We start from the raw sequence: 56318 nt of genomic DNA, 5'->3' as shown, positions 1-56318 counted from the left end.
GAGCTGGCTGTGGCCACGGCCAAAAAGCAAGGGCTGAAGCTGCCCATGATCAAGTGATGTGCATCGGGTCTGACGCCTGCAAGGGGCTGGCCCATGACCAGCCACCTTTTTGAATGCCCATGGCACTGCACCGATTCGATGTGGATGATTTACCGGCCACGCCCTGGAAGAACGGCGGCGGTGTGACGCGCGAGATCGTCTGCCAGCCCCATGGCGCAGGCATGACCGATTTTGATTGGCGTGTGAGCATTGCGCACATTGCCAGTGACGGGCCGTTTTCGGCTTTTCCGGGCGTTGACAGGGTCATCACTTTGTTGAGTGGCGGGGGTGTACATTTGCAAAGCGAGGGTGGCGATGTGCAGCACCGCCTGGACACCCCGCTGGCCCCGTTTGCGTTTGCGGGCGAGGCGCCCATCAATGCCCGTCTGCTGGCGGGCGACTGTCACGATTTCAACGTCATGACCCGACGCGCTGTTTGCAGTGCTTCTCTGCAGCTGGTGCGCAGTGCCTGCGATGGGCCAGCTGCGTCGCAGGGCTTGTTGTTGGCGGTGCAAGGGCATTGGTTGCTGGAAGGCGCAAGCACGCAGACGCTCGTGCCGCAGCAAGGCCTGTGGTGGTCTGATGCGTCTTTGGCATGGCGACTGCGCCCGCAAAGCCCCGATGCCGCGCTGCTCGCATTGACACTTCAATTTCACTGATCATGAACGCTTCACTGTCCCCTGATTCATGGCCCAGCGCCGACGGCATTTGGCACCACCTGCACTTGGCACCCGAGGCTTTGGGTGCAGGTACGCCAGCCGTGACCGACGCGGCCATCGTGGTTGCACAAGGGGCCATCGCCTGGGTGGGCGCGCACGCAGATGTGCCAGACGCTTATCGGCAATTGCCCCAACACGACGGTCATGGCGCCTTGGTCACGCCCGGTTTGGTCGACTGCCACACGCACTTGGTGTACGGCGGGCAGCGTGCCAACGAATTCGCCATGCGCTTGGCCGGAGCCAGCTACGAAGAGGTGGCGCGTGCCGGGGGCGGCATTGTGTCGAGCGTCAAGGCCACACGCGAGGCCAGCGAAGATGAATTGTTCGACGCGGCTGTGCCGCGTTTGCAGGCTTTGCTGGCCGAAGGCGTGTGTGCCATCGAGATCAAATCGGGCTATGGCCTGAGCTTGGAACACGAGCGCAAACAGTTGCGCGTGGCCCGGCGTCTGGGCGAGGTGTTTGGCGTCACGGTTCGCACCACGTTTTTGGGGGCGCATGCGCTGCCGCCCGAATACGCTGGGCGCAGCGACGATTACATCCAGCTGGTGTGTGAAAAGATGATGCCTGCACTCGCTGCCGACGGCTTGGTCGACGCGGTGGATGTGTTCTGCGAAACCATTGGCTTCACGCTGGCGCAAACCGAGCAAGTCTTCCAAGCCGCGCAAGCGCTGGGCTTGCCGGTCAAGCTGCATGCCGAGCAGCTGTCGGACATGGGCGGCTCGGCGCTGGCGGCGCGTTTCGGCGCGCTGTCGTGCGACCACATCGAACATCTGAGCGCCGAAGGCATTGCCGCCATGCGGCAAGCGGACACGGTGGCGGTGCTCTTGCCTGGCGCTTACTTCACCCTGCGCGACACGCATATGCCGCCCATTGCCGGCCTCCGCGCAGCGGGTGTGCCCATGGCCGTGTCCACCGACCACAACCCGGGTACCTCGCCTGCTTTGAGTTTGCTGTTGATGCTCAACATGGCGTGCACCTTGTTTCGTTTGACGGTGCCCGAAGCGCTGGCGGGCGTGACCCGCCACGCCGCGCAGGCACTGGGCCTCCAGGCCACGCATGGCCGCATCGCGGTCGGCTGCCCCGCCAACTTCGTGCTCTGGCCTTTGGGCGATGTGGCAGAACTGGCCTATTGGCTGGGCCAGCGTCCGGCGTGCCGCGTCGTGCGCCAGGGCCGCTTGGCGGTCGACGGCATGCGCGTGCAGCGGAGCGCCCCATGAAGCCGCGCAGCCTGTTTGCCGAACACGCCTTGCTGCCCACGGGTTGGGCGCGCGATGTGCTGTTGTCGTGGAACGACCAAGGCTTGATCACGGGTGTGAAAGCGCAGGCCACTTGCCCTGAAGGCGTAACACGCGCCACTGGCCCCGTGGTACCAGGCATGCCCAATTTGCATTCACACGCGTTTCAACGGGCGTTTGGCGGCTTGACCGAATACCGGGGGGCTGCCCAAGACAGTTTCTGGAGCTGGCGCAGCCTGATGTACGGCTTTGCAGCGGCCATCACGCCCGAACAACTGGAAGCCATTGCCACGGGCCTGTATGTGGAGATGCTGGAGGCCGGTTACACCAGCGTGTGCGAATTCCATTACGTGCACCACGACCCAGAGGGCCGCCCTTATGCAGATGACGCCAACTTGTCGATGTGCCTGTTGCGAGCGGCGGCACGCGCAGGCATGGGCCTGACGCTCCTGCCCGTGCTCTACCAAACCAGCGGCTTTGGCGGCACACCGCCCAGCGTTGGCCAGCGGCGCTTCATCCGCTCCACCGACAACATGCTGGCCTTGCTGCAAAAGCTCAAACCCTTGTGTGAGGCGCAAGGCGCTCGCCTGGGCTTGGCGCCGCACTCTTTGCGCGCCGTGCCGCCCGACAGCTTGCGCGAGGCCCTGGCCGGTTTGCACGCCCTGGACGTCACGGCCCCGGTGCACATCCACATTGCCGAGCAAACCGCCGAGGTCGATGCCTGCCTGGCCTGGAGCGGGCAGCGCCCGGTGCAGTGGCTGCTTGAGCACGCCCCGGTCGATGCGCGTTGGTGCTTGGTGCACGCCACCCACATGAGCGCCGAGGAAAGCACCCGCGCCGCCCGCACGGGCGCTGTGGCGGGCCTGTGCCCCAGCACCGAAGCCAATTTGGGCGATGGCATTTTTGATGCCCCCACTTGGTTGCAAGCCAACGGCCGTTGGGGTGTGGGCTCGGACAGCCACGCCTGCGTGAACGCTGCCGAAGAGCTGATGCTGCTCGAATACAGCCAGCGCCTGGCCACGCGCCAGCGCAATGTGCTGGCCAGTGCCGCGCAGCCTTCGGTGGCCACATCCATGACCTTGCAAGCGGTGGCCGGTGGCGCTCAAGCCAGTGCGCGTCCAGTCGCCGGCTTGGCTGTGGGTCAGCAGGCCGACATGGTGGTGCTGGATGCACAGCACCCACTGCTGCGCGACCTGCCTACGCCCGAGGCCATGCTGTCGGCCCATGTGTTTGCCAGCCACCGCCAGTCGGCCTTGCAACAGGTGTGGGTGGCAGGCCGTGTGCAGGTCCAGTCGGGCCACCATGTTTTGCACGACGCAGCCCTGAGCGGCTTGGTGGCCGCACGTCGACAACTTCTTGAAAACACGCCATGACTTTTGAAACCACCGAACCTGCTTTTCGCTTTCGCCAAGGCACACGCCCGTTGCTGATTTCCATGCCGCATGTGGGCACGCATGTGCCGCCTGCACTGGCTGCACGCCTCACCGACGAAGCCCAGCGCGTGCCCGACACCGACTGGCATCTGGAGCGCCTGTACGACTTTGCCGATGCTCTGGGCGCCTCGGTGCTGGTGGCCACGCATTCGCGCTTTGTCATCGACTTGAACCGCCCACCGGACGGAGCCAGCCTGTACCCCGGGCAAAGCGTGACGGGCCTGTGCCCGGTGGACTTGTTCGACGATCAGCCGCTCTACCGTGACCCGGCCGATGTGCCGGGCGAGTCCGAAATTGCCGAGCGCCGCGAGGCCATCTGGCAGCCTTACCATGCGCAACTCGCGCAAGAGCTGGCCCGCATCAAGGCCCAGCACGGCGTGGCCGCCTTGTGGGACGCGCACTCCATCCGCTCGGTATTGCCGCGATTTTTTGAAGGTCGCTTGACCGATCTGAACCTGGGCACCGCCAACGGTGCCAGCTGCAACCCGGCGCTGGCCGAACAACTGCTGGCCATTGGCCAAGCCGCTCTAGGCTACACCGCCGTGCTCAACGGCCGCTTCAAGGGTGGGCACATCACCCGCCAATACGGCAACCCGGCGCAAGGCATCCACGCGGTCCAGCTCGAGATGACGCAATGCAGCTACATGCAAGAAAGCTGGCCGTTTGATTACTTGCCTGAAGTGGCTGCGGGTGTGCAGCCGCATGTGCGCAAGATGCTGGAGGCGGTGTTGGCGTTTGTGGAAAAGTGACCTCTCGGCACAGCGCTCAACCCCAACGTTGTGCCAGTTTGGCCTTGGCCGTCGCTTGCAGGTTGACCAAACCCAAGTCTGAGCCATAGTGCGCCATCACACGCGGGTCCATCCACGCAAACCACAGAGGCGGCAGATAAGCCACCGTGATCATGGTGGCGTAACCTGCGGGCAATTGCGGTGCGGTGGCGAAATGCCGCAGTGCTTGGTAGCGCCGACTGGGGTGGGCGTGGTGGTCGGAATGCCTTTGCAGGTGATAGAGCAGCAGGTTGCCCACCAAGTGGTTGCTGTTCCACGAATGCTCGGGCTCGCAACGCACATAGCGCCCAGACGCATCCCGCTGGCGCAGCAAACCGTAGTGCTCCACGTAGTTCACCACCTCCAGCATCGAGGCGGCGTACACACTCTGTAAAACCAAAAACGGTAAGACAGTCCAACCCAGCCAAGCGACCAGCACGCCAAACAGCACCAGGGTCAAGCTCCAAGCCTGCAGGTTGTGGTTTTGGAGGTGCCAAACGCTCAGGCCTTGTTTGTTCAGGCGCTCTTGTTCCAGTGCCCAAGCCGACTGCAGACTGCCCCAGACCGAGCGCGGCAAAAAGGCCCAAAAGCTTTCTCCCATGCGTGCGCTCGCCGGGTCTTCTGGGGTGGCCACGCGTTTGTGATGCCCCCGGTTGTGCTCCACAAAAAAGTGGCCATACGCACTGGGCGCCAAAGCGATTTTGGACAGCCACCGGTCCAAGGCTTCTTTTTTGTGGCCCAGTTCATGCGCGGTGCCAATGCCGATGCCATTGATTGCGCCCACCGTCAACACCAAGGCGATGTAGCCAAACCAAGGCAGTGCTTGAGTGGCCGCGATCCAAGCGCCCATCACCGTGCCGATCATCTGTAAAGGGACATAGGCCCACACCAAAGCGCGGTAGAACAAATCCTGATCGAGCTGTGCCACCGCCGATTCGGGTGGGTTGCTGAAGTCTTCGCCAAAGATGCGGTCGAGCAGCGGTAAGAAAAGGTGAATGACCAAGGGTGCCAAAAGCATGCACCACCACTGGCCACTCAGGACGAAGGCGAGCAATGAGCTTGTGAAGGCCAGTGGGATCGCGGGGCTGAACAACCACAACCAGCGCTTGTCGTGCCAATCCTCTTGGCGTACGACCGATGGCTTGCTCATGGCTTCAACCTGCTCAGGCATTCCGTGTCAAAAACTTCAATGACAGACAACATGGTGTTCCCCCAAAATTTGTTTCATTGTGAGGGTTCGGGTGCCGCCTTGCTTGACGCACGCAAGACAGGTACAGACCTGCCCCAGGCCGTATATTGGTCACACCAGTTTTTTGGCGAGGTACTCATGGAATTTGACTATGTGATCGTGGGCGGTGGCTCGGCCGGTTGTGTGCTGGCCGCCCGTTTGAGCGAAGACCCTGCCGTGCAGGTCGCCCTGATCGAGGCTGGGCCGCCAGACACCAGCGCCTTGATCCATTGCCCTGCGGGCATTGCGCTCATGGCGCGCACTGAAATCGTCTCGCAAGGCTTGAACACCGTGCCGCAGCCCGGCTTGAACGGCCGTATCGGCTTTCAGCCGCGTGGCCGCACTCTGGGGGGCTCCAGCTCAACCAATGCGATGGCCTATATCCGTGGCCAAAAGGCCGATTACGACCATTGGGCCGAGCAGGGTTGTACGGGATGGTCATGGGACGAGGTCTTGCCTTATTTTCTGAAGGCCGAGCACAACGAGCGCATCCACAACGAATGGCATGGCCAAAACGGCCCTTTGAACGTGGCCGACCTGCAAAGCCCCAATGCATTTGCCAAGCGTTTTGTCGAGGCGGGTGTGCAAGCCGGTTTGGCGCACACCACCGACTTCAATGGCCCCACACAAGAAGGTGTAGGCCTGTACCAGGTCACGCAAAAGGCAGGCGAGCGTTTCAGCGCGGCCAAGGGCTACCTCACGCCCAAGTTGGGCCGGCCCAACTTGCACGTCATGACCGGCGTCACCGTGGACCGCATTGGTTTGGTGGATGGCGTGGCGCGGCAGGTTCACACCTTGCAGGGTGGCCAGGCACAGACCGTGACTGCCCGGCGAGAAATCATTTTGAGTGCAGGCGCTTTCCAGTCGCCCGCCATCCTGATGCGCTCAGGCATTGGGCCTGCTGCGCATTTGCAAAGCCTGGGCATCGAGGTGCTCCGCGACTTGCCCGGGGTGGGCGAAAACCTGCACGACCATCCGGACGCGGTGCTGGTGGCCGATGCGCCGGGGCAGACCGATTTGATCGGCGTGTCACCCAAAGGCACATGGCACACCTTGCAAGCCTTGTGGGCATGGCACAAACACCGAAAGGGGCGCCTGACCACCAACTTCGCCGAGGGCGGTGCGTTTTACAAAAGCCGTCCTGACGAGGCGCACCCGGACATACAACTGCACTTTGTGGTGGCCAAACTGGTGGACCATGGCCGTCAACTCACGCTGGGGCATGGCTACTCTTTGCATGTGTGCTTGTTGCAACCGGACAGCCGAGGCCGTGTGCATCTGGCCGACCGCAACCCCAACAGCGCACCGCTGATTGACCCGCAGTTTTTGAGCGATCCGCGTGACCTGCAGCGCTTGCGCGACGGGGTTCGCCAAGCCCAAAAAATTCTGGCCCAGCCCGCTTTGGCCGCGTATGGCAAGGAATGGGCAGCATCTGCCGATGCCCGCACCGATGAACAACTCGACCACTGGGTTCGCCAAAACGCCGACACGGTCTACCACCCGGTGGGCACCTGCCGCATGGGCCAAGACAACATGGCGGTGGTGGATGCGCAGCTGCGCGTGCACGGCGTGCCGGGCCTGCGGGTGGTCGATGCCTCTGTCATGCCGCGCATCGTGAGCGGCAACACCAACGCGCCGACCATCATGATCGCGGAGAAGGCGGCGGATTGCATACGTAGCCATCGCCCATGAAAAAAGCGCCCGAAGGCGCTTTCAGCAAGACCACCATGACCCAGATGCCGGTGCCCCGTCGGGGCGATGTGGCAAAGCGAAGCGCCTCTGAGCCCTGGCGGGGCACCGGCATCTGCGTCTGCCGCAGGCACCTGACACCCCATCAGAGGCAGCTCACTTCTTCTTGGCCACCACCCGCACCATCTCCAGGCACTGCTTGGCGTAACCCCATTCGTTGTCGTACCAAGCCACGATCTTGACGAAGCTCTTGTCCAGAGCAATGCCCGCTGTCGCGTCGAACACGCTGGCGCAGGATTCGCCGCGGAAGTCGGTGGAGACGACTTTTTCGTCGGTGTAGCCCAGCACGCCTTTGAGGGCGCCTTCGCTTTGCGCTTTCATTTCTGCGCAGATCTCGGCGTAGCTGGCGTCGCTGTTCAGCTCTACGGTCAGGTCAATGACCGACACGTCCGACGTGGGCACACGGAAGGCCATGCCGGTGATCTTGCCCTTGATCTCGGGGATCACCACGCCCACGGCCTTGGCTGCGCCCGTGCTGCTGGGGATGATGTTTTCGAGGATGCCTCGGCCACCGCGCCAGTCTTTGCGGGACGAACCGTCTACGGTCATCTGGCTCGCAGTAGCAGCGTGCACCGTGGTCATCAGGCCGCGCTTGATGCCCCATTTGTCGTTGAGCACTTTCACCACAGGGGCCAAGCAGTTGGTGGTGCAGCTGGCGTTCGAGACGATGGCTTCGCCCGCATACTTTTTGTGGTTCACGCCATAGACAAACATGGGGATGCTGTCTTTGGACGGGGCCGAGATCACGACCTTTTTGGCACCCGCAGCGATGTGCATCTGGCTGGTCGGTTCGGTCAGGTAGTGGCCCGTGCATTCGAGCACGATGTCCACGCCCATCTGGCCCCAGCGCAGGTTATGCGCGTCACGCTCATGCGAGAGTTTGATTTTTTTGCCGTTGACGATCAGGCTGTCTTCGGTGAAGTCCACGGTGCCATCAAAGCGGCCGTGCACGCTGTCGTACTTGAGCATGTACGCCAAGTAGTCGGCGGGCTTGGGGTCGTTGATGCCGACGATCTGGATGTCGGTGTAGCCGTGTTTGAGCGCAGCGCGCAGCGCCAGACGGCCGATGCGGCCGAATCCGTTGATACCCAGCTTGATGGTCATGGTGAGAGCCTCGGGAAAAAATTACGAAACAGTTACGTAACCGGATTGGAAACCAGAACCCTTTCATGGGCCTGATCCCTGAACCCGGTGTCAGCCCTTTTCAGCGCTGACACCCGCGTTCAGTCCCGGTCAGTGGCCTTTTAGGCCTTGAGCAGCGCGGCGTGGACGGTGTCGGCCACGTTTTCGGCGGTGAAGCCGAAGTGTTTGAAGAGCACAGGCGCTGGCGCCGACTCGCCATAGGTGTCGATGCCGACCACGGCGGCGCAGCCGTATTTCCACCAGCCGTCGGTAGAACCCATCTCGACCGCCACGCGGGGGATGCCCGCAGGCAGCACGCTTTGTTTGTATTCGCTGTCTTGGCGGTCAAACACATTGGTGCTGGGCATGGAGACCACGCGCACACCAATTTTGCGTTCGGCCAGCAGCTTTTGCGCAGCCATGGCCAGTTGCACTTCAGAGCCGGTGGCGATGATCACGCCGTGGGTCTTCTTGATGCCGACTTCGCTGGGCTCTGCCAGCACATAAGCGCCGCGGCTGATGTCGCCCAGATCGCTCTTGGGCGAGTAGGTCAGGTTTTGACGTGACAGCAGCAGAGCCGAGGGGCGGTTCGCGTTTTGCAGGGCCACAGCCCAAGCCACGGTGGTTTCAGCCGTGTCTGCCGGACGCCACACGTCCAAGCCAGGGATCAGGCGCAGGCTGGCAGCGTGCTCAATCGACTGGTGGGTCGGGCCGTCTTCGCCCAGACCGATGGAGTCGTGGGTGAAGACGTGGATCACGCGTTGCTTCATCAGCGCGGCCATGCGGATGGCGTTGCGTGAGTAATCGCTGAATGTCAGGAAAGTACCGCCGTAGGGGATGTAGCCACCGTGCAGGGCCACGCCGTTCATGATGGCAGCCATGCCGAATTCGCGCACGCCGTAGTTGATGTGGCGGCCAATCTGACCTTCAGCAGTCTTGACCACGTCACCGGCCAGGTCCACGCGGAAGGCGGGGGTGCTCTTGGTGTTGGTCAGGTTGGAGCCGGTCAGGTCGGCCGAGCCGCCCAGCATTTCGGGCAGTGCAGCGGTGAAGGCTTCCAGGGCCAGTTGGCTGGCCTTGCGGCTGGCCACGGTCTCGCCCTTGGTGTGGGCGGCGACCACGGCGTCAAACGCCACCTGGTTGAAGTTCTTGGGCAAGTCGCCCTTCATGCGGCGCACAAACTCTTTGGCTTGTGCGGGGAAGGCGGCTTTGTAAGCGGCAAAGGCGGTGTTCCACTCGGCTTCGCGGGCTTTGCCAGCGGCCTTGGCGTCCCAGTCGGCATAGACCTCTTTGGGGATTTTGAAGGGCTCGGCCGTCCAGCCCAGGGCTTCGCGGGTGAGTTTGATTTCTTCAGCGCCCAGTGGCTCGCCGTGGGCTTTGGAGGTGCCTGCACGGTTGGGCGAGCCCTTGCCGATGGCGGTCTTGCAGACGATCAACGTAGGCTTGTCGGCGCTGTGTTTGGCGGCGGCGATGGCCTTGGACACGGCCGCTGCGTCGTGGCCGTCCACGGCGTCGATCACGTTCCAGCCGCAGGCGGCAAAGCGCTGAGGCGTGTTGTCGATGAACCAAGGAGCCACTTGGCCGTCGATCGAGATGCCGTTGTCGTCGTACAGGGCGATCAGCTTGTTCAGCTTCCAGGCGCCGGCCAGGGCCACGGCTTCGTGGCTGATGCCTTCCATCAGGCAACCGTCACCCAGGAACACATAGGTGTGGTGGTTGACGATGGCGTGGCCAGCTTGGTTGAACTCTGCGGCCAGCATTTTTTCGGCCAGCGCCATGCCCACGGCGTTGGTGATGCCTTGGCCCAGTGGGCCGGTGGTGGTTTCCACGCCGGGCGTCACGCCAACTTCGGGGTGGCCAGCAGTTTTGCTGTGCAAGGTACGGAATTTCTTGAGCTCATCGATCGGAAGCTTGTAGCCGGTCAGGTGCAGCACCGAATAAATCAGCATGGAGCCGTGGCCGTTGGACAGCACAAAGCGGTCGCGATTGGCCCAATGTGGGTTGCTCGGGTTGTGTTGCAAGTGATCGCCCCACAGCGCCACGGCCATGTCGGCCATGCCCATGGGCGCGCCGGGGTGACCGGAGTTGGCTTGTTGAACGGCGTCCATTGCGAGGGCGCGGATGGCGTTCGCCATTTGCTGTGTATTGGCCATGAAGGAGCAACTCCGGTGATGAATTCGGGAAAACCCGTGATTTTAGCGGTTGTCCGCTGCACGGCAAGGCGCTGCGATCGCAGGGAGCAAAGCCTGCTTCAGCCCTGCGTTTCTTGGCGTTGCCGCGTCAGCACGTAACGGCGCATGGCCACAGAAGGGGCATCGGCCGCCACTGAAAATTCGTACAAATCTTCAGGGGGGGTGCTGGCCAGAGCCAGTTCTTGCAGCGCCAAGCCGTCCACGTCTTCTTGAAAAGCCACAAACAACTGATCGTGCATGAAGCGGGTGGTGGCCGCGTCGTTCAATGCAAAGTCGCGTCCATGCACGATGAAGTAATGCGTGCTGGTGGCGGTTTCGGGGGTGGGCATGTGCGCGGTGCGGATGCGAAACTCGGGCCGCTTGTTTTCCGGCCCATTTTCTGGGAGGTGGCAATCGTAGAAAGTCACCGACACCTCGTGCAGCCCCAGGCTGCGAAATTCGGAGCGCACGATGCGGGCGGCCTGGCCCTGTCCGGTCAAACCTGTGGGAATGGCCCACACTGGCGGCAAGGTGGTGGGCACCACGTTGCGCAGCAAGGCAAATTGGCCATCGCCGATGACACTTTCAAAAGCTGCTTTGGCGTAATCGGGGGTGCCGAAACTTTTGGCGTGCAAAAAACTCAAATGCGTCAGGTCCAGCAGGTTTTCGTGCAAGCGCACATAACTGGCTTGCAAACTCAAATAGCCTTGTGAGCGTTCCCACTCCGGGCTTTCCATCCACTCTTGTGGCGGCAGTTTGGACAGGTCCGCTTCTTCTGCTTCGCCCATCCAGATCCAGACCACCGCCCCGCGCTCGTGGGTTCGGTAAGCCTTGATGCCCACGTTTTTGGGGCAGTTGGCTTGAGAGGGCACCTCGATGCAGTCGCCCTCGGTGTTGAAACGCAGGCCGTGGTAACCACACACGATGGTGTCTTGTGTCAGCGTGCCGGCTGACAGCGGCATGGAGCGGTGTGGGCAGCGGTCTTCCAGTGCCACCACTTGGCCCGTGCTGGTTCTGTAAAAAACCAGGCGGCGGCCCAACAGGGTGCGGGCGAGCAGCTGGTCTTTGATTTCCTCGCCAAGGGCGGCCACGTACCAATCGTTCATGACAAAAGGGGTGTGGCGGTCGGCCATGCGTTGCGAGGCGTTTTGTGCAGCGGTGATGACGGCGGGCAGGGGGCGTGTCATGGGGGTCCGGTGTGTAAAAGTGCTGGAAAGAGTTTAGGCCTGCTCTTTGGGCTTGTCCTGTCCCGTGAGCGCCTCAAAGCATGGCAACATCGAACGATGTCGATTTCAACTTCTTCACAAGTGCCCCCGCGCGGAGGGGCTCATGCCCAAGCCATGGTCCTTGCCGCCGGGCGCGGTGAGCGCATGCGCCCCTTGACCGACGCAACACCCAAGCCGCTGCTGCGCGTGCGTGGCCAGCCGCTCATTCAGTGGCCCATGCAGGCTTTGGCCCAGGGTGGCTTTGTGCGTCAATTGATCAACATCGCCTGGCTGGGCGAGCAAATCCCGGCGCATTTTGGTGAGCGCGTGACCTGGCCCGGCTTGCCCGAGGTGCAACTCACCTACTCCCACGAAGGTCAGGACTTTGGCCAGGCGCTGGAGACGGCAGGCGGCATCGTCCGCGCCCTGCCCCAGCTGGCGGATGTGTTTTGGGTGGTGGCAGGCGATGTGTTTGCGCCGGATTTTGTGTTCGCGCCAGAGGCTGTTCAGCGATTTGCCGCCAGCGATGCCTTGGCCCATGTGTGGTTGGTGCCCAACCCTGCGCACAATGTGGGCGGTGACTTTGGCTTGTCTCCCGAAGGCCTGGTGCTGAACCTGGCCAAAGGGGCGGCAGGTCGCGATCACACCTTCAGCACCATCGCGTTGTACAAAAAAGCCTTCTTTGCAGACGGTGGCCTGCCTCCCGGCAACCCCCAAGGCGTTGCGCTGGCGCTGGCGCCCTTGCTTCGTGCCGCGATGGACCGAGGGCAAGTGACGGGCGAGGTCTACAAGGGCCCATGGACCGATGTGGGCACGCCTGAGCGGCTGGCGCAGCTGAACATTTGAGCGTCACCCTTGATCCACTGGGGTGGAAATTTTGTGGGAGCCCCGCCCCCGGGGCGGGGGTTCGCAGTGCATGGGTGGCCTATCGCGGCGAGGGCGCTGCTCCCACAAGCGTCACCGCTCCTACAATGTTCAAATGACCTCTCACACGATCTACGCCGAACGCCGTGCCCGCCTCGCTGCCCAATTGGGTGCAGGCGGTATCGCCATCATCCCCACAGCGCCCGAGCGCCAGCGCAACCGCGACAGCGATTACCTGTACCGGCACGACAGTTACTTCTATTACCTGACCGGCTTCACCGAGCCGCATGCCAGTTTGGTGATCACGGCCGAGGGCGAGTGCACCTTGTTTTGCCAGGCGAAAGACTTGGAGCGCGAAATTTGGGACGGCATCCGTTTGGGGCCTGAGGCCGCGCCTGCCGCATTGGGCGTGAACCGGGCTTTGCCGATCGGCGAGTTGGCCGCGCACATGCCCAAGTTGCTGGAAAACCGCAGCACCGTTTGGTACCCGTTTGCCATCCACACCGGGCTCGAAAGTCTGGTGAACGGCTGGCTGCAGTCGGTGCGCGCGCGTGTGCGTTACGGCGCTTTGTGCCCCGAGCAGCAGCGCGATCTGTGCAGCTTGCTCGACGAGATGCGGCTGGTCAAAGACGCACACGAGCAGGACATCATGCGCAGCGCCAGCACCATCAGCGCCCGCGCCCACATCCGCGCCATGCAGTGCAGCGCAGCCATGCTGCGTGCGGGGCAAGAGGTGCGCGAATACCACCTGGACGCCGAGTTGCTGCACGAGTTCCGCCAGCACGGCTCGCAGTACCCCGCTTACGGCTCCATCGTGGCGGGCGGGGCCAATGCTTGCGTGCTGCATTACCGCGCCGATGCGGGGCCAATCCGCGATGGCGACCTGGTGCTGATCGACGCCGGTTGCGAGTTAGATGGATACGCCAGCGACATCACCCGCACCTTCCCCGCTAACGGAAAATTCTCTGGACCGCAACGCGCGCTGTACGACTTGGTGCTTGCGTCCCAAGACGCCGCCGTGGCCGCCACCAAGGCGGGCGCTCGTTTTGTGGATCCGCACGAGGCCACGGTGGCCGTGCTGGCGCAGGGCCTGCTTGACGTGGGCCTGCTCGACAAAAAGAAGGTGGGCAACGCACAAGACGTGATCGCCAACCGCAGTTATTTCCAGTTCTACATGCACCGCACCGGCCACTGGCTGGGCATGGACGTGCACGATTGCGGCAGCTATGTCGAGCCCTCGCAGGTGGGCCAGGTCAGTGAGCGCAAAGACCCGCTGAGCGGCGAACTGATCAAGGACCGCCCCAGCCGCATCCTGCAGCCGGGCATGGTGCTGACCATCGAGCCGGGCCTGTATGTGCGCCCTGCACCGGGCGTGCCAGAGCAGTTCCACAACATCGGCATCCGCATCGAAGACGACGCCATCGTGACCGCCACGAGCTGCGAGCTGATCACACGCGACGTGCCCGTCAAGGCCGACGAAATCGAAGCCTTGATGCGGGGCTGAAAGGCCCATGCAACCCAGCCCGCAGCCCACTTTTCAGCCGAATTCACCGTCCGGTTTGTCGGGCACCCTGCTCGCCATCCAGACTGGGCAAGTTCGCCCCCTGATGGTGGGCGGGCGCAAATTGGTGTCGGCCATTGGCAAAACCACCGTCTCCGGCCCCATTGAGGTCGGGGTGCTGGGCTTGGCCGGGGACGAGCAGGCCGACTTGTCGGTGCATGGTGGCCTCAGCAAAGCGGTGTACGCCTTGCCGTCGGAGCATCTGGCGTGGTGGCAAGCACAGCGCCAAACCCGCGGGGCCACGATGTTTGAAGAAACTTTGACGCCGGGTTATTTGGGCGAAAACCTGAGCTTGCAAGGCCTGCTCGAACAAGACTTGTTCATTGGTGATCGCCTTGATTTTGGCGATGTCGTTTTTCGAATCACCCAACCCCGCGAGCCTTGCGGCAAGTTCAACGCCGTCATGGGCTACGCTTTGGCAGCCAAAGACATGGTGCAAAGTGGTCGCTGTGGCTTCTATCTGGCGGTGGAGCAAACCGGCTTTTTGCAAGCCGGAGCCCAATGCCAAGTGCTGGCGGGTTCTCGCTCAACCCGCGTGACCGAGGCTTTGCAACATAAAGCTTGGAAGCATTTGCGCTGATTGGCCACCCTAACGGCCTTCATTTGTGTGAAAAAGTCAAAAGCCAACTCACTTGCGAAGGGCATTACCCAGGCCTTGAGGGTTGAATGCGGGGTCTACAATGAAAATATCGACCGACTGTCGCCCTGGGTGTTGACAAATCTTTTGCCATCTATGAAGGCTGCTGAATCCCGGCAGCCCTGACAGCACATCCCTACAACGGAGCCAAAACAATGACCAACAAGGTCCAAGCCGAAGAAAAACGCGCCCAGTTGCGCAAAGCCGCACTCGAGTACCACGAGTTCCCTACGCCCGGCAAAATCGCCATCGCCCCGACCAAACAGCTGGTCAACCAACACGATTTGGCGCTGGCTTACTCACCCGGTGTGGCCGCACCGTGCGAAGAGATCGTCAAGGATCCAGCCAACGCCTTCAAGTACACCAGCCGTGGCAACCTGGTGGGTGTTGTGACCAACGGCACGGCTGTGCTGGGCTTGGGCGACATCGGCCCGCTGGCCAGTAAGCCCGTCATGGAAGGCAAGGGCGTCTTGTTCAAGAAGTTCTCGGGCATCGACGTGTTCGACATCGAGATCAACGAGAAAGACCCGGACAAGCTGGTCGAGATCATCGCCGCGCTGGAGCCGACTTTTGGCGGCATCAACCTCGAAGACATCAAGGCGCCTGACTGCTTTTATGTCGAGCGCAAATTGCGTGAGCGCATGAAGATCCCGGTCTTTCACGACGACCAACACGGCACCGCCATCGTGGTGGGTGCCGCCATCTTGAACGGCCTCAAAATCGTGGGCAAAGACCCCAAGAAGATCAAACTGGTCACCTCTGGCGCAGGCGCTGCCGCCTTGGCTTGCCTGGGTTTGTTGGTCAAGCTGGGCATTCCGCGTGAAAACATCTGGGTCACCGACCTGGCCGGTGTGGTCTACGAAGGCCGCACCGAATTGATGGACGAAGACAAGATCCAGTTCGTGCAAAAAACCGAGCACCGCACCCTGCGTGAAGTGATGGCCGGTGCCGACGTGTTCCTGGGCTTGTCGGCTGGCGGTGTGCTCAAGCAAGACATGGTCAAGTCCATGGCCGCCAAGCCACTGATTTTTGCCTTGGCCAACCCCAACCCCGAAATTGATCCTGAAGACGTCAAAGCGGTGCGCGACGACGCCATCATGGCCACCGGGCGCACCGATTACCCCAACCAGGTCAACAACGTCCTGTGCTTCCCCTACATCTTCCGGGGTGCTTTGGATTGCGGCGCGACCACCATCACGCTGGAGATGGAAATCGCAGCCGTGCATGCGATCGCTGAGCTGGCCCAAGCCGAGCAAAGCGAAGTGGTGGCGGCAGCCTATGTGGGCGAGCCCTTGGCTTTTGGCCCCGAGTACCTGATCCCCAAGCCGTTTGATCCGCGCCTGATGATGAAGATCGCGCCTGCCGTGGCCCAGGCTGCCGCTGAGAGCGGCGTGGCTTCGCGCCCGATCGCCGACATGGACGCTTACCGCGAACGGTTGCAAGGCTTCGTGTACGCCTCAGGCACCATGATGAAGCCGATCTTCACCGCTGCCAAACGCGCCTTGAAAAAGCGCATCGCGTACAGCGAAGGCGAAGAAGAGCGCGTGCTGCGTGCCTCTCAGATTGTGGTGGACGAAGGCATTGCCCGCCCCACCTTGATCGGTCGCCCCGCTGTGATTGCCGAGCGCATCGAGAAATTCGGTCTGCGCTTGAGGGAAGAGCTGGATTACGACGTGGTGAACGTCGAACAAGACGACCGTTACCGCGATTTCTGGCAAACCTACCACCGCATGACCGAGCGCAAAGGCATCACCCAGCAGATCGCCAAGATCGAAATGCGTCGTCGTTTGTCACTGATCGGGGCCATGTTGCTGCACAAGGGCGATGTGGACGGCATGATTTGTGGCACTTGGGGCACCAATCCCATGCACTTGAATTACATCGACCAGGTGGTGGGCAAGCGTGCCGGGGTCAACACCTTTGCCTGCATGAACGGTTTGATGCTCCCCGGTCGTCAGGTGTTCATGGTGGACACCCACGTCAATTACGACCCCACAGCCGAGCAGTTGGCCGAGTTCACCGTCATGGCGGCTGAAGAAATGCGCCGTTTTGGTATCCAGCCCAAAGCGGCGTTGTTGTCGCATTCCAATTTCGGTTCATCCAACGAACCCAGCGCCATCAAAATGCGCGATGTTTTGGCCCTTTTGCGCCGAAATGCGCCGTGGCTGGAAGTGGATGGCGAGATGCACGGTGACGTGGCTTTGGACACGGCTGCCCGCCAAGCCATCATGCCCAACAGCAGCTTGATTGGCGACGCGAATTTGCTGGTTTTGCCAAACATTGACGCCGCCAACATCGCTTACAACCTGCTCAAGACGGCGGCGGGTGGCAACATCGCCGTCGGCCCGGTCTTGCTGGGCGCGGCCAAGCCGGTGCATATTTTGACGCCCAGCACCACGGTGCGGCGCATTGTGAACATGACTGCGCTGACAGTGGCCGATGCGAATGCGGCCCGTTAAGGCTTAAAACCAGAGCTTGCGCTCACTTAAACAGCGAATGTCCAGACAAGCCCTGCTTGTTCATTGGGCATTCGCTTGCTTTTTTAGTTTGATTGCCTCACACTAGCGCCTTCGAGTTTTCGGGTTAACCCGGAGGTTCTGAAAGGTGTTTTCATGAAGGTGGCTCGACCAATGTCCACCCCTTTGCGCTGGATGACGGCGTTTTTGGGGTTGTTTTTATCAATTTGCACCCTTGTGGTGCATGCGCGTCCAGCTGCCGATGCCCAAGATTTGCCCACCCTGTGGGTGACAGATTTGCCGCGGGAAGGCCAAGAAACGTACCAACTTATCCATCAAGGAGGTCCTTTTCCATACGAGAAGGACGGGACTGTTTTTGGCAACCGAGAGCGAATTTTGCCCCGTGAGGCACGGGGGTTTTACCTTGAATACACCGTCAGAACGCCGGGGGCTAAGGATCGCGGAGCGCGGCGCATCGTTTGTGGTGGGCAAGCCCCTCGCAAGCCAGAAGCCTGTTACTACACACAAGACCATTACGCGAGTTTTCGCAAGATAGTCGTCAAGCCTTGATTTTTGATTTTAGAGAAAGACCACGGAGATGGACATGCCGATTCGTCACGACCAAGAGGCGCCCCTGAAGGGCGTGCGGTCCAACATCGTGCAGTCGATTCGCGCTTACCGCGTGAGCGATCTGCAAGAAGCCGCCCAAGGGTTGGGCCACCACTTTTTGTACGCCAACCTGGCCCAAGCCCAGAGCAAACAAGACGTGCTGGACCTCATTGGTGCGCAATTCACTTTGCCTTCGCACTTTGGCAAAAATTTTGACGCCTTGTACGACTGCATGACCGACCCCTTGCACAAGTCGGGCCCACAGCCAGGCTTCATCGTGGTGCTGGAACAAATTCCTGCCCACGTCAAATTTGACAAGGAAGCCCGCGAGCAATTGCTGGACATCTTCCGTGACACCGCCGATTACTGGGGAGACAGGAAGATACCCTTCCGATGCTTCTATTCTTTTCTGTAGCCCGTTCTGCGCAAAACAGCCAAGCAGGACGGGCGATTGAGGCACAAACAACCGAAGACGCCGTGATGGCCGAATCGATTGAAGAAGGCGAAAAAATGCCCACCGACAAACTGGTGGACGTGTCGCCTTTGGCGCTGCGCATGAGCAGCCCATTCAACGCGGGTTACTGGCTCGCCGCAGCCTGACTTCCCGTTGAGCCGCACGGTCGGCACGCATGAAAAAGCCCGTCACTGACGGGCTTTTTCGTGGGCGCTGGGTTTAGGCCTTGGCTGCTTTTGATTCCTTCAGACGGGTTCAGACCGCTTGCGCCAAAGCCACGAACTCGGCCACGGGCACTTCCTCGGCACGGCGCTGCAGATCAAATTCTCCAGCAAAGCCCTTTTCATCCAACCATTTGCCCAAGGTGTTGCGCAAAATCTTGCGGCGTTGGCTAAAAGCCACCTGCACCAAAGTTTCGAGTGTCTTGACGTTCACCACCGGTGGCGTGGCCAAAGGCACCATCCGCACCACGGCACTGTCCACACGCGGGGGCGGGTCAAAGCTTTCGGGCGGCACAAACAGCACATTGGCCATGTCGTAGCGCCACTGCAGCATCACCGACAGGCGGCTGTAATCTGAAGTGCTGGGCTTGGCGACCATGCGGTCGATGACTTCTTTTTGCAGCATGAAGTGCTGGTCTTCGACCACATCAACTTGCTCGAGCAAGTGAAACAAAATCGGCGTGGAGATGTTGTAAGGCAAGTTGCCGACGACGCGGATCTTGTGGTGACCGGGCGTTTTGGCCAGCATTTGGCTGGCCAGAGCCCTGAAGTCCACTTTCAGCACATCCGACTCCACCACCGACAGGTGCGGGTGCTCGCGCAGGCGCATGGCCAAATCCCGGTCCAACTCGATGACGGTGAGATGCCCTAAACGCTCCACCAGGGGCTGGGTCAAGGCGGCCAAACCCGGACCGATCTCGGCCATGGGCTGGCCTGCTTCGGGGTTGATCGTGTCGACGATCGCATCGATGATGCCGCCATCGGTCAAGAAGTGTTGACCGAATCGTTTGCGCGCGATGTGTTTCATTGGGGTGGCTCGCGCATCTCAACGTAGGCACGGCCACGGATGTCTTCGACCCAAGTGGCATAGGCCTCCTCCAACTTTTTCTCGCGCAGGGCGCTGCGGGCCAGGGTGCGCTGTTCTTGTTCGCTCATGGGGGCGCTGCGGCGGTCTGTGACTTCGATCAGGTGCACGCCAAAACGCGAGACCACGGGTTCAGCCACTTGGCCAGGGCGCAGGCGGTTCATGGTTTGCTCAAACTCGGGCACAAACATGCCTGGGTTGGCCCAGCCCAAATCCCCGCCTTCTTGCGCACTGCCGTCTTGAGACAGTTCACGGGCCACCACAGCGAAGTCGGCTTTGCCAGACACCACGGCCTGACGCACTTCGGTGAGCTTGGCCACAGCTTGTCCTTGCGACAACTGGTTCGACGGGCGCAGCAAAATGTGGCGAGCACGGGTTTGGGTCACCATCAAGGTTGTGACTTGGCGACGCTCCAGCACTTTGAGGACATGAAAGCCTGCCGCAGAGCGCACAGGTCCAGCCACTTCACCGGCTTTCAGATCGCGTGTGGCCTCTAAAAACAGTTCGGGGTAGCGGTCGGTAGGCCGCAGGCCCATCTCACCACCGTTGGCGCCTTGGTCTGTCGTTTGCGAAAAAGTTTTGGCCAGTTCGGCGAAGTTGTCTCCCCTTTGAGCGCGACGGGCCACATCGGCCGCGCGTTCAGCCAAGGCTTTGACGGCGGACTCGCTGCTGTTTTCTGGCACGGCAATGAGGACCATGCCCAAATTCAATTGGGCGGGCAGCTGGGCCGCTTGGGCTTTGAGCTGTTCATTCAAGAACTGATCCACCTCCAGGTCGCTGACGCGGACACGGCCATCGATTTCACGTTCGCGCAATCGGGCAAGTGTCAGCTGGGTGCGCAATTGCTCGCGAAAGGCGCCCAGCGAGATCCCCTCTTGCGCCAAGCGCTTGAGCATGTCTTCGCGCGACAACTGGTTGCTGCTGGCCACGTTCAGCAAGGCTTGATCGATGGCTTCGGCATCGACTTTGATCCCCACCTCACGCGCCTGTTGCAGCTGCGCTTTTTCGTTGATGAGTTGCTCGACCGCTGCGCGGGTGAGCTCACTGGGGTCCGGGCTTTTGCCGCCGAGGCCCGCAGCCTCGGCGGCCAAACGCTGGCGCAACATGTACACCTCGCGGTTGGTGATGGGCTCAGAATTGACCACAGCCACGATGAAATCGGCTTGGCGAAGCGGTGTTGCTGGCGAAGTGCTGGCGGTGTTTTGAGCCAGCGTGGTGCCCACACCGAGCAAACCTGTCGCGCCGAGGATCGACGCTACAAAAGCCGAGCGGGCAGGAGAGAAAAACTTATTCATAGTGCTGGAACCGACTGGGTTGAACCATGCTGTCACGCAGGTATTGGTAGCGGGGAATGTTGTCACGAAGGACTTTCAGTGGGCTGGCGCCCACGCGTGCAAAACCAATGAACTCAAGTTGAAAAAGAATACGGCTGGTGGCACTGGAGGTGCTGACGGTGTTGATGTTGGTTTGCAGCCGTTGAAAAGCCACACGGCCCAGCCAGCAGCCTGCATCGTATTCAACCCCCACCAAGGTGTCGACAAGGCTGCGCTCTTTCAAGCTGTAATTGAGGCGGCCTACGGAATACCAGCGGTCCGGCCCAAGCCCTTGCCCGGGTGTGCGAGACCAAGCGGTCTCTGCTTGCTGATCGGTGCTGCCGATCAGGTCGCTCAAAGGCCACTGCCAGCCCACATCCACAAATTCGGTGTTGGGTGTGAGCAGTTTGTTGCTCCGGTAAGCGGCATTGATGACTCGGTAGGGGCTTTTGTTGTAGCGCCCCTGCAGTGTGGTTCGGTCGATGCCGTGTGTTTGGTTGTTGGCCTGCACGGTGGCATCCAGCGACCATCGGTCGTCCCAGCGGACACGTGCACCGAGCAAAAGGTCACTCAAGCCCGTGGTGCTGGCCGTTTGCCCCGGCAGCACCACTTGTTGGTCTGAAAACCGTATGCGTTGTGCGACACCCAGCCGAAGCATTTCAGCGCCATTGCTCGCATCAAAAAACCGGCTGTTCACACCCAATGTCAGGGAGTCGTTGTCCACCAGGCGGTCATGGCCGACATAGCTGTTTTCGCTGTAAATGGTGGACAGGTTGAAGTCGGTCGCTCCGCTGTCATAAACCGGCAACATGTCTTGGTTTTTGTACGGCGTGCGCACGTAGAAAGCCCGTGGCTCCAGGGTTTGCAGCACATCACGACCAAACCAACGCGTTTCGCGTTCAAACACCAAACCGGAATCCAGGCTGAAAGTTGGCAAAACCCGATTCACGGTACTTGTGCCATCCGCGAAGGGGGTGTCCATCTGGTAACGGGTGGCGTCCAATTGCACTTTGGGTGTGACAAATCCCCAAGGCCTAATCCAAGAGCGACTCACCTGCGCCTGGACGAAGCTGCGTTCGCCGTTGCGCGGCAAAGTGCCTGCGCTGACGAGGCTGGCAACCCTTGAAAAATCGGCTTCAAAGCGCGTGGTGTCAGCCACCACAGACCAATCCAAGCCCTCTGCGTTCCATTGGCCGTAGCGCATGGTGATCTGAGGCGCTCTGTCGTAGGGCGGTGCGGCTTCTTGCAGGTTTTGCCAACGTTGGACTTGGGCACTCATGCTGAAATCGCCCCGCCCCCAAGACAGCACACCTGTGGAGGGCATGACGCGTTGTGTCAGCGCCAAACCGGATCGGGGGAAATCTCGCCAGTAATTGCTGTCGCTGACTCGGTTCACGGACAGGCCAACACCAATGCGCCCAATGCCGTCAATGCCGGTGTCAATGCCACCGTTGTGCTGAGCGGACAAGCCCCAGCGGCGCTCATCGCGCAACTTGTCAGAGGGCATCAGGTTCAAGCGCAGTTGACCGCTGTAGTCGCGCTCGAGGTAGCGCAATTCCGTGTCGGCGGCGATGCCGCGCTGGCTCATGACGTGCGTGGTCACGGTGGCATCGCGGTTGGGTGCGATGTCAAAGTAATAAGGCAAAGCCATTTCAATGCCGTTGACCGTGTCAACACTGGTCAAGGGCGGCAGAAAGCCGGATTTGCGTTCGCTCGACAGGGGCAAGCTCATCGAGGGGGCGGCGAAGACGGCCATGTCCTGAAAGCGCAGCTGGACCCCTTTGGCCTGGATGCTCGATTCTTCTTCGTCAATCGTCATTTGCGCGGCTTTCATCAGCCACTCGGGGAGCCATTCTGGGCCGGGTGTTCTGCGGCAAGTGGTGTACTTGGCTTGGCGAATGATGGTCCGTTCGTTGTCCACAAACTCGACTTCGCTCGCTTGTCCGTAACCACCGCTGGCATACAGCTCAAATTCCGGTTTTTCAAAACGGCCTTGGAAGCTGTCGACTTTGAGCCTCAGGTGCGGGCCTGAGAACACACTGGTGGGTGTGCTCACACGCACATGCCCTTTGGCGTCGATCACGTCTTGCGTTTGGTCATAGTCGACCCGATCGGCGCTCAAAGCCAAGCCGGGTCGCCGGATGCTGGCTTGGCCTTGGACCACCAAATCCATGTCGGGACGTGCGGTCATTTGTGCGCCCTTGACAAAGACGGCTCCTTCGGAGCGTTGGCGATCTGAGACCGTTTCTTCCAGCAGAGGACTGCTGCGCAGTGTCAGTGGCGCAGGCTGCGCCCAAGACAAACTGAAGCTCGAAGCCCACAGCAAAGCCATGGCCCCATGACGAAAGCCAAGGGCCGTTCGCGGGGTCATTGGCAAACAGAAAAATGCGAAAGAAGAGGCCACAAAATGGGGAAAGTTACAAAACAATCAGCCTGTCCCCCACATATTGAGGCCGCAACAGGCTTTGTAGAATGGGATTATCCATGAGCCACCCTTCTTCCCCCCTCATTTCCTCATCGCCCGCTTTGACGGCCCCTGTTGAAGCTGTGCCTTGGGCAGACCCCACGCGGCAAGGGTTGTTCACCACCTGGATGTCCAGCGTGGCCAAGCTGCATGGGCTTTTGCCCGAAACCTTGCGCATTGCTTCGGCCGATGCCAGCTTCAGGCGTTACCTGCGGGTGGACAGCGTGCTGGGCGTCAGCCGAATCGTGATGGACGCGCCACCTGACAAAGAAAATTCCGAGCCTTTTGTGCGGATCGCCGCTTTGATGAAAGCGGCTGGCCTGCACGCGCCCGAGGTGCTGGACTGGCAACAGGCCCACGGCTTCATGCTGCTGAGTGACTTGGGTGACGCCACCATGATGTCGGCCATCGACCCCGAACGCCCCCAGGCCAACCATGGCCTGTACATGCAGTCGGTCGATGCGCTGGTGCAGTGGCAGCTGGCGTCTCGTCCTGGTGTCCTGCCACCGTATGACACCGCTTTGTTGAACCGTGAACTCAGCTTGTTTCCAGATTGGTATTTGGCCCAGCATCGCGGCGTGCAACTGCAAGGTGAGCAGCGCGAAGTGTTCGACAAAGCCTTCGGCCTGATCGTGCAGCGCAACCTGGCCGCGCCCAGCGTGTATGTGCACCGCGACTTCATGCCGCGCAATTTGATGATGCCCTTTCAGAACGAACAGCTGGGTGTGCTGGACTTTCAGGATGCGGTCTACGGCCCCATCACCTACGACATCGCCAGCCTGATGCGCGACGCTTTTCTCACCTGGGACGAAGACTTTGTGCTCGACATCACCATCCGCTATTGGGAAAAAGCCCGCAAGGCCGGGCTGATGGACTTTGAAGACTGGCACAGCGACTTTGGTGCGTTCTACCGCGCCGTGGAGTGGATGGGCCTTCAGCGCCACTTCAAAGTTGCCGGCATCTTTGCCCGCCTGACCTTGCGCGACGGCAAGCCCAAATACCTGGCCGATGCGCCGCGCTTCATCCACTACATCCGCACCACCTGCGACCGTTACCGTGAACTCGGCCCGCTGCTCAAGCTGATCGACGAGATCGAAGGCACCACGCCTCAGGTCGGTTTCGCTTACGGGCGCATGTGAGCATGCCCCGTTTTTACTGCCCCACCCCCCTGCACACTGGCTTGGCCCTCAGCCTGCCCGCTGGCGCTGCACGCCATGTGCAGGTGCTGCGCCTGCAGCCGGGCGATGTGATCACCTTGTTCAACGGGGAGGGCGGCGAGTTCGACGCCACCGTCACACGCATGGGCCGCAGCGATGTGGATGTCGACATTGGCGAACACCGCTTGCTGGAACGCGAAGCGGCCCGTGCCGTGCACCTGCTGGCGGGCATCACCGCCAACGATCGCATGGACTGGTTGGTCGAAAAAGCCACCGAGTTGGGCGTGGCCAGCATCACTCCCTTGGCCGCCGAGCGCAGCGTGCTCAAGCTCAAGGGCGAGCGCGCCGACAAAAAGCTGGCGCACTGGCAAGGCGTTGCTGTGGCCGCCGCCGAGCAGTGCGGGCGCAACCGCGTGCCCACCATTCACGCTGCGCTGAGTCTCAAAGAGTGGCTGGCGCAGCCGCCGGCCTCGGCAGATCGCTGGGTGCTCTCGCTGGCGCAGGGCACGCAGTCCTTGGCGGCAGTGAACACCAGCACCCGACCTGTGGTCGTGCTCAGCGGCCCCGAAGGCGGTTTGGCCCCCGCCGAAGAAGCGGCAGCGCTGGTGGCAGGTTTTCTGCCCGTCACCTTGGGCGCGCGCGTGTTGCGGGCCGAAACTGCGCCCTTGGCCCTGCTGTCGGCCTTGACGGTGCTCTGACCCCAGCCTGTCGCCAAGGCGCTCGCGGTGAGGGTTTTTGCGCGTACCCACCACGCCTTGAGCGCTTACGATGTGCCATCAACTGGATGGATGCACATGCCCATGAAAAAAATTCTTTTGAAGCCCTGCCTGGCCGCTGTTGCTTTGGCTTTGTCGATGGGTGCTTCGGCACAAAAGCGTGACGATGCGGTGTTTGCCGCGGCCCAAGCTGCGCAAGCCGCCGTCATCGACACCTTGCAAAAACTGGTGTTGATCGAGTCGGGATCGGCCAACATCGCCGGCATTGCGCGGGTGGCCGATTTTGCCCAAGCCAGACTCAACGCGTTGGGTGCCAAGACCGAACGTATCAAGTCGACCAACAGCGACCGCGCCATCGTCAAAGGTGTGTTGACGGGCAAAGGGCGTCTGAAGGTCATGCTGATCGCACACATGGACACGGTTTACCCAGAAGGCATTTTGGCGACGCAACCCTACAAGCTGGACGGCAACCGCCTGTATGGCCCTGGCATCGCTGATGACAAAGGCGGCATCGCCGTGATCCTGCACGCGCTGGCGGTGCTTCAATCACAAGGTTGGAATGACTTTGCCACCGTCACCGTTTTGTTCAACTCCGACGAAGAAATCGGTTCAGGCGGCTCCGGTGATTTGATCCAGTCTTTGGCTGCTGAGCACGATGTGGTGCTGTCTTACGAGCCGACAGCGGCCAAGAGCATGGCCAAAGTCGAAGGTGTTTTGCTCTCTGCTGCGGGCACAGCGACCGCCACGATGGAGGTCAAAGGCCGTGCTTCGCATGCTGGAGCCGCACCCCAAGAAGGGCGCAACGCCTTGATCGAGCTGTCGCACCAAATGCTGGCGACCGAGCACATTGCCAAGGACATCCCAGGCGCCCAGCTCAACTGGACCCATGCCCAAGGCGGGCTGGTGCGCAACCAGATCCCTGAGAGCGCTGTGGCCACGGCCGATGTGCGCTTGCTCCAGCCCGATGCAGCCGACAAACTCAAAGCCGCCCTGATCGCCAAGACCCAAGAAAGCAAGCGGGTGCCCGACACCCATGTGCACATCAAGATGGATGTGGGGCGTCCGCCTTATGTGGCGGGTGAGCGCGGGATGGCTTTGGCCCAACGTGCCCGAGCCATCTATGCCGAGCTTGATGGGCGGGCCTTGTTTTTCCATCCTGTCACGGGCGGCGGCACCGACGCGGGCTTTGCCAGTGGCTCGGGCAAGGCGGTGGTGTTGGAAAGTCTGGGCTTGGCCGGCTGGGGCTTTCATGCCCGCGATGAATACATCGAGATTGATTCCATCGTGCCGCGCTTGTACCTGACCGCGCGTTTGCTGCAAGACTTGGGCAAGCAGCCCTGACGGCCAACTACACTGCCCTGCATGAACCCTAACCTCATCCTCCTCACGCTCTGCCAAGGGCTGTTCTTCACGAACAACGTCACCTTCATCGCCATCAACGGCTTGGTGGGTTTGTCCATGGCCCCTTTGGGTTGGATGGCGACTTTGCCGGTCATGGGTTACGTGGTGGGCGGTGCGCTGTCGACTGGGCTGGTGGCCAAAAGCCAGTCGCGTTGGGGCCGCAAAGTGTCCTTTCAGCTGGGCCTGTGCGTGGCGCTTTTCTCTGCGCTGCTGGCCGCTTATGCCGCCTGGAGCCATAACTTCTGGTTGTTGGTCGCGGCCACGGTCATTGCGGGCTATTACAGCGCCAACGGCCAGTTGTACCGTTTTGCCGCAGCCGAGTTGGCGGCAGACGGCTTCAAGGAAAAAGCGGTCTCTCTGGTTTTGGCTGGCGGCTTGATCGGGGCCATCGTGGGCCCCAACCTCGCTTCGCGCACCCGCACCTTGTACGAGGTGCCCTTTTTGGGCGCTTACATGGCGCTGGGCATCGTGGCGATTTTGGCCATGGTGTGCATGAGTTTCATCCGCTTTCCTGCGGTGCCGGCCAAAAAACCTGGCGACAGCGTCGGACGGCCCTTGTCCGAAATCATGCGCCAGCCGGTGTTCATCGTCGCGGCTGCCGCAGCGGCCCTGAGTTACGGTGTGATGAATTTGCTGATGGCGGCCACGCCGTTGGCCATGCAAGTGTGCGGTTTTAGTTTTGACGATGCGGCGCTGGTGCTCGAGTGGCATGTGATCGGCATGTTCGCACCGGGCTTTTTCACGGGGCACTTGATCAAGAAATTCGGCACGCTGCAGATCATGGCGGTGGGCGTGGTCATCAACTTCGCCTGCATCGCCATTGCTTTGTCAGGCGTTCAATTGCACCAGTTCCTGATCGCTCTTTTCTTGCTGGGCTTGGGTTGGAACTTTTTGTTCACCGGCAGCACCACGCTGGCCATGAAAGCCTGGACGCCCGCCGAAAAAGACCGCGGTCAGGCGGCCATCAACTTCTTTGTGTTCGCCACCATGGCGGTGACGTCGTTCGCATCCGGCGCATTGGTCACCACGCAAGGGTGGACATGGCTCAACATCGGCTCCATCCTGCCCGTGACCCTCACAGGCGTCGCCTTGGTGTGGATGGTGCTCAAGCAGAAAAGCGTGCCAGCAGCCAGCGCTTGAGCGCGGTGAACACTTGGGCCCGGTAGAGGTCGTTAAAAATCTCGTGGTACATGGCCTCAAAGCACTGGGTCTGCACCAGGTCCTGAGGCGCTGAGCTGGCAAAGTCTGCGGTGGCCTGTGCGTTGACCAGCTTGTCTTGTCCCGCGTAAAGCAGCAAGGTGGGCACTTGCCACTGCGCCGCATCGGCCAAGGTCTTCTCGCCGTTCTCCAAAATCCAGGCCGCCAAACCTGTGGCGATGCGCCTGTGCACGAGCGCGTCGGCCCTGTAGGCCTTCACCACGTCCGGGTCACGCGACAAGAAATCGATCTTCAAGCCGTTGTCTACACGCAGGTGCGGCGCGATGCGTGGCAGGCTGGCCAGCAGCATTTTTTGGACCAAATTGGGGAATGCACCCAAGGCCGGAGACGACAAAACCGCAGCTTCCACCGGGCGCAAGCGCTCGGCCAAGGTGCGTGCCACCACCAAGCCACCCAGGCTGTGGCCCAGCAAGATCAGGGGCGTGTCGGCCAAAGCAACTTGCTGCCGTGTGTCGTCGATCAACCGGCACAAATCGGCTTGCAAGCTGCCCGGGCGCAACAGGTCGCCGCGTGCGCCCTCAGACCGACCATGCCCTTGTTGGTCGTACGCGCGCACCGCAAAGCCCCATTGGTGCAAGTAGGCGGCGACTTCGCTGTAGCGACCGGCGTGCTCGCCCAAGCCGTGCACTAGGAGCACCGTGCCCAAGGGCTTGTGGGCCGGCATGATCCAGTCGTAGACCGCCAGTTGGCCCGACTCACCCTGCAGCGCCGACACAGTGGGGCGCGAAATCGAAGGGCGTGCGATGACGTTCATCAAGGCATCCGCGCCATGACTTCGGCCACTGCCGCCGTGAGCTTTTGGGCATAGGGCACATGCAAAAACTCGTTCGGCCCGTGCGCGTTGCTTTTGGGGCCCAGCACGCCACACACCATCATTTGTGCTTTGGGGAAACCGGCGCTGAGCATGTTCATGAGCGGTATAGTGCCGCCTTGCCCGATGTAACCCACGCCTGCGCCAAAGTGCGCCTGGCTGGAGGCGTTGAGCGCCTGATCGAACCACGGCAAGGTGTCGGGCGCGTTCCAGCCGGTGGCACCGCCGCCCGATTCGAAGGTGACTTTGGCTTGGTAAGGCGCGTTGTCTTCGAGGAGGGCTTTCATTTCGGCCACGGCTTGCGCGGCGTCCACCAGGGGCGGCAAGCGCAGGCTGAGCTTGAAGGCGGTGTAAGGCCTGAGCACATTGCCCGCGTCTTTCAGGGCCGGAAAGCCATCGGCTCCGGTCACGCTCAATGTGGGCGTCCAGGTGCGGTTGAGCAACGCTTGTGTTGGGTCGGTGGTGGTGGGCAGGGCAAAGCTGGTGGAGCCGCCGCAGTCGTAGTGCGCCCAGGGGAACCGCTTGTACACCTCGTCGCCCAAAATGGCGGCCGTGGCTTGGGCTTGCGCCAAGCGCTCGGCAGGCACTTCGCAGTGAAAGCTGGCGGGCAGCAAGCGGCCCGTAGCGCTGTCTTCGAGCCGGTCCAGCACCTGCCGCATGATGCGAAAGCTCGACGGCACCAGACCCGAGGCGTCACCCGAGTGGATGCCTTCGGTCAGGATTTGCACCTTGAGCGTGCCGCTGGCCATGCCGCGCAGGCTGGTGGTGAGCCACAGCTGGTCGTAGTTACCCGCGCCGCTGTCCAGGCAAATCACCAGGCCCACATCGCCCAAGCGGGTGCGCAGCGCGTCCACATAAGGCAGCAGGTCGTACGAGCCGGACTCTTCGCAGGTCTCGATCAGGCCGACGATGCGTGGGTGTGGTGTGTTTTGGCTTTTCAGGGCCTGCACCGCCGCGATGCTGGCGTAAACCGCATAACCGTCGTCTGCACCGCCCCGGCCATAAAGCTTGCCGTCTTCGTAAACAGGTGTCCAGGGCCCGAGGTCGTTGCGCCAGCCATTGAACTCGGGCTGTTTGTCCAGGTGGCCGTACATCAGCACCGTCTGGCCAGAGCCCTCGTTGGCTGCGCGGGTGGCGGCGACTTCAAAAAACATGACAGGCGTGCGGCCTGGCAGGCGGATGATTTCGAGCGTCAGGCCCTCGACCTTTTGCGCCTCGACCCACTGCGCAGCGTTGCGCAGCACGGTCTCGATGTGGCCATGCGCTGCCCAGTCGGCATCAAAAGAAGGTGACTTGGCGGGGATTTCGATGTACTTTTTCAGCTCGGGCAGGATGCTTTGGTCCCAAGCTTGGGTGACTTCGGTCAAGGCGCGGGCGCTGTCGAGCGTGCCAGCAGGCATTTCGCGGTGCAAGGGTGCGTTCATGGAGCGGAGTTCCTCAAGTCATCGTCAAAGAAAAACACTGTAGCGCTTTTGCGCTGGGCTTGGCCAGAATCGTTGTTAAAGTCTCGCTAATGCCCAACTGACCCATCGCCTTCGGGCCTGTAGCGGGCGCATACCGATGACAAGCCGCCCAAGAGGTGGCTAAAGAGACAAGACCATGGATGCCAAAACCACCGCCAACCCCAGCTTGTACTTGTTTGAAAAGTTCGAGGCTGGGGTCATCCATCTGGATGCGCAGCGCAACGTGCTGGCCATGAACGACTTTGCACGCCAGGTCTTGCCGGTGGACGAGAAACAGCCGTTCAACAAACTGGTTACTTCTTTTCACCCTGAACGCTCCAAGCCCAAGGTCAAGTTTTTGCTGGATGAGGCCTCGGGCTGCCCCATGGCCAATGCCGTGCCGATGACCATGATCATCAACATCCCGGAACAGGTGTTGCTGATCAAAGTCAGCCGCCTTGGCGATGTCAATGGAGACACCACCGGATTTGCATTGGTGTTTTACGACGTCACCCAAGTGGTCAGTCAAGAGTTGCCCGTCGCAGAGCCGCCTGCCAAAAACATGCGCCTTTCGCGTATCCCGATGGTGGCCGATCAAAAAGTCTCATTTGTGGACACCGCCGATGTTCTCAGCCTAGAGTCTCAGGCCCATTACACCCGGGTGCTGACGCGTGATGGTTACCACTTTTGTAACCTGAGCATTGGGGATTTGGCTCTGCGTCTGGACCCGGCGCAGTTCATGCGGGTGCACCGCTGTTTTATCGTCAATCTGCAAGCGGTGCAGTCCTTGGGGCGCGAGGGCAGCAAAACCCATGTGTTACTCAAAGGTAAAAATACCGAACCCGTGCCAGTGTCACGAGGCGAAGTGGCCCGCTTGCGGGAGGCTTTGGGGCTTGGTTGAGCCCATTCCCGAGGCTATTGCCCAGCCAAATAGAGGGTATACCCTATGCTTTTCATCACCTAGGACATTCCCTGATTGCGAGACTCGAAAAGTCTGATCAATACATTTCGTGCTCTATAAAGTGCACTTCGTGCAATAAATTGACCAGTAAACGACGAAATTGATTAAAACCTGACTACGCAGTCGGGAAAGGACTCTCCGTAATACTCTTGAGTTGTTTTCACAAAACTCAGGAGACCCTTGATGATTCCACCGCGTTTTGAATACCACGCGCCCAAAACCGTCGGCGAGGCCGTGGCCTTGCTGGGCCAGTTGGGCTCTGACGCCAAGCTGTTGGCCGGTGGCCACAGCCTGTTGCCCATGATGAAGCTGCGTTTTGCAGCCCCTGAACACCTGATCGACATCAACCGCATCCCTGAACTCAAGGGCATCCGCGAAGAAGGTGGCACTGTGGTCATTGGCGCGATGACGGTGGAAAACGAGTTGATCAACTCCCCCGTTTTGCAAGCCAAAGTGCCCCTGTTGTGCGAAGCAGCTAAGCTGATCGCCGACCCGCAAGTGCGCAACCGCGGCACGATTGGTGGCGACATCGCCCACGGCGACCCCGGTAATGACCACCCTGCACTGTCCATCGTGATCGACGCATCCTTTGTGTTGGAGGGCCCAAACGGTCGCCGAACAGTGGCTGCTGACGGCTTCTTCCTTGGCACCTACATGACCCAGCTTGAAGAAAACGAAGTCATGTGCGAAATCCGCGTGCCCGCATTAGCAGCTGGCACCGGTTACGCCTACGAAAAACTCAAGCGCAAAACCGGAGACTGGGCAACAGCCGGTTGCGCGGTCGTGATCCGTAAATCGGGTGACCAGGTCAGCCATGTGCGTGTGGCCCTGACCAACGTGGCTCCGGCCGCCCTGCGCGTCGAAGCTGCCGAAGCTGCTTTGCTGAACAAGCCTTTTAATGCCGCCAACGTGCAAGCCGCAGTCGATGCGGCCATCGCTGCCTGCGACCCCGCCGAAGACCTCCGCGGTGACATCGAATACAAGACCGCCATGGCTGGCGAGATGGTTAAACGCGCCCTGAACAAAGCCTGGTCGCGCTGCGCTTAAAGCAAAGGAAAACAACATGTCCAAAAAACTCGTCACCGTTTCCGTCAATGGCAAGAAAGAAGAAAAAGCCGTTGAACCCCGCACCCTGCTGATCCACTTTTTGCGCGAAGAGCTCAACCTGACCGGCGCCCACATCGGCTGCGAGACCAGCCACTGCGGCGCTTGCACGGTTGACATCGACGGCCAATCGGTCAAGTCATGCACGCACTTGGCCGTGCAGTGCGATGGCTCCGAAGTGCTCACCGTCGAAGGCCTGGCCAACAAGGGCGTGCTGCACGCGGTGCAAGAAGGCTTTTACAAAGAGCACGGCCTGCAGTGCGGCTTTTGCACGCCCGGCATGCTGATGCGCGCCTACCGCTTCTTGCAAGAGAACCCCAACCCGAGCGAAGACGAAATTCGCCACGGCATGGCCGGCAACCTGTGCCGCTGCACCGGTTACCAGAACATCGTCAAAGCCGTCCAGTACGCCGCCAAAAAACTGCAAGAGCCCGTTGCGGCTTGATGCGAACACCCATTTGATCGGAGACACACATGAACGCACCGGTACAAACCGCTGAAGCCCGCGAACTCGCGTTGGCTGGCATGGGCGCATCGCGCCTGCGCAAAGAAGACGCCCGCTTTATCCAAGGTAAGGGCAACTACGTTGACGACATCAAGATGGCTGGCATGTTGCACATGGACATCGTGCGCAGCCCGATTGCCCACGGCCGCATCGTCAAAATCAACAAAGAAGCCGCACTCGCTATCCCAGGCGTGCACGCCGTGTTGACCGCTGACGACTTGAAGCCCCTGAAACTTCACTGGATGCCCACACTCGCTGGTGACGTGGCAGCCGTGTTGGCCGACGAAAAAGTTCACTTCCAGATGCAGGAAGTCGCCATCGTCATCGCTGACGATCGCTACATCGCCGCAGACGCAGTAGAAGCCGTCGAAATCGAATACGAAGAACTGCCCGTGGTGCTCGACCCCTATGCCGCTCTCCAACCTGGTGCCCCGGTAATCCGCGAAGACCTCGCTGGCAAGACCGAAGGCGCACACGGCAAGCGCGACCACCACAACCACATCTTCACCTGGGATGCCGGTGACAAGTCAGCCGCCGATGCCGCTTTTGACAAGGCCGAAGTGACAGTGTCACAGCACATGTACTACCCCCGCGTGCACCCCTGCCCGCTGGAGACCTGCGGTTGCGTGGCCTCGTTTGACCCGATCAAAGGCGACCTGACCACCTTCATCACCTCGCAAGCGCCTCACGTGGTGCGTACCGTGGTGTCCATGCTGTCGGGCATCCCCGAATCCAAAGTGCGCATCGTCAGCCCCGACATCGGTGGCGGCTTTGGCAACAAGGTCGGCATTTACCCCGGTTATGTGTGCGCCATCGTCGCGTCCATCGTGCTGGGCCGCCCCGTTAAGTGGGTGGAAGACCGCATTGAAAACATCTCGTCCACCGCCTTCGCCCGTGACTACCACATGGACGGCGAATTGGCCGCCACCGCCGATGGCAAGATCACCGGCCTGCGTGTGAACGTGGTGGCCGACCACGGCGCGTTTGACGCCTGTGCCGACCCAACCAAGTTCCCCGCCGGCATGTTCCACATCGTCTCGGGCTCTTACGACATTCCTGCGGCGCACGCCAGTGTCAAAGGTGTGTACACCAACAAGGCTCCCGGTGGCGTGGCTTACCGCTGCTCCTTCCGCGTGACCGAAGCGGTGTATTTGATCGAGCGCATGGTCGACGTGCTGGCGCAAAAGCTGGGCATGGACAAGGCCGAGATCCGCGCCAAGAACTTCGTCAAGAAAGAACAGTTCCCCTACACCAGCGCCTTTGGTTTTGAATACGACTCGGGCGACTACCAAACCGCTCTCGACAAAGTACTGGAAGCCGTGGACTACAAAGGTCTGCGTGCCGAGCAAGCGGCCAAACGCGCCGACCCCAACAGCCCCACGCTGATGGGCATTGGCTTGGTCACCTTCACCGAAGTGGTGGGTGCTGGCCCATCGAAGATGTGCGACATCTTGGGCGTGGGCATGTTCGACTCGTGCGAAATCCGTATTCACCCCACAGGCAGCGCCATCGCTCGTATGGGCACGATCACGCAAGGTCAAGGTCACCAAACCACCTATGCTCAGATCATCGCCACCGAGTTGGGTATTCCGTCTGAAGTGATTCAGGTGGAAGAAGGCGACACGTCCACCGCGCCTTACGGCTTGGGCACCTACGGCTCGCGCTCCACGCCAGTGGCGGGTGCTGCCATTGCTTTGGCTGCTCGCAAAATTCACGCGAAAGCCCGCAAGATCGCCGCCCACATGCTCGAAGTCAACGAAAACGACCTCGACTGGGAAGTGGACCGCTTCAAGGTCAAGGGCGACGACAGCAAGTTCAAAACCATGGCCGACGTTGCGTGGCAGGCCTACCACCAGCCACCAGATGGCTTGGAGCCAGGTTTGGAGGCCGTGCACTACTACGACCCACCGAACTTCACGTTCCCGTTTGGCATCTACCTGTGCGTGGTCGACATCGACCGTGCAACTGGCGAGACCAAAATCCGCCGCTTTTATGCGCTGGACGACTGCGGCACCCGCATCAACCCAATGATTATCGACGGCCAGATCCACGGCGGTTTGACCGAAGGTTTTGCCGTGGCCATGGGCCAGCAAATGCCGTTCGATGCGCAGGGCAACTTGCTGGGCAACACGCTGATGGACTACTTCTTGCCCACCTTCGTGGAAACGCCGCACTGGGAAACCGACCACACCGTGACGCCTTCGCCGCACCACCCGCTGGGTGCCAAGGGCGTGGCCGAGTCACCCCACGTTGGCTCGATTCCTACCTTCACCTCGGCGGTGGTGGATGCCTTCTCTCACTTAGGTGTCACGCACCTAGACATGCCGCACAACGCTTTCCGCACCTGGAAAGCGCTGCGCGAGCACGGCGCAGCTTTGTAATCAGGAAAGAAAATGGAAGTCAAACTCGACAAACAATACCCGCTGGATGTGGACGCAGCACGGGCCTGGGCCCTGCTGACCGACCTGAAAGCCACCGCCAACTGCATGCCAGGTGCCGAAATCACCGAGCAGCTGTCCGAGACCTCGTTCAAGGGCGGCGTCAAGGTCAAGGTCGGCCCGGCCGTGGCCCAGTTTGGTGGCACCGTGGACGTGGTCGAAGCAGTGCCCGCTGAACGCAAGATGGTCTTGCGCGGCAAGGGCGCCGACAAGGGCGGTTCGTCCGCCTCGATGGACCTGACCGCGATCATCACCGCCGACCCGGCCAACCCAGCACATTGCGTGCTGAATGGCCAAGCGGCGGTGATCGTGAACGGCAAATTTGCGCAGTTCGGCGGCCGCATGATGGTGCAGGTGTCCGATATGTTGCTGGCGCAGTTTGTCGAGAACTTCCGCCAAACCGCGCTGACCTTGCCGGCGGCTGAGGGTTCGCCAGCGGCTTCGACGGTTGCTGCATCTGCCGCTGCATCGGGTGGCGACGCTGCTGCACCTGCCGCTGTGCCCAAGGCGCCCGTGGTAGCCCGCGAGATCAACGGCTTGGCCATCTTCTGGGCTTTGGTCAAGAGCTGGTTCGGTGGCTTGCTCGGCAAGAAAGCCTGAGTATGACGACGCCAGACCTGCCCACACAGCCCGCCGCTGAGGAGCGCTTGCTGCGCGAGCGGCTGCAACGTGCGGGCTATCTGGCCGATGAAGACCTGGCCACCACCGTGTGGTTGGCGTCTGCTTTGCAGCGCCCGTTGTTGCTCGAGGGCGACGCGGGCGTGGGCAAAACAGCCTTGGCTACGGCCTTGGCCCAATCGCAAAACGCCACCCTGGTTCGCCTGCAATGCTTTGAAGGCCTGGACCTGGCGCAAGCCGCTTACGAGTGGAACTACGGCCGCCAGCTGATGGCCATCCGGATGAGCGAATCGGTACAAAGCGGTCAAAACGGTGTTGGTAGTGTGCGCGAGTCGGACGTGTTCAGCCGCGACTATTTGCTGGAGCGCCCCTTGCTGCGCGCCATCAGCCAGTCAGGTCCCTGCGTGCTCTTGATCGACGAGATCGACCGCGCCGACGAAGCCTTTGAAGCCTTCTTGCTCGAAGTGCTGGCCGAATACCAAATCACCGTGCCCGAGATCGGCACGATCCGCGCCACACACATTCCTCAGGTCATTTTGACCAGCAACGGCACGCGTGAGTTGTCGGACGCATTGCGCCGCCGCTGCCTGTACCACTACCTCGATTACCCGACGCTGGCGCGCGAGATCGCCATCGTCAAATCCGCCTTGCCCGAGGCCGACACCCGCTTGGTCGAAGAAGCGGTGCATTTCGTGCAGCGCCTGCGCCGCGAAGACCTGGCCAAGATCCCCGGCATTGCCGAAACCTTGGACTGGGTGAATGCCCTCTTTCAAATGCGACATCACAGCCTGCCCGAAGACATGTCGGCAGTGCTCGGCACCCTGGGCTGTTTGCTCAAGACCCGCGAAGACCGCTTTTTGATGGGCCCCGACCGCCTGCGCCAGTTGGTCGAAGGCCGCCGCACAGTGGGTGTGGCCGAAAGCGCCAACGAGCAGGCCAAGGCGACGGCATGACTGCCGTCAGTTTGAGCGCCGAATGTTGAATGTGGCATGCACGAGCGCAGCCTAACCCTAGCTGCTGGCACGACTGCTCAGAGCGCCACCGCGCCCTCTGAGCGTCTGGCGGGTTTTGCTGCGCTGTTGCGCGACCACGGCCTCACTGTGGGTGTTGCCGAGCAGCGAGCCATGCTGCAAGCGGCCGAGTTGTTTGGTCCTATGCAAGAAAAACCCCTCCAAGCGGCTTGGCGAGCCATTGCCTGCCACAGCCACCGCGAATGGCAGCTGTGGCCTGATGTCTATGAGCGCTTTTGGCACCCCGAAAAATTGCGAGGCGGTGTGAAAGTGAGTGGCCAGACCCGGCCCAGCCGTAACCTGCGCCAAAGTGTGCAAGCCCTGCACGATCAGATGGACGCGGCGCAACAGCCGAATACCCAACCCAGCGGCCAGCAGGCCGCGCCCCAAACCGCTGGCGACTCCGCATCGAGCCAGCATGACGAACAAGACAACGGCACGCCCCGCGCCCAAGGTGGTGCCAGCCGCACCGAAGCCCTGCACCAGCGCGATGGCCAGATGTGGATGCCCCAAGAGCTGAGCGCTCTGCTACAACTGGCCCGCCAAATCACTGACAAACTGCAAGCGCGCCCTACCCGCCGCTGGCGCGTGGCCCCGCGTGGGCGGCGGCTGGATTTGCGCCAGACCATGCGCCGCAGCGTGGCCTGGGGCGGTGAGTTGATGCAGCCCGCTTGGAAGGTCAAACGCGTGGAGCCGCCGCGACTGTTCATCCTGGCCGATGTGAGCCGTTCGATGGAATCGCACGCCGCGCTCTTCTTGCGCGTTGCCCGCGCTTTTGCCCTGGAGGCCGATGCACGCGTGTTTGTGTTCCACACCCGCTTGGCCGAAGTCACGCCCTATATGCACCACGACACGCCTGCCATTCAGGAAAAGGTCAACGCTGTGACCGCCGGATTTGGTGGCGGCACCCGCATCGCCGCCAGCTTGCAAGAGTTTTGCCGCCAGCATGCCCGCGCCCAGCTCAACCGGGGTGCCCGCGTATGGGTGTTCTCGGACGGCTTTGACACCGACGGGCCGGACCTGCTGGATGCCGCCTTGCAGGAAGTGCGCGCACGCGGTGCCCGCATAACCTGGTTTCACCCCACGCGCCAGGTGCCCGCAGCGGGTGCCTTGCAGCGCGCACGCAGCCGCATCGAGCGCTTTGTGCCGTTGGCCAGCTTGGCCGATTTGGCCGCAGCCCGACACGTGCTGCATTGAATGTTTAAATTGAAAAGTCCATTGAAAACCGAACAACGTACAAAACATTTAAGGAAAGCGCCATGAACCGCAACGAATGGATCACCCAGGCCGCCCGCCTGCAAAGCGCCGATCAGCCCTTTGCGCTGGTCACGGTGCTCAGCGCCCAGGCCCCCACATCGGGCAAAGCAGGCGACAAAGCGGTCGTGACCTCTGACGGTCAAATTCACGGCTGGATTGGTGGCGGTTGTGCCCAACCGGCGGTCATCAAAACCGTGCGCCGCGCTTTGCTGGACGGCCAGCCGCGCAAAATTCGCATCTCCCCGTCAGATGAAAGCGCTGAGCGCGACTTGGGCGACGTGCTCGAATTCGGCATGGCCTGCCATTCGGGTGGCACGCTGGAATTGTTCATCGACCCGGTCATGCCCTCGACCACGTTGACCGTCGTGGGCGACTCGCCCGTGGCGCGGGCCTTGGTGGCTCTGGCCCCTCGTGTGGGCTTGCGCGTGGCAGTGGTGGCGCAAGGTGCTGTGCCCGCTGACTTTCCAGATGCTGACACGGTGCTGGCCAGCGACGAAGTGAGCGCAGTGAGTGCCCAACTGTCTTCCACACCGTTTGTGGTGGTGGCCACCCAAGGCCGCCGCGACCTGCAGGGCCTCAAAGTCGCATTGGCGTTGCAACCGCAAGGTTTGTGGTTTGTCTCCAGCGCCAAGAAAGCCAGCGTTTTGCTCAGCAGCTTGGTCGCCAGTGGTGAAGACCCCGCCGCCGTGGCCCGAATCATGGCGCCTGCTGGCGAGTTCATTGGAGCGCAGACGCCTGAAGAAATTGCCTTGTCGGTATTGACCTCGGTGGTCGCAGCGCGACGTGGGCGTGAACCTCAAGCTGCAGTGGCTGTCTCAGCCACTGCAGCCGCTCTGGCAAAACCCGCCGATTCGGTGCAGGCTTCTGTGGCAACAGCCCCTGTAGCCAGCAGTTGCTGTGGCGGTGCAAAAAAAGCGGCCATCTCTCAAACAGAGGCGGGATCGGATCTCAGCATTGCCCCGTTGAAGACCGTCGAGCCAATGGCCGCTTTGGCCAGTGTGGCCGTGTCAGCCAAATCTTCTTGCTGCGGAGGCTGATCATGGGTTGCATTCTCAAAGGTGGTGGCGGCTTGTACAGCCGCGTGGCGGTGGGGGCGGTGTTGTTGGCCGCGGGTTCAGGCTCGCGCATGGGCCATCGCCCCAAAAGTCTGCTGGAGCTGGGCGGTGTGCCCCTGATCCGACGCCAACTCATTGCGCTGTCGGGCGCCGGTGTGGACGAGGTGGTGGTGGTGCTGGGCCATTACGCCGAGCTCATCGAAGAGGCGGTGAAAGAATTTCCGGTCACGATGGTGCACAACCCTGACCCCGATGCGGGACAGATTTCTTCCTTGCGTTTGGGGCTGCAAGCCCTTTCGCCCAAACTCGATGCCGCTTTGGTGGCTTTGGCCGATCAGCCGCTGATCAACTCGCAAGACATCAATGACCTGATCGGAGCCTACAAAAAGCGGCCCGAGGGCGCGCAAGTGGTACAGCCCACAATTGATGGCCTGCCCGGTAACCCGGTGATGTTCAGCACCGAAGTGCGCGATCAAATTTTGGCAGGTGACGCGAACGTGGGCTGCCGCCAATGGCAAGCCGCCCACCCAGAACAAGTGCACACTTGGGTGAGCACCAACAGCCGCTACCGCACCGATGTGGACACCTTGGAGGACATCGCTGCCCTGGCCGCGCGCACGGGCCATCAACTCAAGTGGCCTGTCCATTTGGCCGTGACCGCATGAGCTGAATCAACCTAACAACATGTTGCAACCTGACCCGCTCCACACCCTTTGGCACACGCCCATCGGCGTGCACCGCTTGGCGCAAGCCGAATCGGTGAACGCTGTGTTGGTGCGGGTGTTCCAAACCATGCGGGCCACCGACCCCAACAACCCGGCCAATGCAACCCATGCGGGCGAGCTCAAACCGTTCTATGCCAGCCGGGACGACCTGCTGCAGCGCATCCGTTTGTCGGAATGGGAGCAGCTGGTGCGCTTCATCGTCGACAGCGTGCGCCAGACCGTGGTGCTGGCCAACCAAGGCGCTTGGCTTGAAGCCAAGCCGGGCTTTCAAATTGCGATGCGCGGCATCTGGTTCCAAATTTCCAGCCAAGGTAGCCACCACGATGTGCACACCCACGGCAACTGCTCCTGGTCAGGCGTGTATTGCCTGCAAGTCGATCCGCCAGAGCAGCGCAGTCAGCACCCGGTGTTGGGCGCAGCCAATGGCGTGACGCGGTTTTATGGCCCGCACTTCAACCGTTTAGGCGGTGCAGCCATGGATTTTGGCAATGCTTACCTGCAAAACGCCCACCTGGATATCGAACCGGTGCCGGGCCAGCTGGTGGTGTTTCCTTCATGGCTGTCGCACCAAGCCATGCCCTACCACGGTACGGCCGACCGGGTGATCGTGTCATTCAATGTCAGTGTGCATGCGGCGGGTGGCTCTGACCAACTGCATGGGTATGCCCATGTCTGACCACCCAAACTCTTTGCCTCCTACACTCATGGCCTTGACTCATGCGCGGGAAGTGGCGTATTGGATTGTGCTTTTGCTGGGCTGGCTGTGGCTGGGTGAGCAGGGCATGCACCTGGGATGGTCTTGGGCCAGTGGAGTGCTGGCGGTCGCCTTGTGGTGGTCTGTTCGCTTGTTTTGCCGGGGCAGTGCTTGGGCGCTGGGCTGCGCACCTTGGGTTATGGGACTGCTGGGACTGTTCACGGCGTTGGGCGCTTTTGGGCTGAAAAGCCAAATCGCCCAGCCATGGGCGCACGGCACTCTCTTGTGTTTGGCGGTGGTGTGGGGGCTGTGGATCGCGTTGATCGAAACGCGCAGTCAGGTCAGCACCTTTCAACTCGGCCCTTTGGCTTGGCACCCTGTGTTGGCGGCAGGCCTGTTGGCTTTGGGTTTGCTATGGCCCGCTGAAGAGCTTTTGACGCATCTGATGGTGCTGTTTTTGCTGGCACTGTGTGTTGGGGTTTTGTATGCGCATGAACACCTTGCAGCCTCAGGCACGACCGCTTGCCGCGGACAGCGAGCTGGCCTTGAGACCCTGCTTGCGCCTTCGGCCATGGGTTTGATGATGGGCACCTTATGGCTGGGCAATGCGTGGTGTGCCAGCTTGAGTTGGAGTAATGAGCAAATGGTGGGGGCCCACTTGGCGCTCATGGCTGGCTTGCCCACCTTGACAGCCTTGTTGACGCATGGGGCTAAGTCATGGCAAGCATCCCCCACAGCTCAAACCTGTGTCAGCTTGTCCTTGATTGTTGTGGGCGCACTCATGCTGCTGGGCAACAGCGCCTTTCATGGGGTGTTGGCGATGTTGCTGCCTTCACTGGCTTGGGCGGTCCATTGCAGCCGTCAGCGCATACCGCTTGGCCCTGCACACAGGCGGTCACCCTGGTTGACCCGCAGTTTCGCCCTTCTGCTGGGCCCGGTTTTGTTGGTGTGGGTGGGGGCTGCCAGTCCAACACAAGGCCCCTGGGCCATGCAGTCTGCGCTGGCGCTGATGGGCGTTCTGGCGGCAGGCCAACTGGTGTTTTTAGGGTGGCGAAAACAGGGTTTGCACTTAGCTTTTTCTGCGACCTGATGCCAATCGGCCAGCTATGATCATTTCAAAAATGGAGACGACAAACCCATGAACAGCATCGACATCGACGTGATCCGAACCGCCCTCGACTGGCAAAGCCGTGGCCACCGTGTGGTCATGGGCACGGTGGTTCGCACATGGGGCTCTGCCCCGCGCCCGCCGGGCTCCCTGATGATCATCCGGGGCGACGGCCAAGTGGCTGGTTCGGTCTCGGGTGGTTGCATTGAAGACGATTTGATCCGCCGTGTGGCCGAAGGCGAATTGGCCATGCGCATGCCCGAGACCACCACCTATGGCCAGACCGCCGAAGAGGTGCGCCGTTTCGGTCTGCCTTGTGGTGGCTCGGTGCAAGTGGTGCTCGAGCCGCTGTCGGCCACATCACAACTTCGAGAATTGCTGGTGCTGATCGAGCAACACCAGCGTGTAGAGCGGCGTTTGGACATGGCCACGGGCATGGTGCGCATGGTCGCCGCTACCGAGGGCGACAAGCTGCAGTTTGATGGCCAAAGCCTGACCACGGTGCACGGGCCGCGCTTGCGCTTGCTCGTCATTGGCGGTGGGCAGTTGTCACGTTATTTGGCAGCCATGGCGGTCATGCTGGACTACCAAGTCACCGTGTGTGAGCCCCGCGCCGAGTACCACGAAGGCTGGGAAGCGATGGCCGGTGTGACCTTGTCTACCCAAATGCCCGACGACCTGGTGCTCGCGATGCGACTGGACCACAACAGCGCGGTGGTGGCCGTCACACACGACCCCAAATTGGATGACTTGGCTTTGATAGAAGCCCTGCACACCCCGGCTTTTTATGTGGGGGCATTGGGTTCGCGCCACAACAACGCGCAGCGACGCCAGCGTTTGTTGGCGTTTGAAGTGTCCGAAGCCGAGGCGGCCCAACTTCGCGGCCCGGTGGGTTTGAATCTGGGTGCCCTGACCCCGCCCGAAATCGCCATGAGCATCGTGGCCGAAATGACGGCCATGCGCCGTGGCGTAGACCTGGGCCAAGCCCTCAGCAGCTGGGAAAGCTCCAAGACGGTGTGTGGTTTGGCTTGAGTGGGACCATAAAAAACCCAAACCTAGTCGACACCCGCATGGGCACCGCTCAGGTTTGGGTAGCAGACTGGTTAATGCCTGATCAGTTGCTTCGCACCGACTTCAAAGCGGCCACACCCGCAGCAGGGAAGTCGCTGAACACACCGTCAATGCCGAGCTTGATGTAGTACTCGATTTCGGTTTTCACATCTTTGAAGCCGAGGTCGTAGCCGCCGTCACCACGGAATGTCCAAGTGTGCACAAACAAACCCTTTTGGTGGGCCAATTCGATCACGCCCGTTGAGCCGTCCACGCGGCGATCGGCTTCGGTGATCTTGCCATCACCTGTGCGGTCAACCTTGTCGTTGACGGTTTTGACCAAGTATGGTTTCCATGGGCCCACACCGTCGGCATAGGTTTTGATGAAATCCAAACCGCTGGCGGTGACCAGGTCTTTGAAGGTGCGTGCGTCTTTGCTGACCACAAAGTCGTAGGGCTGACGCCATTCGTTGTACGTGGCGGTGTCGACCTGGATGCTGCCGTCATCGAGCACATCGTAAGCATCGATCAATTGAACCAGCTTCATATTGGTTTTGGTGTTCAGGTACTGGAGGTTGGACACCTCGAAGGACTGAATGAACACAGGGGCCGTGGCCACGTTGCCGTAGGCGGCATGCAGTGTGGCGACCAATTTGTCTTCAAACACGTTTTTGCCAAAACCAACATCCGTGGCGTGGAAAGTGGAGTGCTTGATTTCTGGGTAAATACCGACCGTGCGGCCCACTTTGGCGCCTTCGGTTTTGGCCAGAGCAATCACTTCATCCAAGGTGGGAATGGAGAACAAACCGTCATAAGCCTTTGAGCGGGCACCGTTGGGCTGGATGGCCCGCAGAGTTTTGATTTCAGCCAATGTGAATTCGCTGGCGAAAAACGCGGTTGTTTGCCTGCCGTCCACATTTTTGGTGGTCTTGCGGGTGGGGAACTTGGTGGCGACATCGGTGGTGCCATCGAGCATCGGCTCATGGCGGGCAATCATCACGCCGTCTTTGGTCAAGACCAGATCGGGTTCGATGTAATCCGCACCTTGGTCGATGGCGGCTTTGTAGGACTCCAAAGTGTGCTCAGGGAATGTGCCAGAAGCGCCACGGTGACCAATCACCAGTGGGGCATCGCCCGACAAGGTTTTAAAGAAAGGCGTGCTTTCCCCGCCGCAGGCTTGCAGCAAGGCCACGGACGCTGCCGCGATCAAATACTTGATGTTCATTTTCACTCCAGATAAGGAAGGGCTCTTCAGTGACACGGGTCGCTGAGACGTTCCAGTATGCGGAGTGGGTATGACGTTTTGATGAAGAAAAAAAGCAGATTTCGAGTCAGGCAGAGATGCGTCACATGGCCCCAATAACGTCCAAGATCAACTTGGCGGAAATCGCCAACAAGCCCACTTGCACCCATTTGAAGAACCAGTCATCGGCGATCTTGCGTGTGAGGTAGGCCCCCGCCACGGTGCCCACCAGGGCAAACGGGATCAGTACCAAAGCACCCATCAGTTCGGTTGTGCCATAGGGCTGCAGCGCGTGGTAAGGGCCCAACTTGGCCAGGTTGATGACAGCAAAAAACAAGGTCGAGGTGCCGGCAAACACCAGCTTGGGCAGTTGTTGGGGCAGCAGGTAAACCTGAAACGGTGGGCCACCCGCATGCGAGATGAAGCTGGTAAAGCCTGACAAGCTGCCCCAGAGCAACCCCTTTTTCCAGCTGGTTGGCCGTGGTGCTTGCGCGGTGTGGCGCTTGCGCCAAGCGTTGAGCACAAAGCCCACGCCCATGAGGCCAATCATCACTTTCACGGCCGTGTCCGACACCACCGATGCAGTGAGCCAGCCCACCAACACACCGCCCACACCAGCAGGAATGAGGATTTTCAGGTTGATGGCGCTGAAGTTCTTGCGGTACAACCACAGCCCCACCATGTCAGAGATGATGTAAATCGGCAGCAGCATCACCACCGCTTTGACCGGGGACATGAACAGCGAAAGAATGGGCACAGACAGCATGCCCACGGTGGGCAGACCGCCTTTGGACAAGCCCACCATGGCCGCCGCCAAACCGGCCCAGATCAGGTAATTCGCATCGGCCATGTCAAAGCAGGCCTTGCTCTGTGCTCAGACCTGACCGCACTTCTGAACGCACCACTGCTCGCATGTGCATGCTCATTTCTTCGGGTTCATAAATAGGCGCGTGCCCAGCTCAGGCCGCGCGAGGTGCCGCCTGCCGAGGCATCGGCCGGGTTGTACTCGCAGCCGATCCATCCGTCCCAACCGCATTCGGCCGATATCTTGTCGATGACTTGAAAGATGTGTGTCCAGTTCACTTCGCCTGTGCCGGGCTCGTGCCGGTGAGGCACCTCGGCGATTTGGAAATGCCCCACCCGACCTGTGGGCAGGTACTGGGCGATCTTGGCGCTCAAGTCGCCTTCGACGATCTGGCAGTGGAACAGGTCCATCTGCACCTTCACGTTGGCGGCACCCACCGCTTGCACGATGCGGTGCGCGTGGTCTTGGCGGTTGAGGTGAAAGCCCGGCACGTTGCGGGTGTTGATCGGCTCGACCAGCACATCACGCCCGGCTTTGGCCGCTTCGGCAGCGGCCCATTGCAGGTTGCTGACGAGGGTGGCGTCTGCGGCTTCAGCGCTGGCACCCTCGGCGCGTAAGCCCACCATGGCGTGGATGCGCGGGCAGTTCAGTGCCTCTGCATAAATCAGGGCTTGCGCAAAACCGGTGCGGAATTCGGCTTCACGACCGGGTACGCTGGCGGTGCCTCGACTGCCGGTTTCCCAAGCCTTGGCAAAGCTGTCGGTCTCGGTCCCGCCAGAGGGCGTGTTGAACAACACTTGCTGCAAGCCGTTGTTTTTCAGCCGTGCGGCCAGCTCTTGTGCAGGAAAGGCATAAGGGAACAAATACTCCACGGCCTTGAACCCATCTTTGGCGGCCGCTTCAAAGCGGTCCAAAAACGGCAAGTCGGGGTACATCATGGAGAGGTTGGCGGCAAAGCGGGGCATCGTGTTCTTTCGGTGTTCAGAGAAATTCTTCGCGGCGAGGGCGCCGCTCCTACGGGGTCACCAGCGTGCGCCAAAGGTTTGGCGCAGTTCGTCCAGGTCGGTGGCCCGCAGCGGCGGGGTGTGGGGTTGCAGCAGCATGAGCCGTGCGGTTTCTTCAAGTTCTTCGAGCGTGGCCATGGCGGCTGCGGGCGTGTCGTGCCACACATTGGGCCCTAGGCGCGGCAGCATCACGGCGCGGATCGGTGTGCCTTGCGCGGCGTGGCTGCGGATCAGTTGCGCCACTTCGTGGGCGGCATCGGGGCTGCCCGGGCGGTGGTAAAGCACCAAGGGCACATGACCGACTTTCATCACAAAGTAGGGCGTGATGGGGGGCAGCAACTCGGGGCCGTCGGCGTTGAGGCTCAGCGCCACACAGTGGGTGCTGTGGGTGTGGATCACGCAGCGCGTATCGGCATCGTGCTCGCACGCTGCGGCGTAAATTTGGCGGTGCAAGGCGATGGTTTTGCTGCCCTTGTCGCCACTCAGCTGCTGGCCTTGTGGGTCCAACTTGGCCAGGCGCGCCGGGTCCAGAAAGCCCAAACACGCGTCTGTCGGGGTGATCAAAAAACCGTCGTCTAATCGCACGCTGATGTTGCCCGCCGTGGCGTGCACGTAGCCGCGCTCAAACAGGCTGCGGCCCACGCGGCACATCTCTTCGCGGGCTTGTGATTCATTCATGCACGGTCTCCAAAGGGCATGGATTCATTGTAGGAGCCCCGCACTCGGGGCGAATGTCTGTGGGCTGCGGACGCACCTTCGCAGCGGGGGCGCCGCTCCTACAGGGGACATGGGTCATGGCAAGGCGACAAAAGCTTTGGTGAAAAAGTCTTCGGTGCCGAAGTTGCCCGACTTGAGCGCGATGTGAACGCCTTCTCCGTTGGCAGAGTGCGCATGGCACCACGGCACGCCCGGGTCGATTTGCGGGCCGATTTGCAGCTGCGCAATGCCCAGCGCCTGCACGCAGGCACCTGAAGTTTCGCCCCCGGCCACCACCAGCTGCTGCACGCCCAGGTCCACCAAGCCACGGGCCACAGATGCGAGCGCGTGCTCGACCAAAGCACCCGCCTCGGCCACACCCAGCTGCGCTTGCACGGCTTTGACGGCCTCGGGCTCGGCGGTGGAATAGACCAGCACCGGGCCGCCCTGGAGCAGCGGCGCGGCCCAGACCAGCACCTGCTGCACGACAGCTTCGCTTTGGCCGTTCATCAGCGCCGCCGGGTTGATCGCCATCGCGGGGCGGCCTGTCGCTTTGAAGTGCGCCACTTGCGCGTTGGTGGCCACAGAGCAGCTGCCCGAGACGACTGCTTGGAGGCCACTGGCCTTAGGCAATTGGCTTGCTTGCAGCGAAGGCTTCAAGCCAAAGTTGGCGGGCAGGCCAATCGCCACGCCCGAGCCAGCCGTCACCAGCGGCATGCCCTTCAAGGCAGGCCCGAGCCGATGCAGGTCGTCGTTGCTGGTCGCATCCACCACGGCCACGCCCACGCCTTCGGCACGCAGCGCGGCGATGCGTTCGCGGATCGCGCCTTCGCCTTGCGCCACAGTTTTGTAATCGATCAAGCCCACTTTGCGTTTCGTTTGTGCCTGCATCACGCGCACCAAGTTCGCGTCGGTCATCGGCGTGAGCGGGTGGTTTTGCATGCCCGACTCGTTGAGCAACACATTGCCCGCGAACAGGTAACCCTTGAACACGGTGCGGCCGTTATCCGGAAAGGCCGGGGTCGCGATGGTGAAGTCCGTGCCCAGCGCGTCCATCAGCGCCTCGGTCACCGGGCCGATGTTGCCATCGGGTGTGCTGTCAAAGGTCGAGCAGTATTTGAAATAAATTTGCTCTGCCCCTTGCGCCTGCAGCCACTTCAAGGCGTCGAGTGATTGCGCGATGGCCTCAGCAGCCGGAATGGTGCGCGACTTGAGCGCCACCACCACGGCATGAACATCAGCGGCCAATGGGGATGTGGGCACACCAATCGTCTGCACCACTCGCATGCCAGAGCGCACCAGGTTGTTGGCGAGGTCCGTCGCGCCCGTGAAGTCGTCGGCAATACAGCCCAGTTTCAATGTTTTGGTCATGGTTGGCTTGTGTTTGGGTGTTGTTGTGGGAGGCCGCCCCTGCGGCCGAATGCATTCGCGCGCAGGGGCAAGCGCCCACAACGGTCAGGCACCTTTTTTCTTCGGCAATTCAATGCCCGGAAAAATCTTGATGACCGCGCTGTCGTCTTCTTTGGCAAAGCCCGCCGTGCTGGCCTGCATGAACATCTGGTGTGCGGTGCTGGACAGCGGCAACGGAAACTTGCTGGCACGCGCCATGTCGAGCACGATGCCCAGGTCCTTCACAAAAATGTCCACGGCTGACAGCGGCGTGTAGTCGGCCGCCAGCACATGGGCCATGCGGTTTTCAAACATCCAGCTGTTGCCTGCGCTGTTGGTGATCACCTCATAAAGAGCTGCTGCATCCACGCCTTCGCGCAGACCCAGCGCCATGGCTTCGGCCGCAGCGGCGATGTGCACGCCCGCCAGCAGTTGGTTGATGATCTTGACCTTACTGCCCGCACCCGCGCTGTCGCCGAGCTTGTAGACCTTGGCGGCCATGGCGTTCAAAAACGGCTCGGCCACGGCATAGGCCTCGGGCTTGCCCGCGGTCATCATGGTCATCTGGCCAGAAGCTGCTTTGGCGGCACCACCCGAGATGGGCGCGTCTACATAACGCAGGCCCATGGCTTCCAAGCGCGCTTCCAAAGCCACCGACCAGTTCGGGTCCACGGTGGAGCACATCACGAAGACGCTGCCGGGTTTCATGCTGGCGGCGCAACCGGGTGTGGTGCCATCGCCAAAGAGCACGCTTTCGGTCTGCGCGGCATTGACCACCACCGACACGACCACGTCGCACGCTGCGCCCAACGAAGACAGTGAATCGTGCGCTGTGCCACCGGCGTTCGTGAAGGCCTCGGCCACTTCGCGGCGCACATCAAACACCTGCACGCTGTGCCCGGCGCGGCGCAAAGACTGCGCCATGCCCGAGCCCATGGCCCCCAAACCAATCAGTCCAACTGTTGTCATGTTTGTGCTCTCAATCCAGGTTGATCTTGGCGTAGGCCGCCACTTTTTTCCACTGCGCCATGTCGGCCTGCATGAAGCTGGCCATGCCTTGGGCGTTCACCCAAGTCGGCTCGGCGCCGGCTTTTTGGATGGCGGCCTGGACTTCGGGCTGCTTGGCCACACGCTCCAGCGCTTGTTCCAGCTTTTGCGCCACCGGTGCAGGCAAGCCCGCAGGCGCGGCCACGCCGAACCAGGCAAACACTTGGTAACCCTTGACGCCCGCCTCTTCCATGGTGGGCACATTGGGCAAGGCGCTGCTGCGCTGGGGCGTGGTCACGGCCAAGGCCTTGAGCTTGCCGCCATTGATCAGGCCCAATGCCGAGGGCAGGTTGTCAAACATCATGCTGACCTCGTCGGCCATCACCGCCGTCAGGCCAGCGGCGGCACCCCGGTAAGGGATGTGCGTGATAAATATGCTTCCTAAGCTTTTGTAAAGTTCGGCGCTCAGGTGCAAGGACGTGCCTTGACCGTTGGATGCGTAGTTGAGTTGGCCAGGCTTGGCTTTGATGCGGGCGCTCAAATCGGCCACGCTCTGGATGCCTGAGGCCGGGTTGACCACCAGCACATTGGGCACGCGGCCAAGCAGGCCCACTGGCACGATTTGCTCTGGCTTGTAAGGCAATTTGGCATACAGGGCCGGGCTGATGGTGAGCGGTGGTGACGCCATCAAGAGTGTGTAGCCGTCCGCCGCGGCGCGGGCCGCTTCGGCCGCGCCCAGGTTGCCGCCGGCACCGGGCTTGTTGTCGATGACGATGGGCTGACCCAGCTCTTGGCCCAGCTTGGGGGCGATCAGGCGGGCCATGTTGTCGATCAGGCCACCCGGTGGGAAAGGCACCACCAGTTTGATCGGGCGTGCGGGCCAGGCTTGCGCCAGCGCTGACGAGGCCATGAAAGGCGTGGTCAGGGCCAAGGCGGTCGCCGCCACGAGCCAATTTCTGCGTTGCATGGGAAGTCTCCTGAGGGGAATTGATCAGGTCATCATACAAATTTTATGCTTGGTGTGTATCGGGATTTGTCCGAAGCCTGGGGATTTGTGCCCAAAGTGCCATCGTGATTGCTTTAGAGTGATGCCGATGACCTTTGAGCACCGCATGCCAAAATTTTTCTCAACATGCCTTTTTGCCGCCCTTTTGCTGTTGCAAGGGTGTTCCCACTTAACCCCGGAAACCTACGCCCCCAAGTTGGGGCAAATGGGCAAGGACGTGATGTGGTTGCCCACACGCGATGAACTGGTGACCCAACTGCTCAAGGCTGCTGGCGTCACGGCCGACGACGAGCTGGTGGATTTGGGCGCAGGCGACGGCAAGATTCCCATTGCAGCGGCTGCGCAATTTGGCGCGCGCGCTTGGGGTATTGAATACAACAAGGACCTGGCAGCGCTGGCTCAGCGCAATGCCCAACGCGCTGGCGTGGCAGACCGCGTGCGCATCGTGCATGGCGATATCTTCCAAGAAGATTTTTCCAAAGCCACCGTGGTCACGATGTACCTGCTGGAAGAGCTGAACGCGCAGTTGCGCCCCACCATTTTGGCCATGCGCCCGGGTACGCGGGTCTTGTCCAACACGTTTTCTATGGGCGATTGGGAGCCCGACCAGGTGATCCGCGCAGGCAGCAACACCGGTTATTTCTGGACCGTACCCGCCTTGGTGCAGGGCCAGTGGACTGTGCAAGGGCTGGGCACAGGCAAACCAGCAGCGCTGAGCCTGGCCCAAAAGCACCAGCGTTTGGGCGGCAGCTTGAACTTGGATGGTCAAGTGCAAACCTTGCTGGGCGCGCGCATGGACGGCGCTGACTTGCATTTCAGCTTTGTCAATGCCGAGGGCCAGCTCAAATCCGTCAAAGCCCAGGTCAACGGACCCACGCTGGAAGGCGAAGTCACAGGCCCCTACGGCATGGTCGAATTGCCGCCCGAGGTGGTCAAAATTTCGGGCCGTCGCCTGAGCGATTGAAGCAAGGCTTCAAATCAGGGCTGCGGTCCCCAAGGGGCCGACAGCATGAGCTTGTTTTGCTGCTGCGCAATCAGGGGACGGATTTTGGCGGCGAACGCCATGAATTCTGCGTCGCCATAGACCCCGGCCCAAAAGGCGCGGCGGTCGGCATCGTCGTCAAACTTCCAGACATGGATCAGCTCATTGATCGCCCCCACATCGCCCGTGAAATAGCCCACCAGTTTTTGGGGGTGTTTGGCCAGCGCAGGCCAACCTTCGTTTTTGTAATGCGAGACGACCTCGGACATTTTTCCGACGATCACGTTGTAAGTGCGCAGTTCATAGATGGCCATGACAACTCCAATAAGTGAATGAGCTGCCCACTTTAGGCGCACAAGCCGCCCCCAGATGTCGGCAAGGTGACGCAAGGCGAAGGGCACACTCCGCAGCGGGCAGTTAGGCCCTGTAAGATGAAATACGACGCACAACGTGTGCCCCTTTAACGGAGTCCCGCATGAACGCCCCGCTTTCCCACGCCGCTTTGTCACCTGTCCAAGCCCCCATCCAAGCCTCAGATCTCGCCGCCTTGCCGCTGATCGAAAAATGGATCGCCTTTGCCACGGTCTCGCGTGACAGCAACCTGGCCTTGCTGGACTGGACCGAGGCCTACCTGAACGATCTGGGCATCACTTGCAGCCGCACGTACGATGACAGCGGCCAAAAGGCCAACCTCTGGGCCACACTGCCCGCGCACGATGGCGAAACCAAAATTGGTGGCTTGGTGCTCTCAGGCCACACCGATGTGGTGCCTGTCGACGGTCAGCCTTGGGAAACCGACCCGTTCAAAGTCGTGATCCAAGGCGACAAGATGTACGGCCGGGGCGTGACCGACATGAAGAGTTTTGGCGCGACCTGCCTGATGATGGTGCCCGAGTTGCTGAAAAGAAAACTCAAGCGCCCGATTCATCTGGCTTTCAGTTACGACGAAGAAGTCGGCTGCATTGGCGTGCGCCGCATGATCGCCGACATGCAGGCTCAGGGTTTCAAGCCAGCAGGTTGCATCGTGGGCGAGCCCACCGGCATGCAGGTGGTGATTGCGCACAAAGGCAAGCATGCCTACAAAACCACGGTGCATGGTTTTGAGGCGCATTCCTCGCTCACCCCGTTGGGTGTGAACGCGGTCGAAATCGCTTGCGAGTTTGTCGCCAACCTCAAAAGCATGCACCGCGAGCTGGTGCAAAACGGCCCCTTCGACCCGATTTACGACGTGCCCCACACCACCGTGCACACGGGCGTGATTTCAGGGGGCACAGCGCTCAACATCATCCCGCGCCAGTGCGAGGTGACTTGGGAAATACGCCACCACCACATGAACACGCCCGAAGCGCTGTTTGCAAAGGCCAAAGCCTTTGGCGAGAGCCTGGTGCCCGCCATGCAGGCGGTCGCGCCCGAAACGGGCATCACACACGAACTGAAATCGGTGCTGCCCGGTTTTGCCACGGCCGCTGACAGCGAGATTGCGCAGCTGTGTTTTGACTGCGCCGGGGTCGACCCGGCCAGTGGCGCGGGCAAGGTGTCGTTTGGCACGGAAGCTGCTCTGTTTCACCAAGCGGGCGTGCCGACCATCGTGTGCGGCCCCGGCCACATTGCGCAGGCGCACCAGCCCAACGAGTGGGTCACGCTGGACCAGTTGGCTTGGTGTGAGCGCTTCATGCGCCGCCTGGCCGACCGGGTGTGCGTGGGCTGATTTTTTTCAACGGTTTAAAACCTTCTCAAGGAAACACACATGATCCAACGTCGTGAACTTTTATCGTCCAGTCTCGGCATGGCCATGCTGTCAGCGGTGGGCTTGGCCCAAGCCCAATCCACCAAAACGGTGCGCATCGTGGTGCCCTTTGCGCCCGGTGGCGTGCAAGACATCCTCGCCCGCTCGATTTCGGTCGAGTTGGGTGCGGCCTTGGGCCAGACCGTGATCGTGGACAACCGCGCTGGGGCGGGGGGCACCATTGGCACCGGCTTTGTGGCCCGCGCCGAGGCCGATGGCTCGGCCATGGTCATGGCGGCAGCCAGCCACAACATTGCCGGATCGCTGTACACCAAGCTGGCTTATGACCCCCAAAAGGACTTTTCGCCGCTGGGCCACATTGGCAGCGCGAGCTATGTGCTCATGGTGCACCCCGATGTGCCGGCCAAAACGGCGGCCGAATACATCCGCTACGCCAAAGCCAATCCCGGCAAGATGAACTACGCCACGGCAGGCGTGGGCAGCGCCACGCATTTGTCGATGGCGTACTTCAATGGCTTGGCGGGCATTGACGTGGTGCATGTGCCGCTCAAAGCGACGGGCGAAGCCATCAACGAAGTCATTTCGGGACGTGCCCAAGCGGTAATTGCCGCCAGTATTGGCGCGCTGGCTTTTGCCAAAGACAGCCGCATCCGTTTATTGGGCGTGACCTCACCCAAGCGCAGCAAATACCTGCCCGACCTGCCCACCCTTGCGGAAAGTGGCTTGCCGGGTTACCAATTTGACTCTTGGTTTGACCTGTTGGGACCCGCCGCTGTGCCCGCAGAGCAAGCCAACCGCATCCATGCCGCCGTGAGCAAATTGCTCAAAGACCCGGCGATCTTAGAGCGCTTGGACAAGCAAGGCATTGAGCCGCGCGACATGAGCAACGCCGATTTCGGCAAGCTCTTGGCTGCCGACTATGTGCGCATGGCGCAGGTGGTCAAGGCCTCGGGCGCGAAGATCGACTGACCTGCCCCGGGGTGGCGTTCAGGGGGCCACGGCTTCGATGGCGATGTCGATGCGCACCTCGTCACCCACGTAAGGCGCGTATTTGCCGGCATTGAACTCGGTGCGCTTGATGGTGGTGAAGGCGTTCGCGCCCAAAGCGGGCTTTTTCATCATCGGGTGGGGCGTGGCTTGAAAGCCGGTGACCGTCAGGGTGACGGCTTTGGTCACGCCTTTGATGGTCAGGTTGCCTTCGATCGCTTTGGGTTTGTCACCTTCGAACACCACCTTGGTCGATTTGAATGTCGCTGTAGGGAACTTGGCGGTGTCCAAAAAGTCTTCGCCTTGGATGTGGCCGTTGAAGTCCACAGAGCCGGTGTTCACGGATTTCATGTCAATGCTGATGTCCACCGAGCCAGTTTTGGCTTCGGCATCGAGCACCACTTTGCCGGTGGTGTTGGAAAAGCTGCTCAACTGGGTCGAATAACCAAAGTGCGAATATGAAAAACGCGGGAAAGTGTGCGAGCTGTCCACGTTGTAAGTGACGGGTGCAGCGAGCGCTGAGCCTGCGGCCAAAGCGATGGCCACAGCGGCGCTGAGTTGTTTCAAAGATGTCATGGAAAAGCTCCTGTTGATAAAAGGGGAAGGCGAGAGAGGGGCATGGTTTCCCGCTGTCGCACGAATGGCGTCTAGGGTTTATTTGCCCAGTGCTGCGGTGATGGAAAAGTTGACCTGGATGTCGTTGGCGACCACATCGAACTTGGCCCACATGCCCTCGCCAATGGTGTAGTCGGCGCGTTTGAGGGTGAAACTGCCCGTGAGTAGGCCGTCTTTGCCCTGTGCGGTGTGCTTCATGGGAAACTTCACGTCGCGCGTCAATCCTTTGATGCTCAACTTGCCTTGAACTTCGTATTGGTTGGGGGCGGTTTGTTGGATGTGTTGTGCCACAAACTGGGCCTTGGGAAAGGCGGCGGTGTTGAACCAAGATTTGGTGACCACTTCCTGATCTGCTTCGGACGAACCGGTGTCCACACTGGCCAGATCGACTTCAAAACTGGCCTTGCCTTGCTCTGCTTTGGCTGGGTCGAGGCTGAGCTGTGCAGCAAACTTTTTGAAGCGACCCTCCACGCTGACGCCCATTTGCTTGTAACTGAAGCTCACGCTGCTTTTGGCGGGCACGATGGACTGGTAGGGTGCGGCTTGGCTTTGCGAAGCCAATGCGGCTGCAGACAGGACGATCAGAGATTTAAAAATGAAGTTCATGGGTGTGGGTTGAGCAAGATGACAGTTCAGCGCGTGGGCCACATGCGGCGCAGCGTGTGGTCTTTGTGGATGAAGTGGTGAAAAAACGCAGCAGCGGTGTGACCCGCGATCAACAGCAGCAAACCGATGTTCAGGGCTTCGTGCAACTCGGCCAGGTTCTCACCCAGCAATTTGTCTTTGCCGATCAAATCGGGGATCGGCAACACCCCAAACCAGACGGTCTGGAAGCCTTTGGCTGAACTCATCAACCATCCAGAGACTGGAATGCAGATCATGAGCGCATAGAGCAAAAAGTGGCCTGCATGGGCGGCCCACTGCAGGGTCGCGGACATGCTGTCAGGCATGGCGGGTGGCTGGTGCGTGATGCGCCAGGCCAAGCGCAGCCAGACCATTACAAACACACTCACCCCGGCCCATTTGTGCCAGGCGTAGTACTGCAGCTTGTCCGGTGACAGGGGCAAGTCGCTCATGTAAAAACCCAGGGCCAAGAGGCCAAAAATCATCAAAGCCATCAACCAGTGCAGGCTTTGGGCGGTGCGCGTGTAGCGCAAAGAGGGATCGGTTGTCATGGTGGGGTTCCTTTGCAAAAGTCAGTGGAATGTGTAGCCGTCCATGGCGATCACATGGTCACTGATACCCCGAAAAAATGCCTCTGGCTGTGCGTTGGCACCCGCAGCGCCCAACGCTGTGAACAGCGGCAGCAGGTGCTCGTCGGTGGGATGGGCCCGTTGGCCTGCTGTTTGTTGGCGGTAAGCCAGCAAACCGGGCACATCACGCTCGACCATGTGGGTGTGGATCCAGTCCGCAAAACCCTGCACGTAGTCTGGGGTGGCGCCGCCTTGCATGCGCACCACCATCAAGTCGCGCAGGTTGTGGGTGATGTTGCCCGAACCCATGACCAGGATATTTTGCGCAGCCAGTGCGGCCAAGGCCTGGCCCACACGGTAAGCGTGCGCAGGACCCAATTGGCTTTGCACCGACAGCGGCACCACTGGGATGTCGGCATCCGGAAACATTTGCCGCAGCGGAATCCATGCGCCGTGGTCCAGGCCGCGCTGGGCGTCTTGCAAGGCGGGCAAGCCCGCATTTTGCAAAGCCGTGACGACCTGCGCTGCCACTTCTGGGCAACCCGTGGCGGGGTATTGCATCTCGTACAAGCGGGGGTCAAAGCCACCGAAGTCGTGAATGGTGCTGGGCCGGGTGGCAAAACCCACGGTGGGCACCACCGTGTCCCAGTGCGGGCTGACCACCACAACGGCGCGCGGCGTGCCCAGTTGCGGGACGATCTGGCGCATGGCCGCGCCTGCTGCGCCGGGATGCAGGGCAAACATAGGGGAGCCGTGGGGCACAAACAGGACAGATCGGCGGGTGGACATGGTGGTGAGCAACAACAGACTTTGAGGTGGGGCAGCGCGTCGAAAGAACCTTACGCTGCCAATAGGTCCCACTTTAGGCGCTTCAGGAGCTTTGAAAAAGTGGTCAATGTGCAAATGATTGTTGCAATATTGGCAACAATTGGCGTGATCAGCCCCTGTCTTCGCAAACACTTGTGTGAATGGATGGGGTCTGCGCCTGACCGACTCAGGGCTTAGGGCTTAGTGCTTGTTTGACCTGCTGACCAATGCGCGACGATTTCAGGCAGCAAGGTCTGTGGGTCCACTTGTTGGCAGGCGGCCGACATGGCGCTGTGCAGTGCGTTGGCCACGGCATCGTGCGATCCGGTTTCGCGGGCCATCTCGGCGTAATAGCCGAGGTCTTTCAAGGTGTTGCCCATCGAAAAGCGCAGGCCTGTGCTTTCGCCACGCAGCAAAAAGGGTTTGAGGCGTTCCAACGCTGCGCCCCAGCCGCCGCCCTTTTCCAGCACCTCTG

Annotated in this window: 54 protein-coding genes (2 of these 54 running past the window's edge); 32 read left to right on the top strand and 22 right to left on the bottom strand. The window is 60.8% G+C overall.

The window, feature by feature from the left end; translation table 11 throughout:
• The 5 genes from hutU to hutG all read left to right on the top strand — a co-directional run.
• A protein-coding gene (gene hutU / locus B9Z40_RS07575) for a urocanate hydratase (protein ID WP_100172597.1) crosses the window boundary here: on the top strand, positions 1–57 show its 3' end. Its footprint begins 1641 nt before the window's first position; only the last 57 of its 1698 coding nucleotides appear in the window; its start codon lies off the left edge, out of view; its stop codon occupies positions 55–57.
• A gap of 62 nt (positions 58–119) precedes the next feature.
• Positions 120–698, top strand: a complete 579-nt coding sequence (locus tag B9Z40_RS07570) for a HutD family protein (RefSeq protein ID WP_100172987.1) — start codon at positions 120–122, stop codon at positions 696–698.
• Positions 699–700: 2 nt separating this feature from the next.
• On the top strand, positions 701–1975 hold the full coding sequence (gene hutI / locus B9Z40_RS07565; protein WP_100172596.1) for an imidazolonepropionase: 1275 nt from the start codon (positions 701–703) through the stop codon (positions 1973–1975).
• On the top strand, positions 1972–3366 hold the full coding sequence (locus B9Z40_RS07560) for a formimidoylglutamate deiminase (RefSeq protein WP_100172595.1): 1395 nt from the start codon (positions 1972–1974) through the stop codon (positions 3364–3366). The genes hutI and B9Z40_RS07560 overlap by 4 nt, the downstream gene beginning before the upstream one ends.
• Complete coding sequence (gene hutG, locus B9Z40_RS07555) at positions 3363–4175, top strand: N-formylglutamate deformylase (RefSeq protein ID WP_100172594.1); 813 nt, start codon at positions 3363–3365, stop codon at positions 4173–4175. The genes B9Z40_RS07560 and hutG overlap by 4 nt, the downstream gene beginning before the upstream one ends.
• A 16-nt stretch (positions 4176–4191) precedes the next feature.
• On the opposite strand, the gene B9Z40_RS07550 is transcribed toward hutG, so the two are convergent.
• Positions 4192–5343 carry an alkane 1-monooxygenase gene (locus B9Z40_RS07550; RefSeq protein WP_100172986.1) on the bottom strand — a complete coding sequence of 384 codons (1152 nt, stop codon included), beginning with the start codon at positions 5341–5343 and terminating at the stop codon, positions 4192–4194.
• Positions 5344–5520: 177 nt separating this feature from the next.
• Here B9Z40_RS07550 and B9Z40_RS07545 point away from each other — a divergent pair, with 177 nt between their 5' ends.
• Complete coding sequence (locus B9Z40_RS07545; RefSeq protein WP_100172985.1) at positions 5521–7113, top strand: GMC family oxidoreductase; 1593 nt, start codon at positions 5521–5523, stop codon at positions 7111–7113.
• Between the two features lie 153 nt (positions 7114–7266).
• Here the strand turns inward: B9Z40_RS07545 and gap are convergent, their stop codons facing one another.
• The 3 genes from gap to B9Z40_RS07530 form a co-directional block, all read right to left on the bottom strand.
• Positions 7267–8274 carry a type I glyceraldehyde-3-phosphate dehydrogenase gene (gene gap, locus B9Z40_RS07540; protein WP_100172593.1) on the bottom strand — a complete coding sequence of 336 codons (1008 nt, stop codon included), beginning with the start codon at positions 8272–8274 and terminating at the stop codon, positions 7267–7269.
• A 140-nt stretch (positions 8275–8414) separates the two neighbouring features.
• On the bottom strand, positions 8415–10445 hold the full coding sequence (tkt, locus tag B9Z40_RS07535; RefSeq protein ID WP_100172592.1) for a transketolase: 2031 nt from the start codon (positions 10443–10445) through the stop codon (positions 8415–8417).
• Between the two features lie 98 nt (positions 10446–10543).
• Complete coding sequence (locus B9Z40_RS07530; RefSeq protein ID WP_100172591.1) at positions 10544–11650, bottom strand: aromatic ring-hydroxylating dioxygenase subunit alpha; 1107 nt, start codon at positions 11648–11650, stop codon at positions 10544–10546.
• Between the two features lie 153 nt (positions 11651–11803).
• On the opposite strand from B9Z40_RS07530, the gene B9Z40_RS07525 reads away from it, so the two are divergent.
• The 7 genes from B9Z40_RS07525 (at position 11804) to B9Z40_RS17080 (ending at position 18395) form a co-directional block, all read left to right on the top strand.
• Positions 11804–12514, top strand: coding sequence for a nucleotidyltransferase family protein (locus B9Z40_RS07525; RefSeq protein ID WP_100172984.1), 711 nt, complete (start codon positions 11804–11806; stop codon positions 12512–12514).
• Positions 12515–12647: 133 nt separating this feature from the next.
• On the top strand, positions 12648–14036 hold the full coding sequence (locus B9Z40_RS07520) for an aminopeptidase P N-terminal domain-containing protein (protein ID WP_100172590.1): 1389 nt from the start codon (positions 12648–12650) through the stop codon (positions 14034–14036).
• Positions 14037–14043: 7 nt separating this feature from the next.
• Positions 14044–14673, top strand: coding sequence for an MOSC domain-containing protein (locus B9Z40_RS07515; protein WP_100172589.1), 630 nt, complete (start codon positions 14044–14046; stop codon positions 14671–14673).
• 212 nt (positions 14674–14885) lie between these two features.
• Positions 14886–17189, top strand: coding sequence for an NADP-dependent malic enzyme (locus B9Z40_RS07510; protein WP_100172588.1), 2304 nt, complete (start codon positions 14886–14888; stop codon positions 17187–17189).
• A 153-nt stretch (positions 17190–17342) separates the two neighbouring features.
• On the top strand, positions 17343–17756 hold the full coding sequence (locus B9Z40_RS07505) for a ribonuclease domain-containing protein (protein ID WP_100172587.1): 414 nt from the start codon (positions 17343–17345) through the stop codon (positions 17754–17756).
• 28 nt (positions 17757–17784) lie between these two features.
• Positions 17785–18210, top strand: a complete 426-nt coding sequence (locus B9Z40_RS07500; RefSeq protein ID WP_100172586.1) for a barstar family protein — start codon at positions 17785–17787, stop codon at positions 18208–18210.
• Positions 18189–18395 (top strand): hypothetical protein, encoded by a 207-nt coding sequence (locus B9Z40_RS17080; protein ID WP_143473937.1) that lies wholly within the window; start codon positions 18189–18191, stop codon positions 18393–18395. Before B9Z40_RS07500 ends, B9Z40_RS17080 begins: the two co-directional genes overlap by 22 nt.
• Positions 18396–18504: 109 nt before the next feature.
• Here B9Z40_RS17080 and rsmA read toward each other — a convergent pair whose 3' ends face one another.
• The 3 genes from rsmA to B9Z40_RS07485 are packed head-to-tail and all read right to left on the bottom strand — an operon-like array spanning position 18505 to position 22980.
• Positions 18505–19278, bottom strand: a complete 774-nt coding sequence (rsmA, locus tag B9Z40_RS07495; RefSeq protein WP_100172585.1) for a 16S rRNA (adenine(1518)-N(6)/adenine(1519)-N(6))-dimethyltransferase RsmA — start codon at positions 19276–19278, stop codon at positions 18505–18507.
• Positions 19275–20630: a peptidylprolyl isomerase gene (locus B9Z40_RS07490; RefSeq protein ID WP_100172584.1), complete on the bottom strand. Its 1356-nt coding sequence runs from the start codon at positions 20628–20630 to the stop codon at positions 19275–19277. The genes rsmA and B9Z40_RS07490 overlap by 4 nt, the downstream gene beginning before the upstream one ends.
• On the bottom strand, positions 20623–22980 hold the full coding sequence (locus B9Z40_RS07485) for an LPS-assembly protein LptD (RefSeq protein ID WP_233204821.1): 2358 nt from the start codon (positions 22978–22980) through the stop codon (positions 20623–20625). The genes B9Z40_RS07490 and B9Z40_RS07485 overlap by 8 nt, the downstream gene beginning before the upstream one ends.
• A gap of 152 nt (positions 22981–23132) precedes the next feature.
• Here B9Z40_RS07485 and B9Z40_RS07480 point away from each other — a divergent pair, with 152 nt between their 5' ends.
• The 4 genes from B9Z40_RS07480 to B9Z40_RS07465 all read left to right on the top strand — a co-directional run bounded on the left by B9Z40_RS07480 (position 23133) and on the right by B9Z40_RS07465 (position 27526).
• Positions 23133–24251: an aminoglycoside phosphotransferase family protein gene (locus tag B9Z40_RS07480; protein WP_100172582.1), complete on the top strand. Its 1119-nt coding sequence runs from the start codon at positions 23133–23135 to the stop codon at positions 24249–24251.
• A 2-nt stretch (positions 24252–24253) separates the two neighbouring features.
• Complete coding sequence (locus B9Z40_RS07475; protein ID WP_100172581.1) at positions 24254–24967, top strand: 16S rRNA (uracil(1498)-N(3))-methyltransferase; 714 nt, start codon at positions 24254–24256, stop codon at positions 24965–24967.
• A gap of 102 nt (positions 24968–25069) precedes the next feature.
• Positions 25070–26326 (top strand): glutamate carboxypeptidase, encoded by a 1257-nt coding sequence (locus B9Z40_RS07470; protein WP_233204820.1) that lies wholly within the window; start codon positions 25070–25072, stop codon positions 26324–26326.
• 21 nt (positions 26327–26347) lie between these two features.
• Positions 26348–27526, top strand: coding sequence for an MFS transporter (locus B9Z40_RS07465; protein ID WP_100172580.1), 1179 nt, complete (start codon positions 26348–26350; stop codon positions 27524–27526).
• Here the strand turns inward: B9Z40_RS07465 and B9Z40_RS07460 are convergent.
• Together B9Z40_RS07460 and B9Z40_RS07455 are read right to left on the bottom strand one after the other, a co-directional pair.
• Positions 27492–28358 (bottom strand): alpha/beta hydrolase, encoded by an 867-nt coding sequence (locus tag B9Z40_RS07460; RefSeq protein WP_100172579.1) that lies wholly within the window; start codon positions 28356–28358, stop codon positions 27492–27494. The two genes, B9Z40_RS07465 and B9Z40_RS07460, sit on opposite strands and share 35 nt — an antisense overlap.
• Positions 28358–29839 (bottom strand): M20 family metallopeptidase, encoded by a 1482-nt coding sequence (locus tag B9Z40_RS07455; RefSeq protein WP_100172578.1) that lies wholly within the window; start codon positions 29837–29839, stop codon positions 28358–28360. Before B9Z40_RS07455 ends, B9Z40_RS07460 begins: the two co-directional genes overlap by 1 nt.
• 175 nt (positions 29840–30014) lie before the next feature.
• On the opposite strand from B9Z40_RS07455, the gene B9Z40_RS07450 reads away from it, so the two are divergent.
• The 12 genes from B9Z40_RS07450 to B9Z40_RS07395 all read left to right on the top strand — a co-directional run bounded on the left by B9Z40_RS07450 (position 30015) and on the right by B9Z40_RS07395 (position 42364).
• Positions 30015–30758, top strand: a complete 744-nt coding sequence (locus B9Z40_RS07450) for a LytTR family transcriptional regulator (RefSeq protein WP_100172577.1) — start codon at positions 30015–30017, stop codon at positions 30756–30758.
• Between the two features lie 243 nt (positions 30759–31001).
• On the top strand, positions 31002–31865 hold the full coding sequence (locus B9Z40_RS07445) for a xanthine dehydrogenase family protein subunit M (protein ID WP_100172576.1): 864 nt from the start codon (positions 31002–31004) through the stop codon (positions 31863–31865).
• A gap of 16 nt (positions 31866–31881) precedes the next feature.
• Positions 31882–32367, top strand: a complete 486-nt coding sequence (locus B9Z40_RS07440; protein WP_053169257.1) for a (2Fe-2S)-binding protein — start codon at positions 31882–31884, stop codon at positions 32365–32367.
• A gap of 29 nt (positions 32368–32396) precedes the next feature.
• Positions 32397–34808 (top strand): aerobic carbon-monoxide dehydrogenase large subunit, encoded by a 2412-nt coding sequence (locus B9Z40_RS07435; RefSeq protein ID WP_100172575.1) that lies wholly within the window; start codon positions 32397–32399, stop codon positions 34806–34808.
• 12 nt (positions 34809–34820) lie between these two features.
• A complete protein-coding gene (locus B9Z40_RS07430) occupies positions 34821–35465 on the top strand; it encodes a CoxG family protein (protein ID WP_100172574.1) in 645 nt (214 codons plus the stop codon).
• Positions 35466–35467: 2 nt separating this feature from the next.
• Positions 35468–36436 carry a MoxR family ATPase gene (locus tag B9Z40_RS07425; RefSeq protein ID WP_199172503.1) on the top strand — a complete coding sequence of 323 codons (969 nt, stop codon included), beginning with the start codon at positions 35468–35470 and terminating at the stop codon, positions 36434–36436.
• A 36-nt stretch (positions 36437–36472) separates the two neighbouring features.
• Positions 36473–37690, top strand: a complete 1218-nt coding sequence (locus tag B9Z40_RS07420; protein WP_100172572.1) for a VWA domain-containing protein — start codon at positions 36473–36475, stop codon at positions 37688–37690.
• Positions 37691–37752: 62 nt separating this feature from the next.
• Positions 37753–38787, top strand: coding sequence for an XdhC family protein (locus B9Z40_RS07415; RefSeq protein WP_100172571.1), 1035 nt, complete (start codon positions 37753–37755; stop codon positions 38785–38787).
• A 2-nt stretch (positions 38788–38789) separates the two neighbouring features.
• Entirely contained in the window at positions 38790–39470 is a 681-nt protein-coding gene (locus B9Z40_RS07410) for an NTP transferase domain-containing protein (RefSeq protein WP_100172570.1), read from the top strand.
• Positions 39471–39489: 19 nt separating this feature from the next.
• On the top strand, positions 39490–40206 hold the full coding sequence (locus B9Z40_RS07405; RefSeq protein ID WP_100172569.1) for a TIGR02466 family protein: 717 nt from the start codon (positions 39490–39492) through the stop codon (positions 40204–40206).
• A complete protein-coding gene (locus tag B9Z40_RS07400) occupies positions 40199–41314 on the top strand; it encodes a hypothetical protein (protein WP_143473936.1) in 1116 nt (371 codons plus the stop codon). The genes B9Z40_RS07405 and B9Z40_RS07400 overlap by 8 nt, the downstream gene beginning before the upstream one ends.
• A gap of 48 nt (positions 41315–41362) precedes the next feature.
• The gene (locus B9Z40_RS07395) at positions 41363–42364 is read left to right on the top strand and encodes an XdhC family protein (RefSeq protein WP_100172567.1); all 1002 of its coding nucleotides are present in this window, start codon (positions 41363–41365) and stop codon (positions 42362–42364) included.
• Positions 42365–42446: 82 nt separating this feature from the next.
• Here B9Z40_RS07395 and B9Z40_RS07390 read toward each other — a convergent pair whose 3' ends face one another.
• The 7 genes from B9Z40_RS07390 to B9Z40_RS07360 all read right to left on the bottom strand — a co-directional run bounded on the left by B9Z40_RS07390 (position 42447) and on the right by B9Z40_RS07360 (position 49473).
• Positions 42447–43607 carry a glycerophosphodiester phosphodiesterase gene (locus B9Z40_RS07390; RefSeq protein WP_100172566.1) on the bottom strand — a complete coding sequence of 387 codons (1161 nt, stop codon included), beginning with the start codon at positions 43605–43607 and terminating at the stop codon, positions 42447–42449.
• Between the two features lie 121 nt (positions 43608–43728).
• Positions 43729–44475: a sulfite exporter TauE/SafE family protein gene (locus tag B9Z40_RS07385; RefSeq protein ID WP_100172565.1), complete on the bottom strand. Its 747-nt coding sequence runs from the start codon at positions 44473–44475 to the stop codon at positions 43729–43731.
• 86 nt (positions 44476–44561) lie between these two features.
• Positions 44562–45395 carry a 2-oxo-tetronate isomerase gene (gene otnI, locus B9Z40_RS07380; RefSeq protein ID WP_100172564.1) on the bottom strand — a complete coding sequence of 278 codons (834 nt, stop codon included), beginning with the start codon at positions 45393–45395 and terminating at the stop codon, positions 44562–44564.
• Between the two features lie 57 nt (positions 45396–45452).
• Positions 45453–46112, bottom strand: coding sequence for an aldolase (locus B9Z40_RS07375; protein ID WP_100172563.1), 660 nt, complete (start codon positions 46110–46112; stop codon positions 45453–45455).
• A gap of 114 nt (positions 46113–46226) precedes the next feature.
• The gene (otnK, locus tag B9Z40_RS07370) at positions 46227–47501 is read right to left on the bottom strand and encodes a 3-oxo-tetronate kinase (protein WP_100172562.1); all 1275 of its coding nucleotides are present in this window, start codon (positions 47499–47501) and stop codon (positions 46227–46229) included.
• Between the two features lie 84 nt (positions 47502–47585).
• A complete protein-coding gene (gene ltnD, locus B9Z40_RS07365) occupies positions 47586–48488 on the bottom strand; it encodes an L-threonate dehydrogenase (RefSeq protein WP_199172502.1) in 903 nt (300 codons plus the stop codon).
• A 10-nt stretch (positions 48489–48498) separates the two neighbouring features.
• A complete protein-coding gene (locus tag B9Z40_RS07360) occupies positions 48499–49473 on the bottom strand; it encodes a tripartite tricarboxylate transporter substrate binding protein (protein WP_100172561.1) in 975 nt (324 codons plus the stop codon).
• A gap of 145 nt (positions 49474–49618) precedes the next feature.
• Here B9Z40_RS07360 and B9Z40_RS07355 point away from each other — a divergent pair, with 145 nt between their 5' ends.
• Positions 49619–50476: a class I SAM-dependent methyltransferase gene (locus B9Z40_RS07355; protein WP_233204819.1), complete on the top strand. Its 858-nt coding sequence runs from the start codon at positions 49619–49621 to the stop codon at positions 50474–50476.
• 14 nt (positions 50477–50490) lie between these two features.
• Here B9Z40_RS07355 and B9Z40_RS07350 read toward each other — a convergent pair whose 3' ends face one another.
• Positions 50491–50808, bottom strand: coding sequence for an NIPSNAP family protein (locus B9Z40_RS07350; RefSeq protein ID WP_100172560.1), 318 nt, complete (start codon positions 50806–50808; stop codon positions 50491–50493).
• Positions 50809–50969: 161 nt separating this feature from the next.
• On the opposite strand from B9Z40_RS07350, the gene argE reads away from it, so the two are divergent.
• Both argE and B9Z40_RS07340 read left to right on the top strand, forming a co-directional pair.
• Positions 50970–52202, top strand: a complete 1233-nt coding sequence (gene argE, locus B9Z40_RS07345) for an acetylornithine deacetylase (protein ID WP_100172559.1) — start codon at positions 50970–50972, stop codon at positions 52200–52202.
• Between the two features lie 39 nt (positions 52203–52241).
• Positions 52242–53210: a tripartite tricarboxylate transporter substrate binding protein gene (locus B9Z40_RS07340; protein ID WP_100172558.1), complete on the top strand. Its 969-nt coding sequence runs from the start codon at positions 52242–52244 to the stop codon at positions 53208–53210.
• Between the two features lie 18 nt (positions 53211–53228).
• Here B9Z40_RS07340 and B9Z40_RS07335 read toward each other — a convergent pair whose 3' ends face one another.
• From B9Z40_RS07335 to B9Z40_RS07315, 5 genes are all read right to left on the bottom strand, one after another.
• Positions 53229–53804 carry a YceI family protein gene (locus B9Z40_RS07335; RefSeq protein WP_100172557.1) on the bottom strand — a complete coding sequence of 192 codons (576 nt, stop codon included), beginning with the start codon at positions 53802–53804 and terminating at the stop codon, positions 53229–53231.
• 78 nt (positions 53805–53882) lie between these two features.
• The gene (locus tag B9Z40_RS07330) at positions 53883–54449 is read right to left on the bottom strand and encodes a YceI family protein (RefSeq protein ID WP_100172556.1); all 567 of its coding nucleotides are present in this window, start codon (positions 54447–54449) and stop codon (positions 53883–53885) included.
• Positions 54450–54475: 26 nt separating this feature from the next.
• A complete protein-coding gene (locus tag B9Z40_RS07325; protein ID WP_100172555.1) occupies positions 54476–55018 on the bottom strand; it encodes a cytochrome b in 543 nt (180 codons plus the stop codon).
• A gap of 21 nt (positions 55019–55039) precedes the next feature.
• Entirely contained in the window at positions 55040–55825 is a 786-nt protein-coding gene (locus tag B9Z40_RS07320; RefSeq protein ID WP_100172981.1) for a dioxygenase, read from the bottom strand.
• Between the two features lie 212 nt (positions 55826–56037).
• Positions 56038–56318: the final stretch of an NAD(P)-dependent oxidoreductase gene (locus B9Z40_RS07315; RefSeq protein WP_100172554.1), read on the bottom strand. 616 nt of this gene lie beyond the right edge of the window; the window shows 281 of its 897 coding nt (coding positions 617–897); its start codon lies beyond the right edge, outside the window; it ends in the stop codon at positions 56038–56040.

It is taken from the genome of Limnohabitans sp. 15K (assembly GCF_002778285.1).
In the GTDB taxonomy this organism is placed as follows: Bacteria; Pseudomonadota; Gammaproteobacteria; order Burkholderiales; family Burkholderiaceae_C; genus Limnohabitans_A.
The sequence above is the reverse complement of the archived record's forward strand: the minus strand, read 5'-3'. Positions and strand labels throughout refer to the sequence as shown.

Coding starts and splice junctions, on each gene's coding strand:
- rsmA (WP_100172585.1), bottom strand. CDS start 19,278: ATGAAACACATCGCGCGCAAACGATTCGGTCAACACTTCTTGACCGAT.
- B9Z40_RS07415 (WP_100172571.1), top strand. CDS start 37,753: ATGAACCGCAACGAATGGATCACCCAGGCCGCCCGCCTGCAAAGCGCC.
- B9Z40_RS07470 (WP_233204820.1), top strand. CDS start 25,070: ATGAAAAAAATTCTTTTGAAGCCCTGCCTGGCCGCTGTTGCTTTGGCT.
- B9Z40_RS07395 (WP_100172567.1), top strand. CDS start 41,363: ATGAACAGCATCGACATCGACGTGATCCGAACCGCCCTCGACTGGCAA.
- B9Z40_RS07355 (WP_233204819.1), top strand. CDS start 49,619: ATGCCAAAATTTTTCTCAACATGCCTTTTTGCCGCCCTTTTGCTGTTG.
- B9Z40_RS07330 (WP_100172556.1), bottom strand. CDS start 54,449: ATGAACTTCATTTTTAAATCTCTGATCGTCCTGTCTGCAGCCGCATTG.
- B9Z40_RS07360 (WP_100172561.1), bottom strand. CDS start 49,473: ATGCAACGCAGAAATTGGCTCGTGGCGGCGACCGCCTTGGCCCTGACC.
- B9Z40_RS07335 (WP_100172557.1), bottom strand. CDS start 53,804: ATGACATCTTTGAAACAACTCAGCGCCGCTGTGGCCATCGCTTTGGCC.
- B9Z40_RS07515 (WP_100172589.1), top strand. CDS start 14,044: ATGCAACCCAGCCCGCAGCCCACTTTTCAGCCGAATTCACCGTCCGGT.
- B9Z40_RS07320 (WP_100172981.1), bottom strand. CDS start 55,825: ATGTCCACCCGCCGATCTGTCCTGTTTGTGCCCCACGGCTCCCCTATG.
- B9Z40_RS07435 (WP_100172575.1), top strand. CDS start 32,397: ATGAACGCACCGGTACAAACCGCTGAAGCCCGCGAACTCGCGTTGGCT.
- B9Z40_RS07500 (WP_100172586.1), top strand. CDS start 17,785: ATGGACATGCCGATTCGTCACGACCAAGAGGCGCCCCTGAAGGGCGTG.
- otnI (WP_100172564.1), bottom strand. CDS start 45,395: ATGCCCCGCTTTGCCGCCAACCTCTCCATGATGTACCCCGACTTGCCG.
- B9Z40_RS07325 (WP_100172555.1), bottom strand. CDS start 55,018: ATGACAACCGATCCCTCTTTGCGCTACACGCGCACCGCCCAAAGCCTG.
- B9Z40_RS07480 (WP_100172582.1), top strand. CDS start 23,133: ATGAGCCACCCTTCTTCCCCCCTCATTTCCTCATCGCCCGCTTTGACG.
- B9Z40_RS07440 (WP_053169257.1), top strand. CDS start 31,882: ATGTCCAAAAAACTCGTCACCGTTTCCGTCAATGGCAAGAAAGAAGAA.
- B9Z40_RS07430 (WP_100172574.1), top strand. CDS start 34,821: ATGGAAGTCAAACTCGACAAACAATACCCGCTGGATGTGGACGCAGCA.
- B9Z40_RS07550 (WP_100172986.1), bottom strand. CDS start 5,343: ATGAGCAAGCCATCGGTCGTACGCCAAGAGGATTGGCACGACAAGCGC.
- B9Z40_RS07460 (WP_100172579.1), bottom strand. CDS start 28,358: ATGAACGTCATCGCACGCCCTTCGATTTCGCGCCCCACTGTGTCGGCG.
- B9Z40_RS07410 (WP_100172570.1), top strand. CDS start 38,790: ATGGGTTGCATTCTCAAAGGTGGTGGCGGCTTGTACAGCCGCGTGGCG.
- argE (WP_100172559.1), top strand. CDS start 50,970: ATGAACGCCCCGCTTTCCCACGCCGCTTTGTCACCTGTCCAAGCCCCC.
- B9Z40_RS07375 (WP_100172563.1), bottom strand. CDS start 46,112: ATGAATGAATCACAAGCCCGCGAAGAGATGTGCCGCGTGGGCCGCAGC.
- B9Z40_RS07445 (WP_100172576.1), top strand. CDS start 31,002: ATGATTCCACCGCGTTTTGAATACCACGCGCCCAAAACCGTCGGCGAG.
- B9Z40_RS07450 (WP_100172577.1), top strand. CDS start 30,015: ATGGATGCCAAAACCACCGCCAACCCCAGCTTGTACTTGTTTGAAAAG.
- B9Z40_RS07455 (WP_100172578.1), bottom strand. CDS start 29,839: ATGAACGCACCCTTGCACCGCGAAATGCCTGCTGGCACGCTCGACAGC.
- B9Z40_RS07405 (WP_100172569.1), top strand. CDS start 39,490: ATGTTGCAACCTGACCCGCTCCACACCCTTTGGCACACGCCCATCGGC.
- hutI (WP_100172596.1), top strand. CDS start 701: ATGAACGCTTCACTGTCCCCTGATTCATGGCCCAGCGCCGACGGCATT.
- gap (WP_100172593.1), bottom strand. CDS start 8,274: ATGACCATCAAGCTGGGTATCAACGGATTCGGCCGCATCGGCCGTCTG.
- B9Z40_RS07400 (WP_143473936.1), top strand. CDS start 40,199: ATGTCTGACCACCCAAACTCTTTGCCTCCTACACTCATGGCCTTGACT.
- B9Z40_RS07545 (WP_100172985.1), top strand. CDS start 5,521: ATGGAATTTGACTATGTGATCGTGGGCGGTGGCTCGGCCGGTTGTGTG.
- hutG (WP_100172594.1), top strand. CDS start 3,363: ATGACTTTTGAAACCACCGAACCTGCTTTTCGCTTTCGCCAAGGCACA.
- B9Z40_RS07560 (WP_100172595.1), top strand. CDS start 1,972: ATGAAGCCGCGCAGCCTGTTTGCCGAACACGCCTTGCTGCCCACGGGT.
- B9Z40_RS07570 (WP_100172987.1), top strand. CDS start 120: ATGGCACTGCACCGATTCGATGTGGATGATTTACCGGCCACGCCCTGG.
- B9Z40_RS07420 (WP_100172572.1), top strand. CDS start 36,473: ATGCACGAGCGCAGCCTAACCCTAGCTGCTGGCACGACTGCTCAGAGC.
- B9Z40_RS07475 (WP_100172581.1), top strand. CDS start 24,254: ATGCCCCGTTTTTACTGCCCCACCCCCCTGCACACTGGCTTGGCCCTC.
- B9Z40_RS07520 (WP_100172590.1), top strand. CDS start 12,648: ATGACCTCTCACACGATCTACGCCGAACGCCGTGCCCGCCTCGCTGCC.
- B9Z40_RS07510 (WP_100172588.1), top strand. CDS start 14,886: ATGACCAACAAGGTCCAAGCCGAAGAAAAACGCGCCCAGTTGCGCAAA.
- B9Z40_RS07490 (WP_100172584.1), bottom strand. CDS start 20,630: ATGAATAAGTTTTTCTCTCCTGCCCGCTCGGCTTTTGTAGCGTCGATC.
- B9Z40_RS07485 (WP_233204821.1), bottom strand. CDS start 22,980: ATGGCTTTGCTGTGGGCTTCGAGCTTCAGTTTGTCTTGGGCGCAGCCT.
- B9Z40_RS07390 (WP_100172566.1), bottom strand. CDS start 43,607: ATGAACATCAAGTATTTGATCGCGGCAGCGTCCGTGGCCTTGCTGCAA.
- B9Z40_RS07505 (WP_100172587.1), top strand. CDS start 17,343: ATGAAGGTGGCTCGACCAATGTCCACCCCTTTGCGCTGGATGACGGCG.
- B9Z40_RS07530 (WP_100172591.1), bottom strand. CDS start 11,650: ATGACACGCCCCCTGCCCGCCGTCATCACCGCTGCACAAAACGCCTCG.
- B9Z40_RS07425 (WP_199172503.1), top strand. CDS start 35,468: ATGACGACGCCAGACCTGCCCACACAGCCCGCCGCTGAGGAGCGCTTG.
- B9Z40_RS07385 (WP_100172565.1), bottom strand. CDS start 44,475: ATGGCCGATGCGAATTACCTGATCTGGGCCGGTTTGGCGGCGGCCATG.
- B9Z40_RS07525 (WP_100172984.1), top strand. CDS start 11,804: ATGGTCCTTGCCGCCGGGCGCGGTGAGCGCATGCGCCCCTTGACCGAC.
- B9Z40_RS07465 (WP_100172580.1), top strand. CDS start 26,348: ATGAACCCTAACCTCATCCTCCTCACGCTCTGCCAAGGGCTGTTCTTC.
- otnK (WP_100172562.1), bottom strand. CDS start 47,501: ATGACCAAAACATTGAAACTGGGCTGTATTGCCGACGACTTCACGGGC.
- B9Z40_RS17080 (WP_143473937.1), top strand. CDS start 18,189: ATGCTTCTATTCTTTTCTGTAGCCCGTTCTGCGCAAAACAGCCAAGCA.
- B9Z40_RS07350 (WP_100172560.1), bottom strand. CDS start 50,808: ATGGCCATCTATGAACTGCGCACTTACAACGTGATCGTCGGAAAAATG.
- B9Z40_RS07340 (WP_100172558.1), top strand. CDS start 52,242: ATGATCCAACGTCGTGAACTTTTATCGTCCAGTCTCGGCATGGCCATG.
- ltnD (WP_199172502.1), bottom strand. CDS start 48,488: ATGACAACAGTTGGACTGATTGGTTTGGGGGCCATGGGCTCGGGCATG.
- tkt (WP_100172592.1), bottom strand. CDS start 10,445: ATGGCCAATACACAGCAAATGGCGAACGCCATCCGCGCCCTCGCAATG.